This window comes from Geodermatophilus sp. SYSU D01180 (assembly GCF_054050415.1).
This window is the reverse complement of the sequence record NZ_JBJGZH010000036.1, coordinates 1-41,400: the sequence shown is the minus strand read 5'-3', so window position 1 is coordinate 41,400 and position 41,400 is coordinate 1. Positions and strand designations below refer to the sequence as shown.

The 41,400-nt window shown below is 78.4% G+C and carries 38 protein-coding genes and 1 rRNA gene; 16 read left to right on the top strand and 23 right to left on the bottom strand.

Annotation, left to right across the window (positions count from 1 at the left end):
• Window positions 1-52: 52 nt before the first annotated feature.
• The gene (locus tag ACI8AA_RS21995; RefSeq protein WP_457046496.1) at window positions 53-184 is read right to left on the bottom strand and encodes a hypothetical protein; all 132 of its coding nucleotides are present in this window, start codon (window positions 182-184) and stop codon (window positions 53-55) included.
• A 321-nt stretch (window positions 185-505) separates the two neighbouring features.
• Complete coding sequence (locus ACI8AA_RS21990; RefSeq protein ID WP_457046495.1) at window positions 506-2,908, bottom strand: phosphatase PAP2 family protein; 2,403 nt, start codon at window positions 2,906-2,908, stop codon at window positions 506-508.
• A gap of 107 nt (window positions 2,909-3,015) precedes the next feature.
• On the opposite strand from ACI8AA_RS21990, the gene ACI8AA_RS21985 reads away from it, so the two are divergent.
• A complete protein-coding gene (locus ACI8AA_RS21985) occupies window positions 3,016-4,656 on the top strand; it encodes an RIO1 family regulatory kinase/ATPase domain-containing protein (protein ID WP_457046494.1) in 1,641 nt (546 codons plus the stop codon).
• 24 nt (window positions 4,657-4,680) lie between these two features.
• Here the strand turns inward: ACI8AA_RS21985 and ACI8AA_RS21980 are convergent, their stop codons facing one another.
• A complete protein-coding gene (locus tag ACI8AA_RS21980) occupies window positions 4,681-5,703 on the bottom strand; it encodes an Acg family FMN-binding oxidoreductase (RefSeq protein WP_457046493.1) in 1,023 nt (340 codons plus the stop codon).
• On the bottom strand, window positions 5,700-6,269 hold the full coding sequence (locus tag ACI8AA_RS21975; RefSeq protein WP_457046492.1) for a flavodoxin domain-containing protein: 570 nt from the start codon (window positions 6,267-6,269) through the stop codon (window positions 5,700-5,702). The genes ACI8AA_RS21980 and ACI8AA_RS21975 overlap by 4 nt, the downstream gene beginning before the upstream one ends.
• A gap of 177 nt (window positions 6,270-6,446) precedes the next feature.
• On the opposite strand from ACI8AA_RS21975, the gene ACI8AA_RS21970 reads away from it, so the two are divergent.
• Window positions 6,447-7,118 (top strand): response regulator, encoded by a 672-nt coding sequence (locus tag ACI8AA_RS21970; RefSeq protein WP_457046491.1) that lies wholly within the window; start codon window positions 6,447-6,449, stop codon window positions 7,116-7,118.
• Between the two features lie 4 nt (window positions 7,119-7,122).
• Here the strand turns inward: ACI8AA_RS21970 and ACI8AA_RS21965 are convergent, their stop codons facing one another.
• From ACI8AA_RS21965 to ACI8AA_RS21950, 4 genes are all read right to left on the bottom strand, one after another.
• On the bottom strand, window positions 7,123-8,832 hold the full coding sequence (locus ACI8AA_RS21965; protein ID WP_457046490.1) for a GAF domain-containing protein: 1,710 nt from the start codon (window positions 8,830-8,832) through the stop codon (window positions 7,123-7,125).
• A 107-nt stretch (window positions 8,833-8,939) separates the two neighbouring features.
• On the bottom strand, window positions 8,940-9,362 hold the full coding sequence (locus ACI8AA_RS21960; RefSeq protein ID WP_457046489.1) for a pyridoxamine 5'-phosphate oxidase family protein: 423 nt from the start codon (window positions 9,360-9,362) through the stop codon (window positions 8,940-8,942).
• Window positions 9,363-9,570: 208 nt separating this feature from the next.
• Window positions 9,571-10,140 carry a flavodoxin domain-containing protein gene (locus tag ACI8AA_RS21955; protein WP_457046488.1) on the bottom strand — a complete coding sequence of 190 codons (570 nt, stop codon included), beginning with the start codon at window positions 10,138-10,140 and terminating at the stop codon, window positions 9,571-9,573.
• On the bottom strand, window positions 10,137-10,817 hold the full coding sequence (locus ACI8AA_RS21950) for a CBS domain-containing protein (protein WP_457046487.1): 681 nt from the start codon (window positions 10,815-10,817) through the stop codon (window positions 10,137-10,139). The genes ACI8AA_RS21955 and ACI8AA_RS21950 overlap by 4 nt, the downstream gene beginning before the upstream one ends.
• 192 nt (window positions 10,818-11,009) lie before the next feature.
• On the opposite strand from ACI8AA_RS21950, the gene ACI8AA_RS21945 reads away from it, so the two are divergent.
• Complete coding sequence (locus tag ACI8AA_RS21945) at window positions 11,010-11,993, top strand: universal stress protein (RefSeq protein WP_457046486.1); 984 nt, start codon at window positions 11,010-11,012, stop codon at window positions 11,991-11,993.
• Window positions 11,994-12,019: 26 nt separating this feature from the next.
• On the opposite strand, the gene ACI8AA_RS21940 is transcribed toward ACI8AA_RS21945, so the two are convergent.
• Together ACI8AA_RS21940 and ACI8AA_RS21935 are read right to left on the bottom strand one after the other, a co-directional pair.
• A complete protein-coding gene (locus tag ACI8AA_RS21940; RefSeq protein ID WP_457046485.1) occupies window positions 12,020-12,496 on the bottom strand; it encodes a hypothetical protein in 477 nt (158 codons plus the stop codon).
• Window positions 12,493-13,542: a TerC family protein gene (locus ACI8AA_RS21935; RefSeq protein ID WP_457046484.1), complete on the bottom strand. Its 1,050-nt coding sequence runs from the start codon at window positions 13,540-13,542 to the stop codon at window positions 12,493-12,495. The genes ACI8AA_RS21940 and ACI8AA_RS21935 overlap by 4 nt, the downstream gene beginning before the upstream one ends.
• Window positions 13,543-13,727: 185 nt before the next feature.
• On the opposite strand from ACI8AA_RS21935, the gene ACI8AA_RS21930 reads away from it, so the two are divergent.
• The 3 genes from ACI8AA_RS21930 to ACI8AA_RS21920 are packed head-to-tail and all read left to right on the top strand — an operon-like array spanning window position 13,728 to window position 16,041.
• Window positions 13,728-14,087 carry a winged helix-turn-helix domain-containing protein gene (locus tag ACI8AA_RS21930; protein WP_457046483.1) on the top strand — a complete coding sequence of 120 codons (360 nt, stop codon included), beginning with the start codon at window positions 13,728-13,730 and terminating at the stop codon, window positions 14,085-14,087.
• A 44-nt stretch (window positions 14,088-14,131) separates the two neighbouring features.
• Window positions 14,132-15,031: a universal stress protein gene (locus tag ACI8AA_RS21925; protein WP_457046482.1), complete on the top strand. Its 900-nt coding sequence runs from the start codon at window positions 14,132-14,134 to the stop codon at window positions 15,029-15,031.
• Window positions 15,032-15,042: 11 nt separating this feature from the next.
• Window positions 15,043-16,041: a zinc-dependent alcohol dehydrogenase family protein gene (locus ACI8AA_RS21920; protein WP_457046481.1), complete on the top strand. Its 999-nt coding sequence runs from the start codon at window positions 15,043-15,045 to the stop codon at window positions 16,039-16,041.
• Between the two features lie 56 nt (window positions 16,042-16,097).
• Here ACI8AA_RS21920 and ACI8AA_RS21915 read toward each other — a convergent pair whose 3' ends face one another.
• From ACI8AA_RS21915 to ACI8AA_RS21905, 3 genes are read right to left on the bottom strand one after another with little or no spacing between them, the layout of a single operon-like run.
• Window positions 16,098-16,700, bottom strand: a complete 603-nt coding sequence (locus tag ACI8AA_RS21915) for an Rv1733c family protein (protein ID WP_457046480.1) — start codon at window positions 16,698-16,700, stop codon at window positions 16,098-16,100.
• A 3-nt stretch (window positions 16,701-16,703) separates the two neighbouring features.
• Window positions 16,704-17,567, bottom strand: coding sequence for a universal stress protein (locus ACI8AA_RS21910; RefSeq protein ID WP_457046479.1), 864 nt, complete (start codon window positions 17,565-17,567; stop codon window positions 16,704-16,706).
• Entirely contained in the window at window positions 17,564-18,676 is a 1,113-nt protein-coding gene (locus tag ACI8AA_RS21905) for an Acg family FMN-binding oxidoreductase (RefSeq protein ID WP_457046478.1), read from the bottom strand. Before ACI8AA_RS21905 ends, ACI8AA_RS21910 begins: the two co-directional genes overlap by 4 nt.
• 214 nt (window positions 18,677-18,890) lie before the next feature.
• Here ACI8AA_RS21905 and ACI8AA_RS21900 point away from each other — a divergent pair, with 214 nt between their 5' ends.
• Complete coding sequence (locus ACI8AA_RS21900; RefSeq protein ID WP_457046477.1) at window positions 18,891-20,477, top strand: DUF4389 domain-containing protein; 1,587 nt, start codon at window positions 18,891-18,893, stop codon at window positions 20,475-20,477.
• A 229-nt stretch (window positions 20,478-20,706) separates the two neighbouring features.
• Here the strand turns inward: ACI8AA_RS21900 and ACI8AA_RS21895 are convergent, their stop codons facing one another.
• From ACI8AA_RS21895 to ACI8AA_RS21885, 3 genes are all read right to left on the bottom strand, one after another.
• Window positions 20,707-20,955, bottom strand: coding sequence for a PLD nuclease N-terminal domain-containing protein (locus ACI8AA_RS21895; protein ID WP_457046476.1), 249 nt, complete (start codon window positions 20,953-20,955; stop codon window positions 20,707-20,709).
• 157 nt (window positions 20,956-21,112) lie between these two features.
• Window positions 21,113-21,793: an RNA polymerase sigma factor gene (locus tag ACI8AA_RS21890; protein ID WP_457046475.1), complete on the bottom strand. Its 681-nt coding sequence runs from the start codon at window positions 21,791-21,793 to the stop codon at window positions 21,113-21,115.
• Between the two features lie 172 nt (window positions 21,794-21,965).
• On the bottom strand, window positions 21,966-22,643 hold the full coding sequence (locus ACI8AA_RS21885; protein WP_457046474.1) for a hypothetical protein: 678 nt from the start codon (window positions 22,641-22,643) through the stop codon (window positions 21,966-21,968).
• Between the two features lie 203 nt (window positions 22,644-22,846).
• On the opposite strand from ACI8AA_RS21885, the gene ACI8AA_RS21880 reads away from it, so the two are divergent.
• Window positions 22,847-23,431: a sensor histidine kinase gene (locus ACI8AA_RS21880; RefSeq protein ID WP_457046473.1), complete on the top strand. Its 585-nt coding sequence runs from the start codon at window positions 22,847-22,849 to the stop codon at window positions 23,429-23,431.
• Between the two features lie 20 nt (window positions 23,432-23,451).
• On the opposite strand, the gene ACI8AA_RS21875 is transcribed toward ACI8AA_RS21880, so the two are convergent.
• A complete protein-coding gene (locus tag ACI8AA_RS21875) occupies window positions 23,452-23,895 on the bottom strand; it encodes a DUF4383 domain-containing protein (RefSeq protein ID WP_457046472.1) in 444 nt (147 codons plus the stop codon).
• A 437-nt stretch (window positions 23,896-24,332) separates the two neighbouring features.
• Here ACI8AA_RS21875 and ACI8AA_RS21870 point away from each other — a divergent pair, with 437 nt between their 5' ends.
• Window positions 24,333-25,865, top strand: coding sequence for a serine hydrolase domain-containing protein (locus tag ACI8AA_RS21870; RefSeq protein ID WP_457046471.1), 1,533 nt, complete (start codon window positions 24,333-24,335; stop codon window positions 25,863-25,865).
• A 27-nt stretch (window positions 25,866-25,892) separates the two neighbouring features.
• Here ACI8AA_RS21870 and ACI8AA_RS21865 read toward each other — a convergent pair whose 3' ends face one another.
• The gene (locus ACI8AA_RS21865) at window positions 25,893-26,144 is read right to left on the bottom strand and encodes a hypothetical protein (protein WP_457046470.1); all 252 of its coding nucleotides are present in this window, start codon (window positions 26,142-26,144) and stop codon (window positions 25,893-25,895) included.
• A 258-nt stretch (window positions 26,145-26,402) separates the two neighbouring features.
• Between ACI8AA_RS21865 and ACI8AA_RS21860 the strand changes: the two genes are divergently transcribed.
• Window positions 26,403-27,545 (top strand): hypothetical protein, encoded by a 1,143-nt coding sequence (locus tag ACI8AA_RS21860; RefSeq protein WP_457046469.1) that lies wholly within the window; start codon window positions 26,403-26,405, stop codon window positions 27,543-27,545.
• A gap of 17 nt (window positions 27,546-27,562) precedes the next feature.
• The gene (locus tag ACI8AA_RS21855) at window positions 27,563-30,616 is read left to right on the top strand and encodes an FtsW/RodA/SpoVE family cell cycle protein (RefSeq protein WP_457046468.1); all 3,054 of its coding nucleotides are present in this window, start codon (window positions 27,563-27,565) and stop codon (window positions 30,614-30,616) included.
• Window positions 30,617-30,632: 16 nt separating this feature from the next.
• Here the strand turns inward: ACI8AA_RS21855 and ACI8AA_RS21850 are convergent, their stop codons facing one another.
• A complete protein-coding gene (locus tag ACI8AA_RS21850; RefSeq protein ID WP_456939198.1) occupies window positions 30,633-31,622 on the bottom strand; it encodes a rod shape-determining protein in 990 nt (329 codons plus the stop codon).
• A 147-nt stretch (window positions 31,623-31,769) separates the two neighbouring features.
• Between ACI8AA_RS21850 and ACI8AA_RS21845 the strand changes: the two genes are divergently transcribed.
• Window positions 31,770-33,038, top strand: a complete 1,269-nt coding sequence (locus ACI8AA_RS21845; RefSeq protein ID WP_456939197.1) for an AI-2E family transporter — start codon at window positions 31,770-31,772, stop codon at window positions 33,036-33,038.
• Between the two features lie 21 nt (window positions 33,039-33,059).
• Here the strand turns inward: ACI8AA_RS21845 and ACI8AA_RS21840 are convergent, their stop codons facing one another.
• Window positions 33,060-33,809 carry a hypothetical protein gene (locus tag ACI8AA_RS21840; RefSeq protein ID WP_456939196.1) on the bottom strand — a complete coding sequence of 250 codons (750 nt, stop codon included), beginning with the start codon at window positions 33,807-33,809 and terminating at the stop codon, window positions 33,060-33,062.
• A gap of 86 nt (window positions 33,810-33,895) precedes the next feature.
• Window positions 33,896-35,938, bottom strand: a complete 2,043-nt coding sequence (locus ACI8AA_RS21835; RefSeq protein ID WP_457046467.1) for a SpoIIE family protein phosphatase — start codon at window positions 35,936-35,938, stop codon at window positions 33,896-33,898.
• A gap of 294 nt (window positions 35,939-36,232) precedes the next feature.
• Here ACI8AA_RS21835 and ACI8AA_RS21830 point away from each other — a divergent pair, with 294 nt between their 5' ends.
• Together ACI8AA_RS21830 and ACI8AA_RS21825 are read left to right on the top strand one after the other, a co-directional pair.
• Entirely contained in the window at window positions 36,233-36,397 is a 165-nt protein-coding gene (locus ACI8AA_RS21830) for a hypothetical protein (RefSeq protein WP_457046466.1), read from the top strand.
• 51 nt (window positions 36,398-36,448) lie between these two features.
• Window positions 36,449-37,426: a permease gene (locus ACI8AA_RS21825; protein ID WP_457046465.1), complete on the top strand. Its 978-nt coding sequence runs from the start codon at window positions 36,449-36,451 to the stop codon at window positions 37,424-37,426.
• Between the two features lie 11 nt (window positions 37,427-37,437).
• On the opposite strand, the gene ACI8AA_RS21820 is transcribed toward ACI8AA_RS21825, so the two are convergent.
• Window positions 37,438-38,283, bottom strand: coding sequence for a nucleoside hydrolase (locus ACI8AA_RS21820; protein ID WP_457046464.1), 846 nt, complete (start codon window positions 38,281-38,283; stop codon window positions 37,438-37,440).
• Window positions 38,284-38,406: 123 nt separating this feature from the next.
• Window positions 38,407-40,527, bottom strand: coding sequence for an MMPL family transporter (locus tag ACI8AA_RS21815; protein WP_457046463.1), 2,121 nt, complete (start codon window positions 40,525-40,527; stop codon window positions 38,407-38,409).
• A 241-nt stretch (window positions 40,528-40,768) separates the two neighbouring features.
• Here ACI8AA_RS21815 and ACI8AA_RS21810 point away from each other — a divergent pair, with 241 nt between their 5' ends.
• A complete protein-coding gene (locus tag ACI8AA_RS21810) occupies window positions 40,769-40,906 on the top strand; it encodes a hypothetical protein (RefSeq protein WP_457046462.1) in 138 nt (45 codons plus the stop codon).
• A 369-nt stretch (window positions 40,907-41,275) separates the two neighbouring features.
• Window positions 41,276-41,400 (top strand): 16S ribosomal RNA (locus tag ACI8AA_RS21805); the annotation flags it as partial.

Sequence of the window (41,400 nt, the reverse complement as noted above, 5' to 3'; positions counted from 1 at the left end):
GGCGTCGGCTCACCTCGTCCGGTGGTGAGCCGACGCCCCACGGACGGGTGTCTCAGAACGGCGGCGAGCCGTCGCACGGGTCAGGCGGTGGTGGTCCGGTGCCAGCCCGGTGCGCCAGGTGCGAGGCGGTGTCCCGGCCGACGTTGAGCACCACCGCCAGCTCGGCGGGAAAGAACTCCGACACCCCGGGCAGCTCCGTGTCCGGCTTCCAGGACCGGGAGCGGGCGCCCGGTGTCCCCGGCGCTCCCGCGTCAGCAGCGCCACCGGCAGCCGCCGGAACGGCGCGGGCAACTCGATCACCGCGTCGAGCAGCGCCTGCTCGACCGGCGACCGGTACTCCGCGCCCTCCTGCACACCCCGCACGCTACGGCCGGGGTACGACAGTTCCCGCAGGTCGGCGGCGGGTCCTGCGGACTCCGTCCCCGGACGGCCGGGTCGCTCCCGGCCGACGCACGCGGGCCGCGACGGACGGCTGTCCGGCCGGGCGGGCAGCCGGCCCGGCCGGTCAGATCGACGCGGGGACGGTGGCCGGGTGGGACCGCCGGTCCACCGCGACACCGACGACGGCGGGGACCCAGACGGTCAGCGACCGGGTGACGAGGACGGCGGCGCACGCGGCAGCCGCGGACGCGCCCATCGCGCCGAGCACCAGGAGCAGCATCGCCTCGGGCGCGCCGGGCAGCGCGGAGGCGGGCAGCGCGATCCACACCAGGCGGAGGACGGCGTAGCCGCCGGCGACCGCGAGCACGGGGACCCCACCGCCGGCCGCCTCGACCGCGGCCGAGAGGACCGCGGCCTCCAGCGCGACGGCGAGGGCGACCCAGCCCAGGAGGGCCGCCTGCTGCCGCCGCGGGACGAGGCGGCGCGCAGCGGTCGACGGGAGCGGCTCGGCACCGCCGCGGCGGGCCGTCAGCTGCCCTGCACCCACCAGCACCCAGGCGGCCAGGCCGGCGGCGGCCGCCGGGAGGACCGCGGTCGGGGACCGCCAGTCCGGGAGCGAGCCGTCGACGGCGGCGAGGGCGACCACCGCTGCCGCCGCCACGGCCGCACCCGCCAGGCCGGCGACCGCGGTCCGCACCGTCGCCGCGTGCGCGGTGGCCGGGAGCAGCCCGGCCCGCTCCAGCAGCCGGGCGCGCGCCAGGCGCTCGCCGTCGCGGCCGTGCACCAGACCCACGTTCCGGGCGACCAGCGTGATGACGAGCGCCCGGCCCACCGACACCCGCCGGTCGGCGGCCCGGGCGACGGCGGCCGCGCGGGCCAGCGCCGCGGCGCCGGCCAGCAGCACGGCCCCGCCCAGCCACCGCCAGCCCTGCGCTCCCACGCTGTCGACCGTGGCGCCGATCCCGGCGACCACCACCGGTCCGGCGAACGCCATCGCGCAGCCGAGGGTCACGAGCACCCGCACCACCGGCCCCGCGGGCGGGAACACCGGGCGGTCCGGGTCGGGCAGGTCCAGCCGGGCGTGGACGGCGGCGCGCAGCCCGGCCAGGCGGGACGGCTCGGCGCGCAGCCGCTCCCGGGTCTCCGACGACAGCGCCAGCGGCGTCAGCGACGGCAGCGCCGCCGCGACGGCCGGCTCCCCGAGGACGTCCACCGCCGCGGCCACGAGCGCGACCGGGTCGCATGGCGGGCCGGGCGCGGCGGCCAGCGACGCCAGCAGCTCGGCGACGTCGACGGCCTCCTCGTCGTCGGTGGCGCCGGTCCGGGCGTTGCCGAAGTCGACCAGCCACGGCCGGCCCGCCGGGTCGACCAGCACGCTGGCGGCCACGAGGTCGCGGTGCGCCACGTTCGCGGCGTGCATCCGGTCGACCTCGCTCCACACCTCGCGGAGCAGGGCGGGGGTCCGCTCCGCCGGGTCCAGCTCGTCGAGCGGCCGGCCCTCGACGTACTCCTGCACGACGACGGCGTCCCCGGACCCGCCGCGGGCCAGCAGCACCGACGGCACCCGCACACCGCGCCGCTCGACGGTCAGGGCGGCCACCGCCTCGTGCTCGGCCTGGTGCCCCAGCGGGGCCAGCGCGTCGGCGTCCTTCACGTCGCCGACGGCGAACACCCGCCACATCCGGTGCAGCCGGTCGCGCTCGTGCCGGTCGGGCTCCAGGTACTTCACGTACAGCCGCCGGCCGCCGTCGTCGACCGCCGTGAACGGCTGCGAGCTCCGCGCCCGCACCGCGGCCGGCGCCACCCCGGTGACCGGCAGCCCGAAGCGCCGCAGCACGGCCTCGACCCGGCCGGGCGGCACCTCCCGCGCCGGCACCCCGAACACCCAGTGCACGAGCGAGCCGATCGCCCAGCCCAGCGCCACGCCCCCCACGACGTCGAGGGGCAGGTGGGCGCCCACGTACACGCGGGCGAGCGCCACCGACCACGCCAGCGCCCACGCGACGTGGCGTCCCCGCCGGCTCAGGTACGGGGCGGCGGCGGTGGCGAGGGCCGCGGCGACCGCCGAGTGGCCGGAGACGAAGCCGGCCCCGCCCACGGTGCCCTCGTGCAGGACCGCGCCGACCGGCAGGCCCGCGGGCCGTTCCCGGCCGACCAGCGACTTCACCAGGTCGGCGGCCAGGTAGGCGGCGAACCCGGAGACGAGGAGGTCCCGCGCCGCGCGGAGGCGGCGGCACAGGACGGCGACGAGCGCGAGCGCCGGGACGGCGAGGACGTTGCCCAGCTGCATGACCACCCAGACCGCCGGCATGATGCCGGCCGGCAGGTCGTTGAACAGCCGGAACAGGTCCCGCTCGAGGGCGGACAGCTGTCCCCGCCGGGCGATCAGCACGCCGGTGCCCAGGACGACGAGCCCGAGGGCCACGCGGACCAGGTCGGTCGTCAGGCGCTGCGGACGCGCCCGGCCGCGGCCGGCGGGACCGGCCCCGCGGCCCAGCTGCCCCGCGGGGGCGGTCCGGGTGGTCACGGCCCCAGTCCAGCGCCCGCCCCCGCCCGCGGGCAGGGTCCTCCGGCCCTGCCGGTCGTGCCGCGGGGCCCACGCGCACCGGGGAACCCGGAGGTCAGCCTGGACCGGTGACCGTCGCCGCACGTCCCTGGCGCCCGTCCCGGCCGGCCGGCTCCGGCGGCCGGCGGCCGTCGGGCCGGGAGCGGCTGCCGCGGCGGGTGCCGCCGGCGGTCCGGGGGTGGACGGCGGTCCTCGCCGTCGCCCTCGTGGTGCTGGTCCTCGCCGACCGGCCCGGCGGTCTGCTGGGGCTGGACCGGGCGGTCGCCGGGACGGCGGGCCCGCGGGAGGACCACCCCCAGGCCGCCGACCTGGTGCGCGTGGGCACCGTCCTCGGCTACCGCGTCCTGTGGGTGCCCACGGTCGCGGTTTTGGTGTGGACGGCGCGGTGGCGGCACCTGCTCGTGTACCTCGGCACGATCTCGGGGGTCGCGGCGGTCGCCCAGCTGGCGGCCGGCGAGGGCGTCCTCGTGCGCGCCGTCCGCGCGGGGGTGACCGGGACCCCCGACGCCGTCGAGCTCTCCGCCTGGCCGGTCCTGGTGCTCGCCGCGGTGTCGGTGGCGACCCTGTACGTGCTGGCGCCGTCGGGCCCGGCGCGGCGGTGCGGCTGGGGCGCCGTCGCGGCGCTGCTGGCCACGGCCGTCGTGCCGCGCGTCGTCCTCGGCCTGGACGGCCCCTCCGTCGCCGTCCCCGCGGCGGCCGTCGGCGCCTCGGCCGCGGCCCTGGTGTGCACCGTCCTCGCGCCCGAGGACGCGTTCCCCGTGACCTGGCACCGGCGGGTGGCCGCCCACCTCGCGCTCGACGGGGACCGGGCCGCCCGGATCCGCGCCGCCGTGCTCGGCCAGCTCGGGGTGGAGGTGACCGCCGTGGAGCCGTTCCGGCTCGACGGGTCGGCCGGGTCCACCCCGTGCCGGCTGGTCCGGGCGTCCGGGGCGTCCCTGTTCGGGAAGCTCTACTCGGCCACCCACCTGCGGTCGGACCGCTGGTACAAGCTGCTGCGGGTGCTCCGGTACGGCCGGCTGGAGGACGAGGCGCCGTTCGCGTCGGTGCGCCGGCTGGTCGAGCACGAGGACTACGTGCTGCGGCTGCTCCGCGACGGCGGCGTCCGGGTTCCGGCGCCGATGGGCGTGGTCGAGGTGGTGCCCGGCCGCGAGTACCTGCTGGTGACCGAGCTCGTGCCGCGCACCGTCGAGATCCGCCGCTCGCGGGGGGACGACGCCGTCGTGGACGACGTGCTGCGCCAGGTGCGGCTGCTGTGGTCGGCCGGCGCGGCGCACCGCGACGTCAAGCCCTCCAACGTCCTCGTCCAGGACGAGGCGCGGGTGGTGCTGGTCGACGTCTCGTTCGGGGAGCTGCGGCCCAGCCGCTGGCGGCAGGCCGCCGACCTCGGCAACGCGCTCCTGACCTGCGCGCTGGTCGCGGGCCCCGAGCGGGTGCTCGCCCGGGCCCGCCGGCAGTTCACCGACGAGGAGCTGGCCGAGGCGGTGGCCGCCACCTCGTCGCTCACCCTGCCCACGCAGCTGCGGCGGCTGCTGGCCGCCGACGGCCGGGACCTGGCCGGGCGCCTCCGCGACCTGCTGCCGCCGCACCCGCGGATCCGGGTGCAGCGGTGGAGTGCCCGGCGCGTCCTGCTGGCGCTGGCGACCTGCGGCGGGGCGGTGCTCACCCTGGTGCTGGCCGCGCTCAACCTGCGGGCGGGCGGCCTGCTGTGACCCGCCCCGGGCGGCCCGGGGCGGTCAGGACCAGGGGGCGTCGAGCGGGTCGATGGTGTCGTCGACCGGGCGGCGGCCGGTCGGGGGGACCGGGTCGGCGCTGACCGGCGCCCAGCCCAGCCGCACGACCGCCTGCGGCATCCGGGGCGCGCCGGGGGAGACCCCGGCGCAGAGCGCGGCCAGCCGGGCGCGGGTGCCCGGGACCTCCAGCGGCTGGCTCACCGGGTCGGTGGCCAGGCCGATCGCGGTCGCGGTGAGCAGCACCGCGCTGAGCGCCTCGCCCGCCCGCAGCCCGTCGGGCGGGCCGTCCCCGGGCGTGGTGAGGACGGCGAGGACGGTGCCGTCGGACTCGTCCCTGCCGAGCCGGTTCTCGGCGAGCACGCCGCCGGCGAAGTCCCGCACCGGGACGGCCGCCTCCGGCCCGCCGGCGCCGGCGCGCACCGGGACGTTCCCCGCCGGGACGCCCTCCACCGCGCCGCGGGACCGCCCGGTCCAGGCGGCGACCTCCTGCGCCAGGCCCGGCGTGAGCGCCTGCTCCACGGCCGCCTCCTCGACCAGCCGCACCACCTGCGCCCGGGCGCGGGGGCCGAGGACGGTCAGCCGGCCGCCCTCCTCGGCCGTGGCGCGCGCGAGGTCGGCGAGCAGCTCGGCCGGGACCGGCCAGGTGGAGAAGACCCGCCGGTCGCTGCGGCGGTGCTCGATCGCCTGCGCCAGGGCGAGGTCGTCGGGGCGCGGTTCGGCGGGGGACACCTCGACCGCGGCCAGGTGCGCCAGGTGCGCGGGGTCGGGGAGCCGGTGCACGCGCGAGGCCAGGCCGGCGGCCCGGAGGGCGACGCGGAGGTGGTGCAGCGCGGCGCCGCAGCCGATCAGCAGGTCCCGGCTCTGCGGGTCGGTGGCCGGCAGCCAGCGGGACGGGTCGGCGAACAGGTGGACCGACGTGCGCCCGATCCGCCAGCGCCAGGGCTGGGTGTTGTGCAGCGACGGCGCGCGGTTGGCCAGCGCGAGGGCCGCGCGGGCGGTGGTGCGGTCGAGCAGGAACGGGGTCACGGCTCCTCCTGCGGGGCGGCGGGAACGGCCGGGAGGTGGCGCGGGAGCCCGGCGAGGTCCCGGGCCACCTGACGGGCCCAGCCGTCGATCGCCGCCCAGTCGCGGTGGTCACCCGGGCGCTGGCCGACCGCGCGGTAGAACAGCCGGCCCCACAGCGGGACGCCGCGGGTGCGCACCACGCCGGCGAACAGGCGGTGCGACCGGGGCCGGAGGCCGCGGGGGAGGTCCCGCTCGAGCCGCGCCACCTCCTGCCGCGCGAGCCACCGGGTCACGCGGCCGCGGGGGTCGACGCCCGCGACGCTGAACAGCCAGACCGGCGGCGGGTCGTCCGCCCCGGCGAGCCGGGCGAGCAGGTCGCGGGCGCCGGCCAGCCAGCGCATCGAGTGCACGGCGCTGCCGACGACCGCCGCGTCGTACCGGGAGGGGTCGACCTCCCGGCCGGCCGGCCGCAGGTCCACGGCGTGCCCGGCCTCGGCCAGCCGCCCGGCGACCCGCTCGGCCACGCCGCGGGTGGAGCCGTCGGCGGTGGCGTAGCCGACCAGGACCCGGAGGGGGGTGTCGTCCATGCCCCGACGCTCGCGCCCCGGCCGGGCGGCGGTGAGGGCCGGACGTCCCCGCCCGTCGGGCCGGAGGTCGCCGCCGCGCGGAGGACCCGCAGGCCGGGACCTCCGGCCCTGAGCACCGGGCGGTCCCCAGGCCCTAGCCTCGGACGGCGACAGCGACGGCGGGACGAGGGGACACCGGTGGACACGGACACGCAGCAGGCGCCGATCGGGGTCTTCCTCCTCGACGACCACGAGGTGGTGCGCCGCGGCGTCGCCGACGTGCTGGAGAGCGACCCCGGCATCCGGGTCGTCGGGGAGGCGAAGAACGCCTCCGAGGCCCTGGCCCGCGTGCCCGCGCTCCGGCCCGACGTCGCCGTGCTCGACGTCCGGCTGCCCGACGGCGACGGCGTCGCCGTGTGCCGCGAGCTCCGCAGCCGGATGCCGGAGCTGCGGGTGATCATGCTGACCAGCTACAGCGACGACGAGGCGCTGTTCGAGGCGATCATGGCCGGCGCGTCGGGCTACCTGCTCAAGCAGATCCTCGGCGCCGACCTGGTCAGCGCGGTGCGCACGGTCGCCGCCGGCGGCTCGCTGCTCGACCCCGCGGCCACCACCGCGGTGCTCGAGCGCATGCGGCGGGCCGCGGAGCCGGCCGGGCCGCTGGCCCGGCTCAGCGAGCAGGAGCGCACCGTGCTCGAGCTCATCGGCGAGGGGCTCACCAACCGGCAGATCGGCGAGCGGATGTTCCTCGCCGAGAAGACGGTCAAGAACTACGTGTCCCACCTGCTGGCCAAGCTGGGGCTGGAGCGGCGCACCCAGGCCGCGGTCCTCGCGACCGAGCTGCGCGGCGGGACGCCCCGCCAGGGCTGACCGGTCAGGCCAGCGGCGCCCACCACCGCAGCCGGGTGCCGCCGTGCGCGACCGCCCCGACCTCGAGGCCGCCGCCGCGGCCGGCCGCCCGCTGCTCCAGGTTGCGCAGCCCGCTGCGGGCCGCGCGGGCGTCGATGCCCCGGCCGTCGTCGACCACCTCGAGCACCAGCTCGTCCCCGGCGTCGACGGTCACGGTCACGTGCCGGGCGCCGGAGTGGCGGGCGGCGTTGCTCACCGCCTCCCGGACGACGGCCACCACGTCGACGGCCAGGTCGCCGGTGACGAGGGTGTCCACCGCGCCGGACGTGCGCACGGTGGTCTCCAGGTCGCCCGCCGTGTCGGCGACCGTGTCGAGCACGCGCCGACGGAGGCCGTCGTCGGGCTGGTCGGCGGTGTGCAGGTCGAAGATGCTGGTCCGGATGTCGCGGACGGTCTCGTCGAGCTGCCCGACGACGTCCCGGATCCGGCGCTGCGCCTGGGGGTCGGAGACCCGGGGCAGGACCGACTGCAGGCTCAGCCCGGCCGCGAACACCCGCTGGATGACGTGGTCGTGCAGGTCCCGGGCGATGCGGTCCCGGTCCTCGTAGACGTCGAGCTGGCGGGCCAGGCGCTGCTGGGCGGCCAGGTCCAGGGCCACGGCGGCCTGGTCGGCGAAGGCACTGACCAGGGGGATCACCGCGGGGTCGAAGGAGGGCCTGCCGGCCCGCCGCGCGGCGATGATGACCCCCGACTCGGTGTGCGTCCCGCGCAGGGGCACCGCCAGGCAGGGCCCCCAGTCGACGTGCGCGTTGGGCCCGTCGTAGGCCATCCCCGTCATGTCGAGGGTCACGACCCCGACCGCGTCGGCCTCGACGGCCTGCAGCACCGGGCTGTCGCGCAGGGGCAGCGTCGTCCCGGTGAGGTCGACGAGCCCCTCCCCGACCTGGACCCGGACCTCGTAGCAGCTCCGGGTGTCGGGGCCGACCATGATCCAGGCGGCGTCGGCGCCGGTGAGGACGGCCACCCGGTCGGCGACGAGGGACAGCGCCCGCCCGGACGAGCCGGGGTCGAGCAGGCTGGCCCGGACGTCGGACAGCGCGGTGGCCCAGCGACGGCGCTCCTCGGCGTCCTCGTAGAGCCGGGCGTTGTCCACGGCCACGCCGGCCGCCCCCGCGAGCGCCGTGAGCACCGCCTCGTCCTCGGCGGTGAACTCCCCCTGCCGCTTCTCGGTCATGTACAGGTTGCCGAAGACCGTGCCGCGCACCACGACGGGGACGCCGAGGAAGCTGTGCATCTCCGGGTGTCCCGGGGGGAAGCCGACCGAGGCCGGGTGCCTGCTCAGGTCGGCGATCCGCAGCGGGTACGGCTCGGTGATCAGCTGGCCCAGCACGCCCTTGCCCTCGGGCAGCGACCCCAGCGCCGCGGCCGTCTCCGCGTCGACGCCGACGTGGATGAACGCCGCCAGGCCGCCCTCCGGTGCCAGGACGCCCAGGGCGCCGTAGCGGGCGTCCACCAGGTCGCAGGCGGTCTGCACGATGCGCCGCAGCGTCGTCTCCAGGTCCAGCCCGCTCGAGACGGACAGGAAGGCGTCGAGCAGCTGCTGGACGCGGCCCTGGCTGCGGGCCACCTCGGTCAGGCGGTCCTGCACCTCGTCGATGAGCTCGCTCAGCCGCATCCCCGCCAGCGAGGTGCCGCGGGAGGGGTCGGGGCCGCTGCTCGACCCGGGCGCGGTCATCTCGAGGCTCCCCCCTCGGACGGAACGGGTCCGTCCTGGGAGCCTGGCACGGAACCCCGCGGAGTAGTAGGCACCCGGGACGCGGTCCCCGTCACCCCCCGGCCCGGTCATGCGGAGCGGCGCGAGGACGAGTCCCGCACGGCCACCCGCCAGCCGTGGAGGACCCCCACCTGCAGGACGACGTAGCAGTGCCCGTCCCCGCGGGACGGGGGCGCGGGCCAGGCGAGGGCGTCGAGGCCGACGACGGCACGCGGGTCGGTGACCGCCCGGGCGGGGCCCACGACGGTCACCGCCCAGTCGTCCTGGTCGTCGACCCCGAGGACGACGACGGCGCCGCGGCTCGGCGGCAGGTGGTCGCTGTCGTGCCGCGCGGCGATCACGACCCGGTCCCCGTCGAGGGCGAAGCGCACGGGGGAGATCGCCGGCAGGGCGTCCCGGGAGAAGCCGAGGTGTCCCCGGGAGGTGCTGCCGAGCAGGCGGAGGCACTCCTCGTCGGTCAGCGCGGTCCTGGTGGCCTGCACGTCGTTCACGTCCGTCCCCGTCCGGCGTCCCGCGCCGTCGCCGGCCCGGGTGCGCCCGCACGGGCGCCACGAGCGTCCAGGCTGCGCCCCGCTCCGCCGGAGCGCACGGGGACCTCCGTCCCGACTCCCCGGGACCGGAGCCCCGGGGAGCCGACCCCGGCGGGGGCCGGCACGGCCACGGTCACGCCTCCGGCCACGGTCCCGCCTCCGGCCACGGTCACGCCTCCGGCGACGGCCCGACGGTCGCCCGGGCGGGCTGCCCGGCAGCCGGCGCCGGGGCCAGTGCCGCGGCGATGTCACCCGCCCACGTCCGGACGGCGTCCCAGTCCCGGAAGTCGCCGACCGGGGCGCGCATCGCCGTGACCATCGCGCGCTCGCCGAAGCCGAGCCGGGCCCGGTCCAGCCGGCCGGGCAGGACGCGGTGGCCGCGCGGGGCGAGCAGGGCGGCCAGCGCGGCGGCGTCCTGCGGCTCGTCCGGGGGGTACGGCGGGTCGCCGATCGGCCCGCTGGAGAACAGCCACACCGGCCGCCGGCGGAGCACCCCCGCGCAGCGGACGGCCAGCTCCTGGGCCGGGGGGAGCCAGCGGCCGGCGTAGACGGCGCTGCCCAGCACCACCGCGTCCCAGGCGGCGGGGTCGGGCCGCGACTCGGCCGGCAGCGCCGCCGCGTACAGGGCGACCGTGCGCCCGGCCGGGGAGTCCGCCAGGTCGCGGGCGAGGGCCTCGGCGATCTCGCGGGTGGACCCGTGCCGGCTGGCGTAGGCGACCAGGACCCGGGGCCGGCTCACGGCCGGTTCCCCGGCGCCGGGACCGACAGGGGTCGGACCGTCCCGCCCTCCGCCGCCTCCCCGGCGGGCAGCACGCGGACGTCGGTGATCCCGCCGACGGTGCGGGCCAGCGCGGTCAGCGCCCGGCGCTCGACCTCCTCGGAGCCCTGCGGCCCGCCGCGCAGCCGCCGGACCGTCGCGGTGCCGTCGCGCACGTCCACCGCCCAGGCGTCGAGCTCGCCGGTGTAGCCCTCGACGAGGCGCAGCAGCTGCTGCCGGACGTCGTCGTCGGGGCGGGCGAGCAGGTGCAGCAGGTCGCGGCGGCTGACGATGCCGACGAGCCGGCCGCCGTCGGTCACCGGCACGCTGCGCAGACCGGCGTCGACGAACAGACGGGCGACGTCGGCGACGTCCGCGGTGACGCCGACCGCCCGCACGTCCCGGGTCATGACGTCGTGCACGAGGGCCGGCGGGGGACCGCCGTCCGCCCCGTCGCGGCGCAGGTGCAGGCGGGGGTCCTCGGGGAGGCGGTGCCGGAGCAGGTCGGCCTCGGCGACGACGCCCACCAGCCGGTCCTCGTCGTCGACCACCGGCAGGGCGGCGAACCCCCGCGCGGCCATCACCTCCGCGGCGTAGTGCACCGCGGTGTGCGGGCCCACCGTGACCACGTCGCGCGTCATGACGTCCCTGGTCTGCACGGTTCCTCCTCGCGGTCGCTGCCCCGGACGCTAGGGAGACCGGCGCGTCCGCTCCCAGGGTCGGCAGCCGCCGTGCGCAGGGACGGAGGTCCCGGGACCCGGGGCCCCTCGCCCCGGGCCGGGCGGCGGCCGCCCGGCGCATCGTCGGGGCGCCCGCCCGGGACGGCCCCGGGCCCGACGTGAGGACCCCCGATGGACGCCTCCCCCCACCAGCAGCCCGGCGCCGGCGTGCCGGTCGTCGTCGCGCCCGTCGTCGTCGGAGTGGACGGCTCGGTCCCGGCCCGCGCCGCCCTGCACGCGGCCCTCCGCGCCGCCGCGGAGCGCTCCGCCGGGCTCGTGGTGGTCAGCAGTTTCGCGTCCGACCTGTACTGGTTCGGCAACGACGGGGTCCTGGTGCCCGCGGTCGACGACGTCCGGCGCGCGACCCGGGAGCTGACCGACGACCTGGTCGCGGAGGTCCGCGCCGGCGTCCCGGAGGCGGACGGGGTGGCCGTGACCGTGGAGGTCACCGCGGACGCGCCCGCGGCCGCGCTGGTGGGCCGGTCGGCCGACGCGCAGCTCGTCGTCGTCGGCAACCGCGGGCGCGGGGCGGTGCGCAGCGCGGTGCTCGGCTCGGTCGCCCTGCACACGGTCACCCACGCCCGCTGCCCGGTTCTCGTCGTGCACCCGCGGACGGACGAGCCGGCCGCCCCGGCGCGGGTGGTCGCCGGCTTCGACGGCTCCGCGACGGCACGCGCGGCCCTCGCCGCGGCGGTCGAGGAGGCCGCGCGCACGGGTGCGGAGCTGCACGTGCTCGCCACGTACGTGCTCACCGACTACTGGGTGGACCTGTCCTCGGTCGTCGTCCCCTCGCGGGACGAGATCCGCGGCGAGCTGCGCCGGCGGGTGGATGCGGCCGTCGACGGCGTGCTCGGCGGCCGGCCCGCGGACGCGCCGGTCCCGCGGGTCGACGTCGACGTGGTCGAGGGCGCCGCCTCCGACGTGCTGGTCGACCGGGCGCGCGACGCCGCGCTGCTGGTCGTGGGCGGCCGCGGGCGCGGGGCGGTGCGCGGCCTGCTGGTCGGGTCGGTGGCCCTGCACTGCGCGATGCACGCCGCCTGCCCGGTGCTGGTCGTGCACCCCGCGGGCCGGCGCACCGAGACCGCGGTGGACGCGGCCGAGCCGGCCCGGGCCTGACCGCGGCGCCGTCGCCCGGCCCGCCCTCACCGGGAGGCGGCGACCGGCGTACCGGGCGCCGTGGCGAGCTGCCCGGTCGCCGCGTGGCCGGTCGCGGGGTCGAGCAGCACGACCCGCGGGGGGCCGGGCAGCCCGACCCAGCGCGAGGTGGTCACGAGCACCTCGGCACCGCCGCGGTCGGCCGCCCGCAGGACGCCGGTCGGGGCGGGGCCGCGGGAGCGGTGCGGCCGGGAGGTGACCACCACCGCCGTCACGGGGGTCGGGTGCCGGGTCAGCGCCGGCTCGACGCGGCCCAGCACCGCGGTGGCCTCGGCCTCGAGCCTGCGGCGCGCGGCGGGGTGCGGCGCGGCGTCCGGGGACACCCGCGGCCCGGCCAGGGGGACGAGGAGCAGCAGCGGCCGCCCCGTGGACCGGGCGAGCCGGGCGGCGTACCGGACGGCGCGCACCGCGTCCAGGTCGTCGGGGACGACGGCCGCCACCGGACCGGTCCCGTCCCGGGTCACGACCGGTCCCCGGGTGGGGGCGCGGCCGGCACGCCGTCGCGGCGGCGGCGCCACACCGGCTCCAGGGCGGCTGTCTCCTCCGCTGTGGCGGTGCGGAACGGCGGCGCCGCCGGAGCCGCGACCGGACGCCGGCCCTGACCGCGGGTGGCCCGCAGGCTCGCGGCGACCGAGACGCCGATGATCGTGGCGACGACCGCGAGGCTCACCGCGGTGGGGACGTACAGGAGGTCGACCTTCAGCAGCATCTTGACCCCGACCCACACGAGGACCAGGGCCAGCCCGGTCCTGAGGTACACGAACCGGTGGACCAGGTCGGCGAGCAGGAAGTACATCGCCCGCAGCCCCAGGAGGGCGAAGGCGTTGGCCGTGAAGACCAGGAACGGCTCGTCGGTGACGGCGAAGATCGCCGGGATCGAGTCGACCGCGAAGACGACGTCGGTGACCTCGACGAGCACGAGCACCGCCAGCAGCGGCGTGGCGAGCAGGACGCCGTCGCGGCGGACGAGGAACCGCTGCCCGTGGTAGGCGTCGGTCATCGGCACGTACCGGCGGAACCACCGCAGCGCCCGGGACCGCTCGGGGTCGAGGTGCTCGTCGCGCTGCCGGGCCATCCGCCAGCCGGTCCAGAGCAGGAACGCGGCGAACAGGTAGAGCACCCGGTCGAAGCGGTCGACCAGCACCGAGCCACCGGCGATGAACAGCCCGCGCAGGACGAGGGCGCCGAGGACGCCGAGGAACAGCACGCGGTGCTGGTACTCCCGCGGCACCGCGAAGTACGTGAAGAGGACCGCCCAGACGAAGACGTTGTCCACGGCCAGGGACTTCTCGATCAGGTAGCCGGCGAAGTACTGCTGACCGGGCTCCGCGCCGTGCGCCCACCAGACCCAGGCGCCGAAGGCGACGCCGACCGCCACCCAGGCCGCCGACCACAGCGCGGCCTCGCGCACGCCGATCACGTGCGCCCGGCGGTGGGCGAACAGGTCGAGGGCCAGCATGCCCACGATCAGGCCGAGCACGGTCGGCCAGAGCCAGAGGGGGACGTCCACGGACAGCCTCCAGTCGGTCGGGGACCAACCGGAGGTCTCTCCCGGCCCGCGCCGGGCCCGCTCCGCCGGACCCCTCCCACGGGGCCGTACTGACGGCGGCAGCGCCACGGGGATACTCCCCTCCGCACGAACCAATGAAGCAGACTTCACTTGTCCACGCCACCCGCCGGACCGAGGAGCAGCCCGTGACCGCGGACGCCCGGACGGCGCGCCCGTCCTGGACCTTCCTGACCAACCACGGTCACGTGCTCCTCGCGGTGGCCGCCGACCCCGACGCGCGGGTCGTCGACGTCGCCGCCCGGGTGGGCGTCACCCCCCGGGCGGCCCTGGCGATCCTCCGCGACCTCGAGGAGGGCGGGTACCTGACGCGCCACCGGCACGGCCGGCGGACCCGCTACGAGATCCGGCCGCACCAGCACTTCCGCCACCCCGCCACGGCCGCCTACGAGGTGGACGCGCTGCTCGCCGTCTTCGCCCGGGACCAAGGTCCGCCGCCGGGGGGACGTCCGGCGGCGGCCCCGGGCGCGGGCCCCGGCGGAGGGTGACCCGGGTGCCCGGCGACCGGCGGGGCAGGTCGCGGGGGGCGTGCATGACGGAGCGGACGACGGGGGAGCCCGGCGGCCGGGTGGTCGCGGGCTTCGACGGGTCGCCGGTCGGCCGCGCGGCCGTGGTCTGGGCCCTGGCCGCGGCGGAGCGGGCCGGCACCGGGCTCGAGGTGGTCACCGTGCTCCCGGCCGCGGACTCCTGGGCCGAGGACGACCTGCTCGACCCCGCGCGCGTGGACCTCGTGCGCTCCGACGCCGCGGCGCACGTCCGCGACCTGGTCGACGAGCAGCAGCGGCAGGTCCCGGTGACCACGACCGTGGTCCCCGGCCGCCCGGTGGAGGAGCTGGTCGCGCGCTCGGCCGACGCCGGGCTGCTCGTGGTCGGCAGCCGGGGCCGCGGCGCCACGCGCAGCACGCTGCTCGGCTCGGTCGCCCTGGGCTGCGTGCCCCGCGCGCCGTGCCCCGTCGTCGTCGTCCACCCGGCCGTGCCCGGCCCCGGCCGGCCGCGGGTGGTCGTCGGGCTCGACGACACCGACGGGGCCCGCGAGGTGCTGTGGCGTGGCGCGGCCGAGGCCGGCCGGATGGGCGCCGACCTCGACGTCGTCGTCGCCCGCCGCGAGCCCGAGCACTGGGGCGACCTCCGCTCGGCGGCGACGCCGGTGCGCGGGGAGACCGGCGCGCACGCCGCCTGGCGGGCGGAGACCCTCGTCCGCGCGGAGCTCGGCGCCCGGCCCGACGTGCGGGTGTCCGTGCGGACCGGCCCGCCCGCGGAGGTGCTGGTCCACGCCGCCCAGGGCGCCGCGCTGCTCGTCGTCGGCAGCCGCAGCCGCAGCCGCCTGGGCGGGATGCTGCTCGGCTCCACGGCGCTGCACTGCGTGGTGGCCGCGCCCTGCCCCGTCCTCGTGCTGCACCCCCGCCCGGTGCCGGCCGGGACGGCGGTCTGAGGCGGCGCGGGGTGCGGGCCTGGGTGGTCGGGACGCCGGCGCCGGCCGACGCGGGGCCGCTGCGCCCCGTCGAGCGCGAGCCGCCCGTCCCCGGCCCGGGACAGGTGCGGGTCGCGGTCACCTGCTGCGGCGTGTGCCGCACCGACCTGCACCTGGCCGAGGGCGACCTCCCGCCGCGGCGGCCGGGCGTCGTCCCCGGGCACGAGGTGGTCGGCCGCGTCGACGCGCTCGGGCCCGGGGCGGCCCGCTTCGCGCTCGGTGACCGGGTCGGCGTCCCGTGGCTCGGCCGCACCGACGGCAGCTGCCGGTTCTGCCGTCGCGGCGACGAGAACCTGTGCACCGACCCGCGGTTCACCGGCTGGGACCTCGACGGCGGCTACGCCGGGGCCTGCCTGGTCGACGAGCGGTTCGCCCACCGGCTGCCCGAGGGCCTCGACGACGAGGCGGCCGCGCCGCTGCTGTGCGCCGGGATCATCGGCTGGCGCGCGCTGCGCTGCGCCGCGGTCCCGCCCGGCGGCCGGCTGGGGGTCTACGGCTTCGGCGGCAGCGCGCACCTCGCCGCGCAGGTCGCGCTGGCGCAGGGCATGCGGGTGCACGTGCTCACCCGCGGCGCCGCCAACCGGGCGCTGGCGCGGGAGCTCGGGGTGGACTCCGTCGGCGGCCCGGACGACCCGCCCCCGGAGCCGCTGGACGGCGCGGTGCTGTTCGCGCCGGCCGGGGAGCTGGTGCCGGTCGCGCTGCGCGCCCTGGACCGCGGCGGCACGCTCGCCGTCGCCGGCATCTGGCTGTCCGACGTCCCGGCGCTGTCCTACGCCGGCGAGCTGTTCCAGGAGCGCCGGCTGCGCAGCGTCACCGCCAACACCCGCCGCGACGCCGAGGAGTTCCTCGTCCTCGCCGCCCGGCTGGGGGTGCGCGCGACCACGACCGCCTACGCCCTCGACGACGCGCCGCGCGCGCTCGCCGACCTCGCGCACGGCCGCTTCGCCGGGGCCGCGGTGCTGCACGTCTGACCCGGTGCACGTCTGACCCGGTGCCGTACGTCCGACGCGGGAGGCGCCCGCGCGGGTCAGGGCAGCCGGAAGCGGTCGGCCCACAGCGGCCCGACCTCGGCCCACTCGCGTTCCCAGGCGCGGTCGCGCGCCCGGCCGGTCCAGGCGCAGACGCCGGCGTGCCCGACCGCCGCCGTGGCCAGCCCGAGCAGCAGGGTCAGCACGCCGCTGGTCACGCTGACCACCGCGACGTCGCTGACCTCGATCGGCGGGCCGGCCCGCCCGCCGTCGGGACCGGTCCACACCGGCACCGTCGCCCCGGCCGGGGTGCCCGGCGCGACCGGCACGGTGTCCTCGCGGGTGCCGCCGCCCGGGGCCTCCCACCGCGCCGGCGCCGTGGCCCGCAGCGACGTCGGGGAGCCGGGCAGCACCTCCGCGTCCGCGAGGACCACCGCCGGGACCTGCTGCCGCTGCGCGGCCTGGCGCTCGGCCAGCGCGCCGGTGTCGGACGCGACCACGCTGCCCACCGCCAGCGCCACCGGCACGACCGCGACGGCCAGCAGGACGCTGGCGAGCCAGGAGACCAGCTCCACCCGGTCGGTCGCGCGGGCGCCCGGGGCGAGGCCGCGCCGCACCAGCGCGCGCAGGTACCCCGACGTCGGGGCGGGGTCGGGCGGCACGGGTCACCTCGCCGGCGCGACGGCGGCCCGGCGCCGGCGGGCGTCGTCCGGGCGCGGCGGGGGAGGAGGCGGCACCACGAGCACGGGGCAGTGCGCGTGCCCCGCGACCGCCTCGGCGAGGGCCGGTCCGGCCGCGGCGCGGGACCGCCCGAGGACCAGCAGCCCGGCGTCCCGGGACAGGCGCACCAGCGCCGGCGCGGGGTCCCCCTCGCGGACGTCGACCGTGACCGGTACCGCCGGCCAGCCCTCGCGCACCCGGGCGGCCTGCGCCTCGACGAGCCGGCGCTCGGCCTCGGCGACGGCCGCGGGGACCGCCGCCCCGCGGAGGGCGGCGCCGCCGGGCCACGCGTGCACCACGTGCAGCGGGCAGCCCCGCGTGCCGGCCTCCAGGGCCGCCGCGGCCAGCACCGCCGTCGTCCCGGCGGTGCCCTCCACGCCGGCCACGACCTCACCGCCCCCGGTGGCGCCCGGCGGGACGGCGAGCACCGGGCAGGCCACGGACGCCAGCAGGTCCCGGGAGACGGGGCCGAGCCCGCCGGCCGCGGGACCCGTGCCGAGGACCAGGACGGCCGCCGCGGCGGACTCCCCCCGCAGCACCTCGGCCGCGGGCCCGGTGTGCACGACGGTCCGCACCGGGGTGGCGGGGGCGCGGGCGGTGAGGTCGCGGCGCAGCACGTCCAGCCGCGCCAGCGCCCGGTGCCACGGCCCGTCGTGGGCGCGGCCGGGGTCGTGCGCGCCCTCCACCGCGGCCACCAGCAGCAGGGGCCGCAGCTCGCGGTGCGCCCGGTCGGCGGCGGCCGCCGCCACCGCCGGCGCGGAGCGGTCGGGGCCGACCCCGGCCACGACCGGGGCCAGCCGGGAGGTCACACCCACGTCGTCCCCCCGCGGCCGTCGGGGACCGGGCGGGGACCCGGTCCGGGCCGGCCGCTCGCCGGGGAGGCGCCGGGGAGCTGGCGCCGGTCGGGCGCGGCGCTGTTCTCGACGACGGCGCCGCGCGGGCGGCGGGACGTCGGCGAGGTGGCCGGCGCGCGGCCGATCCGCAGCACCGCCTGCGGGTGCGCGTCCCAGGTCAGGGCCGAGCGCAGCTGGGTGCGGGTGACCGGGACCTCGACGGCCTGGGTGAGGGGACCGGCGACCCAGCCGCGGGTGGTGAGCTCCAGCAGCACCCGCTCGAGGGCCTCGCCGCAGCGCAGCCAGGCCAGCAGGTCGTCGCGGTGCGTCGCGAGCACCACGAGGGTCTGGTCGGTGCCCGAGCCGGTGCCGGCGGGGAGCCTCCCGGCGCCGGTGGTGTCGAAGTCGCGGACGGGCAGCTCGTCGTGCTGCAGCCCGTCGACGTGCGGGACGACGCTGACCGGCACGCCGTCGCCGCTGCCGGGGCCGCGGGTGGTCCAGCGGCGCAGCTCGGCCCGGTAGGCCGGGTCGGCGTTCTGCACCTGGTCGGCCTGCTGCGTGAGCCGGGCGAGCAGGCGCAGGTGCTCCTCGCGGGTGACCGGGACGAGCACCGTCTCCTCCGCGGCGGCCGCGGCGACCAGGAGCCGCAGCACGTCCTCGGGGACGCGGTCGGTGCCGTACCGCCGCCGGTTGGTGCGGCGCCGGCGCACGGCGGGGGCGAGGGTGGCCAGCGCCGGGTCCGGCGGCCCGTCGACCGGGCGGAGGACGGCCACGAGCGCGGGGTCGGCGGGGTCGGGCAGCCGGTCGACGCGGACGGCGGACCCCGCCGCGGCCAGCGCGACGCGGGCGTTGAGCAGGGCCGCACCCACGCTCTGCGCCAGCGCCCGGCCGACGCGGTCCAGCACCGCCAGCTGCCGGGTGCGGTCGGCGAACAGCTCCAGCCGGTCGGGGTGCAGCGCGATCCGCCAGGGCTGGGTGTTGTGCACGGACGGGGCCCGTACGGCGGCGTCCGCGGCCGCCTCCAGCGGGGGGAGGCGCGGGACCCGGGTGGGCTGCAGGTCCGGTGGGGTGGCGCGGCGGGCCATGGTGCGACTCCTCGGGACGGTCCTCTCCCCGAGCGTGGTCCGCGCCGGCCCCGCCGTCCGGGGCCTGCGGTCCCCGGGACCACCGACCAACGTCCCCGCGACGACCCGCCTTCGCCCGTGTCCCCGCGCCGGCCCGGGGGCGAGGCTCCGGGGGGCCGCCTGCGCCGGGGGAGACGACCCCCGGGCCGCCGGGGCGGTGCGGAGGAGGTGCGTCGTGAGCGAGCACGTGTCCCCGGGGGCGGCGCCGCCGCTCCCCGCCTACCCGGTGCGGGTGGACGGTGCCCTGGACCCGCGGCTGTCCCGCGGGCTCTGGCTGGTCAAGTGGTTGCTGCTGCTGCCGCACGTCGTGGTGCTGGCGTTCCTGTGGACCGCGGTGGCCGTCGTCACCGTCGTCGCGTTCTTCGCGGTCCTGGTGACCGCGCACTACCCCCGGCCGCTCTTCGACTTCACGGTGGGCGTGCTGCGGTGGACCTGGCGGGTCCAGCACTACGGCTACTCCGCGCTGGGCACCGACCGGTACCCGCCGTTCACCCTGGCCGACGTGCCGGGGTACCCGGCGCGGCTGGACGTCGCGTACCCGGAGCGGCTGTCCCGCGGCCTGGTGCTGGTCAAGTGGCTGCTGGCGCTGCCGCACTACCTCGTGCTGGCCGTCTTCGTCGGCGGCGGGCTGTGGTTCGGCGCGGGCGACTGGGACGGCGACGGCGTCTGGAGCGAGGGGTGGGCGGCCGGCGGCCTGGTCGCGCTGCTGGTCCTCGTGGCGGGGATCGTGCTCCTCTTCACCGGCCGTTATCCCCAACCTCTCTACGACTTCGTCCTCGGCATGGACCGCTGGGCCATGCGGGTGGCGGGCTACGTGCTGCTGCTGACCGACGCCTATCCGCCGTTCCGGTTCGACATGGGCGGCCCGGACCCGGCCGCGCTGCCGGCACCGGCCGCGGCGGCGCCGCCGGTGCCCGCCGGGCAGCCGGCCCCCGTGGTCGCGACGGCGGCACCGGCGGCCGCGCCGGCGACCAGCCGCTGGACGGCCGGGCCGGTCGCGGCCGTGGTCGCCGGCGCGCTGCTCGTCACCGCCGCCACCGGCCTGCTCGTCGCGGGCGGCAGCCTGCTGTGGGCCGACACGACGCAGCGCGACGGCGGCTTCGTGACCTCGCAGCCCGCCGCGGTCGACACCGCCGGTCACGCCGCCGTCAGCCAGGGGCTGCTGCTGCAGGGCGACGGGACCGACTGGGTGGTCGACGAGCTGCTGGGCACCGCGCGGGTGGAGGCCACCGCGACCGGACCCGACGACGAGCTGTTCCTGGGGCTGGCCCGCACCGCCGACGTCGACCGGTACCTGGACGGTGTCGGGCGGGCGGAGGTCGAGCCGGCCGAGGGGGGCTGGTGGTCCGGGGACGAGTGGGCGTGGGCCGTCGACGAGGAGGCCGGCGGGCCGCCGCCGGTCGCGCCGGAGGAGGCGGGCATCTGGACCGCCTCGGCCACCGGCACGGGCTCGGTGACGCTGGACTGGCGGCCGGACGAGGGCGACTGGACCGTCGTGCTCATGCGGACCGACGGCGGCGCCGGCATCGAGGCCGACGTCCGGGTCGGCGCGACCCTGCCCGGGCTGACCTGGGTCTCGGTGTCGCTGCTGGCGGTGGGGGCGCTGCTGCTCGCCGGCGGCGTGCTGCTCGTCGCGCTCGGGGCGCACCGGGCCCGGCCGCTGCCTCCGTCCGGGCCGGTGCCGGCCGCGGGCCCGCCGGTCCTGCCCCGCCCGCGCGCTGCCGAGCCGGAGTCGTCGCCGTCCCGCACCCCGCAGGACTGACGGCACACGGCGACGCCCCCGCCGGGTTCCGGCGGGGGCGTCGTCCCTGGGCTACCGACCGGTCCCCGGGCTACCGGCCGGCCGCGGCGGAGGCCACCCGGGCGGCGAGGTCGCGGCCCCCACGCCCGGGCCGGTTCCGGTCGCCGCCCGTGCTGCGCGGCGCAGGCGTCCGGCGGTCACGGGCGGAGGGCCCCCGCGGGGGGGCCGCCGGCGCTGACGACGGGGCCGGTCAGCGCCGGCGGCCCCACAGGAACCAGGCCGCGGGACCCACCCAGTTGACGGCGATGACCGCCGCCCACACCGCCCGGCGGCCGTTCACCTGGTCGGGACGGCGGCGCGCCAGGTCGGTCCACGCGGCGACCGCCAGGGACACCTGCACCGAGCCCAGGACCAGGAGCACGCCCCGCTCCCGGGGGGTCAGCTCCGCCCAGCGGCGTGCCCGGTCCCGGCTCGCGGACGTCGTGCTCGCGGACGTCATGGCGGCCTCCTCGGCACCGGTGCGGGTCCCGTCCCGTCGAGCCTCCGGGGCCGGAGGTCCGGGCGCGAGGGGCGGTGCGTCCCTGCCGCCCGGGACGTTCGGCACTCCGGGTGCCGGTCGCCGCCGCGCCGGACCGGACGCCCGACGGGGCAGCGCGTCACACGTCCTCGAGCCGGGTGCGCAGCCGCGCGCGGCCCCGGTGCAGCAGGATCCGCTGGTTGCCGGCGCTGATGCGCAGCCGCTCGCAGACCTCCTCCGCCGTCAGGCCGTGGACGTCGCGCAGCTCGACCACGGTGCGCTGCCGCTCGGGCAGCGCGGCGAGGGCCGTGCGCAGCTCCCGGCGGACCTCGCCGGCCTCCACGGCCTCCTCCGGCGGGGGGTGCCACGGGTGCGGCGCGCCGGCGCCGGCCCGGTGCCGGGGCCACCGGTCCGCGCTGCCGCGGAGGCGTGCCGGGACGACGGCGGGGCCGGCGTCCGGGCCGTCCCCGTCGGGGAAGGCGGAGGACCACGGCAGCACGCGGAGCTCCCGGGCGCCCCGGGAGCGGGCCCGGTTCTCGAGGATCCGGAACACCCAGGTGCGCAGCGAGGACCGGCCCTCGAACCGGTCCAGCTGCCGGATCACGGCGAGCCACGTGTCCTGCACGACCTCCTCGGCGGAGGCGCGCGTCGACACGTGCAGCAGGGCCACGCGCAGCAGCGCGCCCGACCAGGCGTCCACCAGGTCCCCGAAGGCGCCCCGGTCCCCGGCGCGCAGCCGCCCGAGCAGCTCGGCCTGGGCCGCGCTCCCGCCCTCCCGGACGGCGGCGGCGACCGCCGAGGAGCCCGACTCCTGTGGCATGGACCTGCTCCTCGCGCCGCGACGACCGGGGACGGGGAACCGCTGCGGCCATCCTGCGGAGCCGGGCCCGGGGGCGTCAGGGGAGGAGGTCCCGCCGGGACGCCCACCTCCGGCGCCTGCCCGGTCCCCGCGCTGCCGCCGGTGGCCGGCGTCTCCTCGCCCCGCGGACCGGTCACGTCCGGCCCCTGTCGGTGAGTGCCCGTGCCCGTCCCTCGGTGAAGGAGGCGACGGCGTCGTCGGGGGTGCGGATGCGGCCGGCGCCGACCAGGGCGCCGAAGGGGGCGTTCCAGAACGGGTCGCCCGACGGCGGTCCCTCGTGCGGGCCGACGTAGAGGTAGGGCTCCGGGGTCGCGTCGTCGCCGGGGGAGACCCCGTAGTTGACGGCGTCGAGGGTGATCGCGAGGTCCAGGTGCTCGGGCCACAGCACCGGCTCGGCCGGCGTGCCCAGCCCGGTGGCGAAGCGGCGCAGCGCGGCGTCGCCGAGGGCGAACCAGGCGGCCAGCCGGTGCGCGGCGGCGGCGTCGACCGGCAGCGGCGCGTCCGGGTCGGCGACGGTGGCGGGGGAGTAGCTGCCGTGCAGTCCGAGCTGGACGCCGGCGACGTCGGCCGCGGCCCCGAGCGTGGTGAGCGGGTGCTGGTGCCGGGCGTCGCCGTCGACGACCACCAGCCGGTCGGCGACGACGGCGAGCTGCCGGCCGCCGATGCCCCTGGTGGTGGCGAGGCCGCCCGGGTGCGGGCGCAGCCGGATCGTGCCGGAGGCGGCGAACTGGCCGGCGGCGAGGACGTGCTCGGCGAGCAGGTGCCAGCTGTGCCGGGTCGTGGCCAGCGCCGGCGGCGAGGTGCGGGTCATGCACCCGTCGTCCCCCGCCGGCGCCGTTCGTTACGCGGGCCGGCCGGCTCCCCGCGGCCGCCGGAGGACGTCCGCGGCGGACCGGGCCGCGCCGTCCCCCGTCGGCACGTACCGCCCGGAGGGCTACCGTCGCCTGCGGACCGACGGGTTGCGGGCGCCGGTGCCGAGGCGCCCGCGGAGGGGCTGAGCCGAGGCGAGTGGACATGTGGCCGTCCGAGTACGACGACGCGGCCGCGGGCCTCTACGACGAGATCGTCCGCGACCTGTACTCGGCCGGGCTGACCGTCTACGGCGTCGCCGCCGGCCTGGGCCCCGGACCGTTCGCCCAGCGCCTGCAGGCGGCCACCGCCGAGCTGGACGACGCGATCAAGCGGATCCGGCTGGCGGTCCTCGCGCTCGCCGACCGCCCCGCGACGGACTCCGGCAGGTACGCGTCCCGGCTGTTCGACGCGCTCACCGCGGTCGCCCCCGCACCGACCACCCGCGTCACCGGGCCCCTCGGCGACCTGCCCGAGCCCGTCGTCGGCGACCTCGTCGACGTCCTCCGCGCAGCACTGACCGACCGGGGCCGGCAGGGCGGCGCGCGTGCCGTCGAGGTCGCGCTCACCGTCGCCGACGGCGGCGTCACCCTGCAGGTCGTCGCCGACGGCGGCGGGCCGCCGGGCCTCCCCGACGACGGCAGCCTGGCCGAGCTGCACGAGCGGGCGAGCGCGCGCGGGGGGTCCTGCGTCGTCGAGCCGGCCCCCGCCGGTGGCACCCGGCTGACCTGGGCGGTCCCGCTCCGGTAACCCGGGACCGCCCGGGCCGCTCAGACCCGCGTCGTCCGGCGGCCCACGGCGGCCTGCACCGGGCCGAGGGCGATGGCCAGGCCGACGACGGCGCTGATCGCGTGCAGCCAGTTGTCCGCGGCGTTGACGGCCAGGAAGTCCCACGTCTCCCCGATGGCGATCAACCCGTACACCAGGGCGGCGCCGTAGCCGACGGCGAGCAGCCAGCCGTAGGTGCGGGCGAGGGGGAGGGAGCGGGCCAGGGCCAGGCCCGCGACCCCGATGGCCAGGTGGACCAGGTTGTGCAGCGGGTTGACCTCGAAGCCGAGCAGCTCGTCGCCGGTGTGGGCGGCGAAGTCCTCGAAGCCGGTCACGAAGTAGCCGGCGACGCCGGCGATCGTGTAGACGGCACCGACGACCAGGGCGGCGACCTGCGGCCACGTCCAGGCCCCGGGAGCGCCGACGGCGCGGTCTCGTGCGGACACGGTGTGCCTCCTCGGGAACGTCCGCGGTGAGGTCACCAGTGCGCCGCCGCGCCCGGCGAGGCGCCAGGGGAGCAGGTCACCCGGGGGCGGGGACCTGGGTCGGCGCGCGGGAGTGCCGGAGGTCCCCGGGGGCCGGGGCCCCTCGTCACCCGCCCCGGTCCGGGCCCGTCCCCCGGTCGGGCAGGACACCCGGCGGCGCTCGGCCCGCCGGATGCCCGCGCGGCCAGCGTGACCGTCCGGGTGCCGCAGGACCACCGCCCTCGGACCCCCGGCGCCGGTGACCTCGGTCCTCCACCGCCGGCCGGCCCGGGGGCGTCCGGTCCCCGCCCGGGACCGACGGCCGCGCCCCGGAGGGACGTCCGGTCCTCGCCCGGGCCGCCGGTCCCGCCGACGCTGGGGGACGCCGACCCGCCCGCCTTCCCGACGGGAGCAGCCCGATGACCACCCTCCACGTGGACCGCGGCATACCGGCCGTGGCGGAACCCGACCTCCGCCGCACCGTGGCGCGGACGCTCGGCCGCTGGCCCTCGGTCGGCCTCGCGGTGGCGCTCGTGCGCCGGGACGAGGCCCCGCGGTTCCTCTGCTCCGGCGTCGCCGACGTCGCCTCCGGCCGGCCGGTCGGGGAGGACACCGCGTTCCGGATCGGCTCGCTGACCAAGACGATGACGGCGGTCGCGGTCGTGCAGCTGGCCGAGCGGGGGCTGGTCGACCTGGACGCGCCGGCCGCGGACCACCTGCGGGCCGTCCGCCTCGTCCCCGCCCGGGCCGGGATCGGGCAGCCCACGGTGCGCCACCTGCTGACCCACACCGGCGGGATCGGCTACTGGCGGCGGCGCTCGGACCTGCTGCGGCACCCGGCCGCCGGCTCCGGCGTCACCGCCCGGGGCGTCGTCCCGCTCGCCGACTACTACCGCGGCGGGCTGCCCGTCGACGTGCCGCCGGGGACGCGGTGGGCCTACAGCAACCACGGCTTCGCCGTCCTGGGTCAGCTGGTGGAGGACGTCTCCGGGGAGGCGCTCGACCGGTACCTGCGCGAGCACGTCTTCCGGCCGCTGGGCATGACCGACACCGCCCTCGTCCTCGACGGCCGGCTGCGCTCGGCCCTGGCCACCGGGTACGCGCTGCGCCGTCGCGGGCCGGAGGCGGTCCGGCACCGGGAGGTGCCGACACCGGGGGGCGGCGGGGCGTACTCCACCGCGGGGGACCTGGCCCGCTACGTCGGGGCGGTACTGCACGGCGGGGCGAACGAGCACGGCCGCGTGCTGAGTGCGGAGTCGGTCGCGTCGATGCTCCGGCCGCACTTCCGGCCCGCCCCCGGCGCGACCGGCGCGGGCCTGGGCTTCGAGCCGCGCGAGGAGCGGGGCCACGCGCTCGCCGGCAAGGGCGGCATCCTCGCGGGGTTCCTGTCGGCCCTGGACACGGCACCGGACGCGGGCACCGGCGTCGTCGTGCTCACCAACACCGGCGCGCTCGACGGCCGCGGTGCCGCGGAGCCGCTGGCCGGTGCGCTGCTGCGCCTCCTGCTCGGGCTCCCGGAGGACCCGGTGCGCGACGACGTCGCCCCGCACCCGGAGGCGTGGGGCGACCTGTGCGGCTGGTACGCGCCCGACGCCGGCCCGGTGACCGGCGTGGCCCCGCGCCTGCTCACCGGCGCGGGCCTCGGGGTGTCCGTCCGCCGCGGCCGCCTGGTGCTGGTCCCGCTGACGCCGGCCCGCGCCCTGCCGCGCGCGATGCTGCTCCACCCCGACGACCCCGGTGACCCGCGCGCGTTCCGGGTGGAGACCCCGGAGTACGGCCGGACCGCCCGGGTGGTGTTCACGGAGGAGGACCCGCCGCGGCTGCTGTTCGACCTGGTGTCGTTCGTGCGGCGGCCGGACCGGCAGGACCCGCGCCGGTGGCTCGGGGCCGCCGCGGCCGGCGGGGCGGCGCTCGCCGTCGGCCGGTCGTGGCCGCGGCGCCGGGCCGGGTGAGCCCGGCCGCAGCGGGGTCGGACGGGGTCAGCCCGCCGTCGCGTCGAGGGCGCGCACGCGGTCGAGCAGCCGGTCGCGGCGGTGGGTGAGGACGCCGAGCAGCGCCTCCTGCAGCTCCGCCTCCGCGATGGCGGCGCTCCTGTCCTCGGGATCGGTGGCCCCCTCGGCCCGCTGCCCGACCCAGGCGCGGCTCTCCTGCGCCGCCCGCCGGGTCCGCTCGATCTCCGCCTCCACCTGGCGCAGCTCGTCCCGCAGCCGCGACGTGCTCCCGTCCTGCATCGCGGTCTCCTCCCGCTCCGACGGCCTCGCCGTGCAGGGAAACGGTGGCCCGGACGGGAGCCGTCGGGCAGGGGCGGAAGGCCTCCGGCCGCCCCGGCGGCGGGTCCGGGCGCCGACGCGCCGGTTCCGCTGCGCGACTCGCCGGTTCCGGTGCGACGCCGTGCGGCGACCCGGTGACATCCGGGGGCTCCGTGCACCAGCCTGAGCGGGCCGGACCCGGGGGGCATCCTGAGCGCACGGATGGGCGGGTGACAGTCAGTGGCAGACCTGACGATCGAACGGGCGTCCGGGGGCCTCGACGACGGCTCCACGCCTCCCCCTCCGGCCCAGCAGCGGCCCTCCGCTCCACCCCCGGCACCCCCCGGCGGCGTCGCGCTCACCCGCCTGCTCGCCCTCGCCCGGCTCACCCCGCCGCAGGCCCTCGAGCTGTCCGCCGGCGTGCTGGAGCAGGCGGCCCAGCTGCCCGTGCCGGACACCGGGACCGCCGCCCGCGGGCTCCTCGACCGGCTCGCGGTGGGCACCGACGGGCAGGTCGTCCTCCACCCCTCCGCCGCGCCGGCCGGACCCGCCGTCGCCGCGGTCCTCGCCGACGTCGCGGCCACCGCGCGGTCCCGTCCCGGCGCGGCGGACGCCGAGGACCCGCTGCTGGACGCGGTCGACACCGCGGTGACGGCCCTGCCGGACGCCGGCGTCCCTCCCGTCGCGCGGCGGGTCGCCGAGGCCGCCGCGGCGATCGACCGCGGCGCCGTCCGCGCCGAGCTCGGCGCGCTGGTGCGGTCCATCGCGACGGGCGGGCCGGTGGGCGCCGCCGCGGCGGCCGCCGTCCGCGGCACCGTCTCGCGCCCGGTCCGGCGCGAGACCTCCCGCACCGCGCGGCGGGTCGGGGCGTGGCTGCTCTCGGTCGTGGTGCTCGCCGCGGCGGTCACGACGGAGGTGGTCCTGCTGCGGGACGAGATCGCCGCCGACGTCGACGTGCTCCTGGACGCCGGGCGCAGCGGCGTCGAGCCGACCGCGGAGCCCGAGCCCGACGGCGTGCCGATCACCCCGCCGGCCCCGGCGTCGGCCGGCAGCGTGGCCGCGGTCGACCTGCGCGGCCTCGACGCGTGCGAGCCGGGGCAGCCGTGCACCGTGCGGGTGCAGGTGCGGCTCGTCCCCGGCGCCGCGGAGCAGCGGGTGACCTGGTCCTACCTGCTCGTCGACCGCTGCACCGGCGACACGTCCACCGCGCCGGGCGGCACGGTCGCCGTCCCGCCGGGAGGGGAGCGGGCCGAGGCCGTCGGCGTCGTCGCGCTGCCGCCCCTGCCGGCCGTCGCGGTCCTGGCCGTCACCGACTCACCCGCGACCGCGGCCTCCGCGCCGCTGTCCGTGGGCTCCTGCCCACCCGAGCTCCGCACCCGCTGACCCGACGGGAGAGCCGCATGCCGTACTCGGTGCCCGCCGGCCGGCCGGACGACGACGCGGGGGACCGCCGGGCGGGCCGGCGGTGGAGCCGCCGCCAGCGCCGCGTGCTGTGGACCGTCCCGGAGGACTCCCCGCTGGAGCCGGGCGGGCTGCCGGCCGCCGAGGGCGGGCGGGGCCGGACCCGGGAGGAGCGCCGGGAGCGCCGCAGCGCGCTGTTCGACCTGCTCGCCGTGGTCGCCGCCCTCGCCCTGGTCGGGCTGGGGCTGGCCAACCTGTACCTGATCGGCGCGCACGACCTCGCGCTGCGCCAGGGCCTGATCGCCGCCGGGGGCATCCTCGCCCTCGCGGCCCTCTGGCGGGTCCGCGTCCGGTACCTCGGTGTGCTGGGCTGGGTGTCCTACGTGGCGGCCGTCGTCTTCCTCGTCGGCGTCCTCACGGTCGGGGTGACGGTCAAGGGCGCCACCCGCTGGTTCGTCCTGGGCGCGGTCACCTTCCAGCCCTCCGAGCTGGCCAAGCTCGGGCTGCTGCTGGTCCTCGCCGCCGTCCTCGGCTCCGCCCGGCCGGCGTGGCGGCGCTTCGGCCTCGCCGTGCTGCTGGCGGTCGTGCCCATCGCGCTCACCCTGCTCCAGCCGGACCTGAGCACCACCATGCTGCTGGTCGTCCTCACCGCGTCGATGCTCGTCCTCGGCCGGGTGCCCGCGCGCTTCCTGCTGCCGCTGGGCGCCGCGGCCGTCGTCTCGGCGCCGCTGATGATCAGCCTGCTGCAGCCCTACCAGCTGCAGCGGCTGGGCACCTTCCTGGTCGGCGCCCACGAGTCGCCGACCGGCTCGGGCTGGGCGCTGCGGCAGGCGCACATCGCCGTCGCCTCCGGCGGGCTGACCGGGCGGGCCGGCGACCCGCTGCGCGAGCTGCGCGCCGAGTACCTGCCCGAGGGGCAGACCGACCTCGCGCCGGCCAGCCTGGTCGGGCAGTGGGGTCTGCTCGCGGGCGCCGCCGTGGTGCTCGCCGTCGTCGTCCTCGTGTGGCGGCTCGCGCTGGCCAGCCGGCGGGCGCGCACGCCGCAGGCCGCGCTGGTCGGCGGTGGGCTGGCGATCCTCATGGGCGTCGAGACCGTCGTCTCGATCGGGGCCAACCTCGGTCTGCTGCCCCTGGCCGGCGTGCCGTTCCCGCTGCTCAGCTACGGCGGGACGGCGCTGGTCGTGCACCTGGCCGCGATCGGTGTCGTGCTGGGCGTCCGCCGGGACAGCGTGCGCCGGCGGCTGTGGGCGGCGCCGGGCCGGCGCAACCCCCGCCCGCGGCTGCTCCGGCTGGCCGCGGCCGCCCTCTCCGTGCTGCTCGTCGCCTTCGGGCTCTACGGCTGGCGGATGCAGGTCACCCGCGGCGAGGAGCTCACCCTCGCCGGCGAGGAGCAGATGACCCGCTGCATCCGGCTGCCCGCGCCCCGCGGCGCCATCACCGACCGGCACGACGCCCCGCTGGCCGTCGACGCCGCGGCCGCCGGCACCGGCGTCGACCGGGTGCTCGCGGTGCCCGCCCTCGTGCGCGACGACGCCGCGGCCGTCGAGCGGCTCGCCGGCCTGACCGCCCGCCCGCCCGCCGAGCTGCAGGCCCAGCTCGACGCGGCGGAGGCCACCACGCTGTCGCTGCCGGTGGCCGAGGTGCCCCGGGCCGTCGGCGACACGGTCGCCGCCGCCGGGATCACCGGCGTGCTCGTCGTCCCGGAGCCCCGCCGCTGGTACCCGGAGGGTGCGCTGCTCGGCCCGGTCCTCGGCTTCGTCGGCGTGGCCACCGCCGAGTCGGAGGAGCGCTGGTCCGGCCTGCCCAACGGCGAGATCGTCGGCCGGGCCGGCCTGGAGCTGGAGTACGACGCGGTGCTGCGCGGCACCAACGGGCGCCAGTGCGTGTACGTCGACCCGGCGGGCGTGCCCGTCGCGCTGGCCGGCCGCGTGGAGCCCGTGCCCGGCGCGGACCTGCGGCTGGCGATCGACCTCGGGCTGCAGCGGCAGCTGGACGCCGGCCTCGCCGCCGCGCTGCGCGCCCAGCCGCGGCCGCAGGGCAAGATCGGCGCCGCCGTCGCCATGGACCCCCGCACCGGGCACGTGCTCGCCATCGCCAGCGCCCCGTCGTTCGACAACAACGTCTACGGCCCGCCGGCCGACCGCGGCGCGCTGGACGCGCTCGCCTCGGCGCCCGGGTCACCGACGCTCGAGCACGTCACGCAGGCGGTCGCGCCGCCCGGGTCGACGTTCAAGCTCGTCGTCGCCGCGGCCAACCAGGCCCACCGGGTGTGGGACCCCGGCCAGGTGATCCCGACCGGGGGGAGCTTCACCTACGGCGGGCACACCTTCGGCAACTGGCGGCCGATGGGGCCGATGGACCTGCGCGAGTCGATCGCCATCTCCAACGACGTCTACTTCTACAAGCTCGCCGTCGCCCTCGGCCCCGAGGCGATGATCGACACCGCGCAGTCACTCGGCGTCGGCCAGCGCACCGGCATCGACCTGCCCGGCGAGTCGGCCGGGTACCTCGGCACGCCGGAGTCCGTGGAGGCCGACGGCGGCACCTGGTACGGCGGGTCCACCGTCATCCTCGGCATCGGCCAGGGCGAGATCACGGTGACGCCGCTGCAGAACGCCCGGTGGACCGCCGCGCTCAGCACCGGGGCCCTGGTCACCCCGCGGCTGGGCATGTCGATCGGGACCCAGGGGGCGCACACCGCCGTCCCCACCCCGGCCCCGGCGCCGCTGCCGTACGCCGCCGAGCTGGGCCCGGTCCGCGAGGGGATGCGCGACGCCGTCACCAGCGGGACCGCCGTCCGGCTCGCGGACCTGCCGGCTCCGGTCGGCGGCAAGACCGGCACGGCCCAGGACGGCGGGCTGCGCGACGACGAGTACGACAACTGGCTGACCGTCGCCGCCCCGATGGACGCCCCGGAGATCGTCGTGACCGCGATGGTGCAGGGGCCGGGGACGGGGGCCAACAACGCCAAGGACGTCGTGTCCGCGGGCCTGCGCCACTACCTGGACCACCGGGCCGACGTCCTCGCGACCGAGCCGGTGCAGGCCCCCTGACCGGCGGCGCCGGGCGTCAGCGGCGGCCGTAGGCCGACAGCAGCGCCCGGTTCCGCAGCGCCCGCGCGGCGCCGTCGGCGACGCAGGTCAGCGGCTCCTCGGCCGGCTTGACCGGCAGGCCGAGGACCCGCTCCAGCTCCTGCGGCAGGCCGGGGATCAGGGAGGACCCGCCGAAGACGAGCACGCCTTCGCCCATCACGTCGGCGATCGCCTGCGGCGGGAGGTCGTCCAGGCAGGGCGCCAGGGTCCGCACGATGTCGTCGACGACCGGGCGCAGCGCCTCGGCCACCTCCGCCGCCGGGACGGTGGCCAGCCGCGGCCGGCCGGTGACGCCGTCCCGGCCCTGGACGACGAGCGGCTCGTCCCCGGCCGAGGAGAGCCGGACCTTGAGCGCCTCCGCCTCGAGGTCGCCGACCAGCAGCTGGTGCTGCTCGCGCAGGAACCGGGCGACGGCCAGCGTCATCTCCTCCCCGCCGGTCTTGCTGGTCCGGGAGGCGAGCACGCCGCCGTAGCAGAAGGCGACCGCCTCGGCCCGCCCGCCGCCGACGTCGACGACCATGTGCACCCGCCGCTCCAGCGGGTCCAGGCCGCAGCCGACGGCGCCGGCGACCGCCTCGTCCAGCGCGGTCACCGGCCGGATGCCCGCCTCCTCGGCGGCCTCCAGCAGCGCCCGGTGCTCCAGCGCGCTGGACCCGACCGGCACCGTGACCACCGCGCGGACCGGCATCCGCCACAGCCGCTGGCCCGCCGCCCGCAGCACCGCGCGCAGGTAGGTCCGGGTGGTCTCCAGGTCGGTGACCACCCCGTCGTCGAGGGGGCGCACCGCGGCGTACCGGGACGGCGCACGGCCGAGCAGGTCGGCGGCCTCCCGGCCGACGGCCAGCACCCGGTCCCGGCGGCCGCTGCCGCGGCGCACGAGCATGACGGTCGGTTCGTCGTAGAGGATCCCGCGGCGCACGTCGCTCACGACGGTGGTGGCGGTGCCGAGATCGATCCCGAGCTCCACGCGGTGCCTCCTGACCCCCGGGTGCCGGGTCAGTCTGGCGGCGGGTCCGGATCCGGTCCAGATGCCCCGGCGCGCCCCGACGGAGGTCCTGCCGACCGCGGACCTCCGGCCCGTGCCGGAGGACCCGGTCCCCTCTACCGTGCCAGCGTGCCGGGGAGTGGGGAGCCCGACGGGACCGCCGGGCGCGAGGTGCCGGCCGCCCCGCCGCCCGCTGCCGCGCCCCCGGTGACGCCCCCGCTGACGCCGCCCGTCCCGCCGCCCGTCACGCCGCCCGTCACGCCCCCCGGCCCGGCCGACGGCGCGGCGCCCGGCCGCTGGGGTGCCGAGCCGCCCTGGCTGCGCCGGGTCCTGCTCCTGGTGCTGCTCGCCGTCGCCGCCTACCAGGTGGCGGCCTGGTCGTTCACCCACCTGCGGAGCTTCCTCGGCCTGGTGTTCCTCGCCTGGATGTTCTCGATCAGCATCGAGCCGGCCGTGCACGCCCTCACCCGCCGGGGACTGCGCCGCGGGGCCGCCACCGGCCTGGTGATGCTCGCCGTGGTGCTCCTCGCGATCGGCCTGATCGCCGCGTTCGGCACCCTGCTGGTCGACCAGCTCGCCGGGCTGGTCACCTCGCTGCCCGACGTCGTCCGCAGCCTCGTGGACGCCGTCAACCGGACCTTCGGCACGCAGCTGCAGGCCGGCGACGTCGTCGACTCCCTGCAGCTCACCCCCGAGCGGGTCCAGCAGGTCGTCGAGGACCTCACCCCGGGCGTCCTCGGGTTCGTGACGACGGTGATCGGCGCGATCTTCCAGACGCTGACGTTCCTGCTGTTCGCCTTCTACATGTCCGCGCAGGCCCCCGCGCTGCGGGACTCCGTCTCCCGCCGCTTCCCGCCCCGCCAGCAGCGGGTGATCGCCACCGTCTGGGAGATCGCGGTGGAGAAGACCGGCGGCTTCGTGTTCTCCCGGTTCCTGCTGGCCCTGCTCAGCGCGTTCGTCACCGCGGTGTTCCTGGCGGCGCTCGGCGTGCCGTTCTGGCTGCCGCTCGCGCTGTGGACCGGCCTGGTGTCGCAGTTCATCCCCACCGTGGGGACCTACCTCGCGATCGGCCTGCCGGCGATCGTGGCGCTGGCCGGCCAGCCGTCGGACGCGCTGTGGGTCGTGGTCTTCGGCACCGTCTACCAGCAGGTGGAGAACTACCTCGTCGGGCCGCGGATCACCGCGCGCACGGTGCACGTGCACCCGGCGGTCGCCCTCGGCTCGGTGATCGTCGGGGTGAGCCTGCTCGGGCCCATGGGCGCGCTGGTGGCCATCCCGGTCGTCGCCGCCGTCGAGTCGGTGGTGGAGACCTACGGGCGGCGCTACGAGCTGGTGGACGCCCCGGCCGCGCCCCGCCCCCGGCCGCGCCGGTGGCGGCTGCGGAGGCCGCCGCACTGACGCGGGACGGCCCGCCGGCGGTCAGCCGGCGGCGGGGGTGCCCGGGGCCGCCGGCGCGGTGCGCGGCACGGCGGTGAACAGGTCGACCAGGCCGTCCCAGCGGTTGCGCCGGCCCGGCGGGAACCGGCGCAGCGCGCGCCGCGCGCGGGAGCCGTCCGGCGGGTACCGGCGGCGGGCCCACGGGGAGGTGGGCCGGGCCAGCCGCACCGCGCCCACGAGCGCGACCAGCGGCACGAAGACCCCCACCACGCCGAGCACGACGCGGCCCTTGAGCACGGCGACCAGCGCGAACAGCAGGTTGACCACCACGGTCAGGGCGAGGGCCACCTCGCTGTCGGCGTCGTCGGCGTCGAACGGGTTGGCGCCGGCCAGCAGCAGGACGCCGACGACCAGCGCGATGAGCACCGCGTCCACCGAGCTGCGGCCCTCCCGGGACCAGTACACGTCCTCCAGGTGCAGCCACAGGGCGAACTCGTCGAGGGTGAGGGCCGCGCCGGCGCCGAACAGCACCGCGACCAGGACGGCGCCCGCCCCCGCGGGGCGGTAGGTGAACTCGACGGTCCCGGTGCCCAGCAGCAGGAAGATCCCGTAGACCTCGTGGTGCAGGTGCACCCCGCCGACGCTGGCGTCCCGGAACGGCCCGCGGCCGAGCCGGATGGCGTGCGTGACGAAGCGGGTGACGAGGAAGGTCACCAGGAAGCCGAGCACCAGCCAGGCGACGAGCTCCCGCCGCCCGCTGACCACCGGCAGGAACTCCAGTTCCAGCTCCACGGCACCTCCCGCCGTGCGCGGCCGCGACCGCCCGCGATCCTGCCGTGCCCGGGGCCGCCGTGGGGCGCCCGCGGCAGCGGCCCGGGTCAGCCGGTGGCGGGCAGGTGCACGAGGTCGAGGACGGCGCGGGCGGTGCTGCCGGGCGGCGCGACGAGGGTCAGCGCCCGGCCGTGCCCGGCGAGCTGGTCGCGCATCCGGTGCAGCACCTGCACGCCCGCGCTGGCGAGCAGCGTCACCTCGCTGAGGTCGACGGTCAGCGGCAGCACCCCGCCGCGGGAGGCCGCGGCCAGCTGCCGGTCCAGCGCCTCGACCGAGGTGACGTCCACCGGCCCGGACACCCGCAGCCGCACGTCGCGGGAGGCCGGCCCGCCGTCCCCGCCGCCCGGCGCGACGTCGACGGCGAACGGCGGGCGGGCGGCCGGCGCGGCGTCGCGGCCGATGTCGGAGCCGAGCATCGCCGGCCGGTGCAGCCGGTGCCGCAGCGTGACCACCGTGCCCGCGCCGGCCGGGCCGGCGCCGCGCTGCACGTGCAGGGAGTCGGTGAGCTGCTGGGCCATGAGGAGCCCGCGGCCGCGGTGGGTGGCCGCGGGGTCCGGGTCGCGCCAGCTGCCCTCGTCGCTGACGCGGCACTCCAGGACGCCGTCCTGCAGCAGGGCGGCGTCCACCCGGACCGGCCCGGGCAGCCCCGGCGGGTAGGCGTGGTCGACGGCGTTGGCGATCGCCTCCCACATCGCCAGCTCGACGGCGTCGCGGTCGTCGTCGGCCGGGTCGAGCCCGTCCAGCCACGCGTCGACGGTGCGCCGCAGCCCGCGGATGGCGCCGTGGTCGGTGGTCGTCCCGGCGTGCAGCGCGGGCACCGGCTCGGGCAGGCGGTGGGCGGCGAGGGTGGTGACGTCGTCGTCGTAGCCGGTGCGGGTGAGCAGCTCGACGGTCAGCCGGCAGACCCGCTCGGCCGGGCCGCCGCGGGCGCCGAGGGGCGCCTGCCCGGTCGCGGCGTCGGCGGCGACCTTCGCCAGCTCCGCCATGCCGTCGGCGATGCTGCGGTGCGGCCGCTCGACCAGCCCGTCGCTGTAGAGCAGCACCAGCTCCCCGGGCGCCAGCGTGCCGCGCGACAGCGCCGGCGCGGTGCCGGGGACGCCGGTGCCCAGCGGCTCGCCGCCGAGGTCGGCGAGGAAGCGGGTGGACCCGTCGGGGGCGATGACCACCGGCGGCGGCTGCCCGCAGCAGGCGTAGGCGAGGTCGCCGGTGGCGGGGTCGAGCACGACCAGCGCCACGGTGGTGGCCCGCAGCCGGGGGCTGCGCGCGGCGAACGCGTCCGCGCGGGCCAGCGCCTGGGCCGGCCCGGCGCCGGTGACCAGCGCGTCGGAGAGCACCGCCCGCAGCTGGCCCATCGCCGCCGAGGCCGCGACCCCGTGCCCGACGACGTCGCCGACGACGAGCGCGACGCTGCCGCCGGGCAGCGGGATCGCGTCGAACCAGTCCCCGCCGGCCACCTGGTCGCGGTCGGCGACCAGGTACCGGGCGGCGATCCGCGCGCCGGGCAGCACCGGCAGGTCGGTGGGCAGCAGGGCCTCCTGCAGCGCGGTGACCACGTCGCGGGCGTCGCGGGCCCGCCGCTCGGCGTCGGCGGCCTGCTCCTGCGCGGCCTGCCGGGCCCGGACGGACTCGGTGACGTCGTAGGCGTAGGTGGCCACCCCGCTCACCCGCCCGTCGACGGCGCGCGTCGGCGCCATGTGGAAGTCGAGGTAGACCTCCTGCAGCTCGCCGGTGCCGCCGAGGTCCACCTGCAGCCGCCACTCCCGCGCCACCCGGCTGCGGCCGGTGGCGTACACCTCGTCGATCAGCTCGAAGACGTGCTGCCCCGCCAGCTCCGGCAGTGCCGACCGGATCGGCGCCCCGACCAGCTCGTCCCGGCCGAAGAACGACCGCATCGCCGCGTTGGCCGCCACCACGGTGTGCTCGGGTCCGGCGTAGACGGCGAGGATCAGCGGCACCTGGTCGAACGCGGCGCGGACGACGCCGGCGTCCCCGACGGTGCGCGCCAGCTGCTCCTCGGTGTCCGGCCCGGGGACGCCGTCCGCGGGCGCCCCGCCGGTCGCGTCGGCGTCCGCTCCGCCGTGGTCGGTCACACCGTCACCCATCGCAGTTCCGACCCGGGGCGGTCGCACCGCGGGCCCCGCGCTTACCCGGGCCGCGGCCCGGTTCACGCATCGGCCGGGTCCGGTCCGCGCCGGGTGTGGCCGAGCGCACAGCGGGCGTACGCCCCGGGCCGCCGGGATCCCCCGCCAGGGGTGAGGCGGGACACCGCGGCGTCCCGACCATGGGCGCATGACCACCGGTCACCGCCCCGGCCCACCCGTGCACGGCCGCGCCGAGCGGTCGCCGTCCTGAGCCGGCCGGACGACGGGACCGGGGAGGCCGCGGTGGGCTGGGTGCTGGTCAGCGTGCTGGGCCTGGTGCTGGAGCTGGCCCTGGTCGTCGCGCTGGGCCGCGCGGTGACCCGCCGCGACGAGGAGCTCGCGGCCATGGACGGCGCGCGCCCGCTGGTCGCCGGCTCCGCGGACCCGACGCGGACCCCGGGAGGCTGACGACCGCGGTCCGCGCCGGCCCCGCTGTGCGGCCGCCGCACCGCCGCCGTCGTGGGCACCCTGCTGGCGCTCGGCGTGGTCGCCGCCGCGCTGCTGTGGGCCGAGTGGCTGCCGTACGGGGCGGAGGTCGCCTCGCTGGGCGCCACCCACACCCGGGACGGCGGCAGCATCCTCGCCGTGGGCGGCGTCGAGCCGGGCGACCCCCCGAGCCTGCACGCGGCGACGACCTTCGCCGGCACCTACCTCGCGGCGGTCTGGAAGGCGCTGGCCGCGGCGCTGCTGATCAGCGCGGCGGTGCAGACCCTGGTCCTGCGCGCCTGGCTGCTGCGGGTGCTCGACCGCCGCAGCAGGCTGGGCTCCGCCGCCGTCGGCGGGCTGGTGAGCACCCCGTCGATGACGTGCACCTGCTGCACCGCCCCGGTGGCGGCGACGCTGCGCCGCGACGGCGTGGGCACCGCCGCGGTCGTCGCGCACTGGCTGGGCAACCCGCTGCTCAACCCGGCGGTGCTGGTCTTCCTCGCGCTGGTGGCGCCCTGGCAGTGGACGGTCACCCGGCTGCTGGTCGGGGTGCTGGTCGTCGTCGGCGGCGCGGCGCTGGTGGCCCGGCTGACCGACCGCCGCGCGGTCCCGGAGCGGTTCGGGCGGACCCTGCTGCGGCTGCTGGTCACCCTCGTCCCCGAATACCTGCTCGTGGTCCTCGCCGTCGGCGCGATCCGCGGCTGGCTGGTGCCGCTCGTCGACGGCTCGCTCGGCGCCGGCCCCCTCGTGGTGGTGCTGGCCGCCGTCGTCGGCACGCTGCTGATCCTGCCGACCGGGGGCGAGATCCCCGTGCTGCAGGGCCTGGCGCTGGCCGGGCTGTCGCTCGGCGGCGTCGGCGCGCCGCTGCTCACCCTGACCGCGGTCAGCGTGCCCGGGATCGCGATGGTCGGCCGGGCCCTCGACCGGCGGACGACGGCCGTCACCGCCGCCGTCGTCGTCGCCGGGGGCGGGCTCGTGGGAGGCGCCGTGCTGACCGTCCTCGCCGGCTGAGGACCCGCCGGTCAGCCCCGGGCCTCGTGCAGGCGCAGCTTCGCCAGCATGTCCCCGAACAGCAGCCGGGTGTCGACGTCGGTGTAGACCCGCCGCGTCCCGCCCGCCGTCCCGGTCCAGGTGCTCGACGCGTCGTCCAGCGCGGTGAGCAGCACCGGCGGGCTGTCGCCGAGGGGCCAGACGCCGCCGAGCCGGATCCAGTCGGGCAGCGGCAGCTCGAGGAAGCGGGTCCACAGCCACCGGCCGACCCGGCCGCTGCCGGCGAGGTCGTGCTCGAGCTCGGCGACCGAGTACGCGCAGCGGCGGTAGGTCTCCAGCGGGAACTGCCGGACCGCCAGCTCCGGCCGGGCGAGGACGAGCTCGGCGGCCGCCGGGTCGGTGTCCCGGTTGTACTCGGCGGCCCCGGCCGCCCGCGCGCCACCGACCCAGACCAGGGTCAGCCGGGTCGCGATGTCGGGGGCCTCCTGCAGCGCGGCCGCGACGTTGGTCAGCGGGCCGGCGCAGACGAGGAACAGCGGCAGGTCGTCGTCCCGCCGCGCCTCGGCCACGATCGCGGCCGACGCGGCCGACGCCGACGCGCCGTCGCAGGGCCCCTCCGCGCCGGTGTGCACCGGCGGCCGGGCGGCGCCGCCGACCAGGTCGACCAGCTCCCGGGCCAGCGCCGAGCCCCGTTCCGCCGTCGACCCCAGCGGGCCGAACAGCGGGTTGAGGAAGGAGCTGGTGACGGCGACCACCCGGTTGGCCGGGGACAGCAGGTGGTGGGCCAGGGCGACGAGGCCGTCGGGGTCCCCGGCCCAGTCGTTGTCGACGACGACCCGGCACTGCTCGGCGAGGCGCAGCCGTCCTCCGTGTTCCACCCGGGGCTCCTCCGGTCCGCCGCGGCGGGTCGCGCGGGCCGGTCCACCGTGCCGCGCGCGGCCGCGGGACCCCAGGCCCGTGCCGTTGAGCGGAACGCCGTCGTGCCGGGACGTCCGCCGGCGTCAGGTCCGGGCCGGCGCCTCGGACGGCGACGCCGCCGGCGCGGGCGGCACCTCCGGCTCGTCGAGGCGGTGGGCCAGCCGGCCGGGCCACCACATCCACCGGCCGACGTCGAGGGTCAGCGCGGTCACCAGCACCGACCGCACGATGATCGTGTCGAGCAGCACCCCGAGCGCCACCGCGATGCCCAGCTGGGTCAGGAAGGTGAGCGGCAGGGTGCCGAGCACCGCGAACGTCGCTGCGAGCACCAGGCCCGCCGAGGTGATCACGCCGCCGGTGGCGGCCAGCCCGACCAGCGCGGCCCGCCGGGTGCCGTGGTCGGCGGACTCCTCCCGCACCCGGGTCATCAGGAAGATGTTGTAGTCGATCCCGAGGGCGACGAGGAACACGAAGACGAACAGCGGGAACGAGCTGTCGGTCGCGGTCACGCCGAGCACCCAGTCGAAGACCAGGGCGCTCAGCCCGAGCGCGGCGCCGAAGGACAGCACCACCGTCGCGATGAGGATCAGCGGCGCGACCAGCGCCCGCAGCAGCAGGCCCAGGACGACGAGCACCACCAGCATGATCAGCGGGATCACGACGCGGTTGTCCCGCTGGGAGGCGGTCTGGACGTCGAGGTTGAGCGCCGTCGTCCCGCCGACCAGCGCCTGCCCGTCGCCGACGTCGTCGAGCGAGGTGCGCAGCTGCTCCACGGTGGCGGCGGCCGCCGCGCTGTCGAACGGGTCGGCCAGCGACGCCTCGAGCAGCGCGCCGTCCCCGACGACCTGCGGGGGAGCGACCGCGACGATGCCGTCGTCCGCGGCCACGGCGGCGGCGACCTCCTCGGCGTCGTCCGCCGTCGTCACCACGACCACCGGGTTCCCGGCGACGGCGGGGAAGTGCTCGGCGGCGACCTCCTCGCCGGCGATCGACTCCGGCGTGCCGCGGAAGCCCTCGGCCTGGGTCAGGCCGCCCGGGTCCAGCCGGAGGACGCCCAGGCAGGCGATGAGCAGGAGCGCGCTGGTGACCATCCAGGTGGCCCGGGGGCGCGGCCGGATCCAGGCCCCGACGCGGGCCCACCACCCGGTGGCGCTCGGCTCGGCGCTGCCGAAGGCGGGCCGCACCGGCCAGAAGACCCACCGGCCGCAGATCACCAGCAGTGCCGGCAGCAGCGTCATCAGCACGACCAGGGTGACGGCGACGCCGATCGCGGCCACCGGTCCGAGGCCCGCCGTCGAGTTCATCTCCGCGGCGACCAGGCACAGCATGCCGAGGACCACCGTGCCGGCGCTGGCCACCACCGCCGGGCCGGCCCGGTGCACGGCCTCGGTCATGGCCTCGTGCCGGTCGGTGTGCAGCCGCAGCTCCTCCCGGTACCGGGCGACCAGCAGGAGGGCGTAGTCGGTCCCCGCGCCCACGACCAGGACGGTGAGGATGCTCGCGCTCTGGGCGTTGACGGTGAGGTCCGCGTACCGGGCCAGCAGGTAGACGACGGCCTGGGCACAGACCAGCGCGATGACCGCCGAGAAGATCGGCAGGATCCACAGGACGGGGCTGCGGTAGGTCAGCAGCAGGATGACGATGACGACGCCCAGCGCGGCGAACAGCAGCGTGCCGTCGATGCCCGCGAAGGCCTCGGACGAGTCGGCCGCGTTGCCCGCGGGACCGGTCACCCATGCCTCGAGCCCGTCGGGCGCGTCCGAGGCCTCGGCGCGCATGTCGTCGACGATGGGGGCGATGGCCTCCCACCCGTCCGGCCCGACGTCCAGGGGGACGACGAGCTGCACGGCCTGCCCGTCCTCGGCGGGGATCGGGCCCACCACGCTGCCGGAGACCTCATCGATCTCCCCGAAAGCCTGGACGTCCTCCTGGACGGCGGCGAGGTCCTCCGCGGTCAGGCCCGACGTCCGCTCGTAGACGACCACGGCGGGGATGAGGTCGGGGTTCGCGCCGAGCTCGCGCTGGAGCTCCAGCACCCGGGTGGACTCCGCCTGCTGCGGCAGCCAGGCGGCGATGTCGTTCTCCTGCTCCCCGGTGAGCCCGCCGGCCAGGGGAGCTGCCGCAGCGGCCAGCGCCAGCCAGAGGACGAGGATGACCCACTTCAGGCGTGGGGAACTGACACGGGACGCGTACGACCTGCCCATGACCGGGCCCTCCGGGACACCGGGCCGGCGGACCCGGACGGGGACTGTCGGGCCGGACGCTAGCGACGGGCCCGGCGGGCCGTCACCGACGTTGGTCCCCGGTGATCGCACCGGGCGGCCCTACCGGGCGTGGGCCTCGCCCACGTGACCGGCTGCTCGCGGGCCGTGGTCGGCGCCGGTCCCCAGGTGGGCCACATCGGGCGGGCTGCGGCGCCGGGCGTGGGGGAGGAGAGTCGCACGTGTGACGGAGCCGGAACAGACCCCCGACGTCGAGCGGCGGCTGGCGAGCGAGACCGATCCGGAACGGCACCGCGCGCCGTCCGAGGGCGTGCCGCAGGACCTGTCCGACGACGACGCGGAGGAGGTCCCGCCCTCCTGAGCGACCTCGCCGAGGGGTGTGGCCCAGACCTCGCAGGACCCCCGTGCACGCACCGTTTCCGACCGTGTATGGTTCTTTCTGCACCGAGCGAGAACGGACCGGGCCGGAAGGCGCGGGAAACCGCCGGGCCGGCCTGGGGCCGGGCTGTTGCGGAGCCGGTGTTAGAGTGGGGTCACCGCCTCGAACGAGGGCCTGAGAGGGCCGGAGTACGAGTGCGTCCGCTCCTTGAGAACTCAACAGCGTGCCGAAAGTCAGTGCCAAGTAACAAACCCCCGCACTGCACGGTCTGTGGATCGTGGAGTGAGGGTTCCTTTGGTTGATGGATATCGCGATCTGTCAGGTCGCGGTTCTCAGCCGGATGCAAATTCATCTACGGAGAGTTTGATCCTGGCTCAGGACGAACGCTGGCGGCGTGCTTAACACATGCAAGTCGAACGCTGAACCGTCTTCGGACGGGGATGAGTGGCGAACGGGTGAGTAACACGTGGGCAACC

Excerpts from the sequence above, each read along its gene's own strand:
- ACI8AA_RS21975 (WP_457046492.1), bottom strand. The coding sequence starts at position 6,269 with ATGGACGACACCCCCCTCCGGGTCCTGGTCGGCTACGCCACCGCCGAC.
- ACI8AA_RS21965 (WP_457046490.1), bottom strand. The coding sequence starts at position 8,832 with ATGACCGCGCCCGGGTCGAGCAGCGGCCCCGACCCCTCCCGCGGCACC.
- ACI8AA_RS21945 (WP_457046486.1), top strand. The coding sequence starts at position 11,010 with ATGGACGCCTCCCCCCACCAGCAGCCCGGCGCCGGCGTGCCGGTCGTC.
- ACI8AA_RS21925 (WP_457046482.1), top strand. The coding sequence starts at position 14,132 with ATGACGGAGCGGACGACGGGGGAGCCCGGCGGCCGGGTGGTCGCGGGC.
- ACI8AA_RS21905 (WP_457046478.1), bottom strand. The coding sequence starts at position 18,676 with ATGGCCCGCCGCGCCACCCCACCGGACCTGCAGCCCACCCGGGTCCCG.
- ACI8AA_RS21895 (WP_457046476.1), bottom strand. The coding sequence starts at position 20,955 with ATGACGTCCGCGAGCACGACGTCCGCGAGCCGGGACCGGGCACGCCGC.
- ACI8AA_RS21890 (WP_457046475.1), bottom strand. The coding sequence starts at position 21,793 with ATGCCACAGGAGTCGGGCTCCTCGGCGGTCGCCGCCGCCGTCCGGGAG.
- ACI8AA_RS21885 (WP_457046474.1), bottom strand. The coding sequence starts at position 22,643 with ATGACCCGCACCTCGCCGCCGGCGCTGGCCACGACCCGGCACAGCTGG.
- ACI8AA_RS21880 (WP_457046473.1), top strand. The coding sequence starts at position 22,847 with ATGTGGCCGTCCGAGTACGACGACGCGGCCGCGGGCCTCTACGACGAG.
- ACI8AA_RS21870 (WP_457046471.1), top strand. The coding sequence starts at position 24,333 with ATGACCACCCTCCACGTGGACCGCGGCATACCGGCCGTGGCGGAACCC.
- ACI8AA_RS21865 (WP_457046470.1), bottom strand. The coding sequence starts at position 26,144 with ATGCAGGACGGGAGCACGTCGCGGCTGCGGGACGAGCTGCGCCAGGTG.
- ACI8AA_RS21855 (WP_457046468.1), top strand. The coding sequence starts at position 27,563 with ATGCCGTACTCGGTGCCCGCCGGCCGGCCGGACGACGACGCGGGGGAC.
- ACI8AA_RS21815 (WP_457046463.1), bottom strand. The coding sequence starts at position 40,527 with ATGGGCAGGTCGTACGCGTCCCGTGTCAGTTCCCCACGCCTGAAGTGG.